Origin of the sequence: Actinopolyspora sp. BKK2 (assembly GCF_011291845.1) — a bacterium.
Classification (GTDB): domain Bacteria; phylum Actinomycetota; class Actinomycetes; order Mycobacteriales; family Pseudonocardiaceae; genus Actinopolyspora; species Actinopolyspora saharensis.
On the sequence record NZ_JAANTE010000003.1, the window covers coordinates 519,042 to 576,712 of the forward strand.

The window sequence follows — 57,671 nt, forward strand, 5'->3', positions numbered from 1 at the left end:
GACACCGACTCGGAACTGCTCCGCTATCTCACCGACCACGGGATGACCCTGGGCAATCGGATCGAGGTCGTCGAGCGCAAGCCCTTCGGCGGCCCGCTGGTGGTGCGGGTCGGTTCGGCTGAGGAGGCCGAGACGCACTTCCTCGGTTCCGAGATCGCCCAGACCCTGTCCATAACCGTGCAGCACTAGGCAGCACCGGCAGGAGGGCACCGGCCTGCCCGGTTTTCCCTAGGGACACCGCGGCACCACTTCTCGAACCACTTCCCGAACGGCGCTGTCCCGCGCCGACGACACGCGGAAGACGTCAGAAGCACGTCCGGCGAAGCACTACCCGGTACGGCTCACGTGATCGTCACTGCCGGAACACCCCCGAGGTTCCGAACCGCGCCTGCCCCTCGGCATCCGCTCCGGAACCGTGCTCGTCCGGAAACGTGCGCCCCTCCTCCGCGCGATGGGCTCCGAGGGCCGCGAGCAGCAGATCGAACCTGCTGTCGGTGAGCCGCACCACCACGTACCCGAAGAGGAGCAATCCCAACAGCACCAGCCCGGCCACCCAGAGCAGCCCGGCTCCCTGCGCCAACAGCACGACCGACACCGCCAGCGCCAGCCCCGCGGCGAACCCCAGCGCCCGTGCCAGCGCGACCCTCGTCGACAAAGCGCGATACAGCGGATAGTGCCTGCGTAAATAGCGTTCCGCCCGAACGCGCTCGGCGCGTTCCATGCGGGCGATCTCGTCCAGGCTCGCGCTGATCGCCTTACCGGATCCCCCAGAAATCAACAAACTACCCTCGCCAGCCGGAACCGATCCCCTGCCGAAAATCCGATCGTTCTCGTTCAACGACCACAACTCAGTCGATCATGAAACGCCCGGCGGGACAAGGCTGCATTCGGGGGAGCTTCGCCTCCTGCACGATCCGTTCCCGGAAGCGGGCGATCGCGGGATCCGAATCGACCGAACGCCGGCGGGAGAACGCGGCACACCACTCGAGGAGGCCTTCGGTCCCGGATCCCGCGCAGATACCACACGCACCCGTGAACGAGCTCGTGGAACGAACGAGACTGCTGGACGCGCAGCTCACGGCGGCGCACGAACCGGGGCCTCCGCGCGGGGAAGCCCCGATTCAGCTGGGAATCAACCAGAACAGGGTCCCCCACGCGACGACGGCGGAGGGAAGCAATGAGTCCATCCGGTCCATGAGACCGCCGTGGCCGGGCAACAGGGTCCCCATGTCCTTGATGTCGAGATCGCGCTTGATCAACGATTCCATCAGGTCCCCGAGGGTGGAGCTGCACACGACGGCGATGCCGAAGAGCACTCCGGCCCACCACGTGCCCCCCAGCAGCAGACTCACCGAGAGCGCGCCCGCCACCACGCCCGCGGACAGCGAGCCGGCGAACCCTTCCCAGGACTTGTTCGGACTCACCCGGGGCGCCATCGGGTGACGTCCGAGGAACACGCCCGAGGCGTAGCCCGCCGTGTCGGAGGCGACCACCCCGATCATGAAGCACAACGCCCGCAGCCCCCCGTCGGGAGGCACCACCAGCATCGCCGCGAAAGCGGCGAACATCGAGACGTAGGAGCTGGTGAACACCGACGCCGTCACGTCACGCAGATAGCCGTCCACGCCCAGCCGAACACGCCAGGCCAGGCACACCAGCGTGGTGAGCGCGAAGGCCACCAGAACACCGGAAAAACCGAACGGCCAGGACAACCAGATCATCGCCTGACCGCCCACCAGAACCGGCGGCAGGGCCAACCGGATCCCCGAACCCCGGCGCAACGCCCCGGCCAGTTCGACGGTGGAGAGCGCGGCGGCCACTGCCACGATCCCGATGAACGAGTGCCGATAGGTCAACAGCGCGGTGACGATCCCCGCGCCGAGCAACAAGCCAACCGCCAGCGCGGCGGGCAGGTTGCGGCCCGCACGCGAAGAACGTGCGGATCCGTCCGGCACGTCGGTCGACATTCCGGACTCACCTTCGCGCTGGCCAGTCGTCACCACGCCGTCAGACCTCGAGCAGTTCCGATTCCTTGTTCTTGACCAGTTCGTCAACCTGCGAAACGTGGCGCTGGGTGATGTTTTCCAGTTCCTTCTCACCACGCACGCCCTCGTCCTCGCCGACTTCCCCGTCCTTGACGGTTCGGTCGATCTCCTCCTTGGCCTTGCGCCGCAGGCTGCGCAGGGTGATGCGGGCGTCCTCACCCTTCTGCTTGGCGAGCTTGGCCATCTCCTTGCGGCGCTCCTCGGTCAACTGCGGAACCTGCACCCGGATGACCTTGCCGTCGTTGCTGGGGTTGACTCCCAGGTTCGAGTTGCGGACCGCCCGTTCCATGGCGCCGAGCTGACTGGCGTCATAGGGTTTGATGACCACGAGCCGGCCCTCCGGCACGTTTATGCTCGCCAACTGGTTCAACGGCGTCGGCGAACCGTAGTAGTCGACGACGATGCCGGAGAACATCGCCGGATTCGCACGGCCGGTGCGAACGGTGGCCAAGTCGTCCTTGGCCACCTCCACCGCTTTCTGCATCTTCTCTTCGGCTTCGAGAAGAGTCTCGTCAATCACGGCTGCTCCTTCGGTGTGGGGCCGGCAGACTCCGACGGTCGATACAGGTCGTACTCACTCGACCCGACGAGTACCGGACCGATTCACGGACAGGATCCCAAATCGACCCTCGCCAGTCCGTTACCCGGGGGTACTGACCAGCGTCCCGATTTTCGCACCGCTGGCAGCGCGCGCGATGTTGCCTTCCTCGAGAAGATTGAAGACCAGAATGCGCATGTGATTGTCCATGCACAGGCTGAACGCCGTCGCATCGGCCACTTTGAGACCGCGTTCCAGAACCTCACGGTGCGTGATGCTCTCGAACAGTTCCGCGGAGGGCGTTGTCCTCGGGTCCGCGGAGTAGACGCCGTCCACGCCCTTGGCCATCAGCACGACTTCCGCGCCGATCTCCAGTGCACGCTGGGCGGCCGCCGTGTCGGTGGAGAAGTACGGCATCCCCGTACCCGCACCGAAGATCACGACCCGCCCCTTCTCCAGGTGCCGACTGGCACGCCGCGGGATGTACGGCTCGGCGACCTGCCCCATGCTGATGGAGGTCATCACACGAGTGTCGATCCCGTGCTCGCGCTCCAGGAAGTCCTGCAACGCCAGGCAGTTCATCGTGGTGCCCAGCATCGCCATGTAGTCGCCGCGCGCCCGCTCCATGCCGCGCTGCTGCAATTCCGCACCGCGGAAGAAATTGCCGCCACCGATGACGACCGCGACCTCGACTCCATTGGCGACCACCTCGGCGAGCTGACGCGCGATCGTACCAACGACGTCGGGATCGACTCCCACACTGCCGCCGCCGAACATCTCCCCACCGAGCTTGAGCAATACCCTCCGGTAGCCGCTCTCACCCGCCTGCCCAACGGATACGCCGTCAGTCACTCGTTCCTCCTGAGAAAACGCCCCGCCCTCGGAAGACGAAGGCGGGGCGCGAACATCGATTCTCGCGGACCGCTCCGGACACACCCGGGTTGCTCCGGTTCACATCCTGGCTGCCGGATCCGCAGCGTGCACGGCAGGCTGGAGCGGATCCGTCACGGAACGATCAGGACTGGCCGACCTCAAACCTCGTGAAACGGGTGATGCTGACGCCGGCCTCGTCGAGCAGATCCCGGACAGTCCTCTTGTTGTCCTGGACCGAGGGCTGCTCGAGCAGCACGTTGTCCTTGTAGAAGCCGTTGAGCCGCCCCTCGATGATCTTGGGCATGGCCTGCTCCGGCTTGCCCTCGGAACGGGCGGTCTCCTCGGCGATCCTGCGCTCGTTGGCGACGACGTCCTCGGGCACGTCGTCCTTGGACAGGTACTGCGGCTTCAGGGCCGCGATCTGCATCGCGGCACCGCGGGCGGCTTCCTCGTCAGAGCCGGTGTACTCGACCTGCACCCCCACGGCGGGCGGGAGCCCCGCGGCACGCCGGTGCAGGTAGGTCGCGACCTGCCCCTCGAAGATGCTGACCCTGCGCAGTTCCAGCTTCTCACCGATCTTCGCGGCGAGGTCGTGGATCGCGTTGCCGACCGTGGTGTCCCCGAGCGGGGTCTCCTTCACGGTCTCCACATCGGTGGAGTTGACGTCCTTGACCGCGGCAACGATCTTGTCCGCGAGCTCGACGAACTCCTCGTTCTTGGCCACGAAGTCGGTCTCGCTGTTCAGCTCGAGCAGCACTCCGTCGCCGCCTGCGACCAGACCTTCCGCCGTGGAACGCTCGGCACGCTTGCCCACGTCCTTGGCGCCCTTGATGCGCAGGTTCTCGATCGCCTTGTCGAAGTCGCCCTCGGTCTCCTCGAGCGCCTTCTTGCAATCCATCATGCCGGAGCCGGTGATTTCGCGAAGGCGCTTCACGTCGGCCGCACTGTAATTCGCCATCGTGCGTCGTCCATCCTCGTTGGAATGTCTGGCGGGGGAAATGGGAATGGAGGAGGCGTGCCCGAGCACCCCGTGCCCGGGCACGCCTCACAGATCACGACTGCGCGGGTTGCTCAGTCGCCTCGGAGTTCGTCGCCGCTTCCGACTCACCGGAACCGGTCAGCAGCTCCTTCTCCCACTCGGCGAGCGGCTCCTCGGAGCTCTCCTGCTTGCCCTCGCCGGCCTCGGCGCTGTCCCCGCGTCCGCTGCGGGCCATCAGGCCCTCCGCGACACCGTCGGCGACGACCCTGGTCAGCATGGCCGCGGACCGGATCGCGTCGTCGTTACCGGGGATGGGGTAGTCCACCTCGTCCGGGTCACAGTTGGTGTCGAGGATAGCCACGATCGGGATGCCCAGCTTCTTGGCCTCGCCGACCGCGATGTGTTCCTTCTTGGTGTCCACGATCCAGATCGCGCTCGGGACCTTGGACATGTCGCGGATACCGCCCAGGGTCCGCTCCAGCTTCTCCTTCTCGCGGGTCAGCATCAAGATCTCCTTCTTGGTGCGACCCTCGAAACCGCCGGTCTGCTCCATCGTCTCCAGCTCCTTGAGACGCTGCAGCCTGCGGTGCACGGTCTGGAAGTTGGTGAGCATGCCACCCAGCCAACGCTGGTTGACGAACGGCATGCCGACCCGCTGCGCCTGCTCGGCGATGGCTTCCTGCGCCTGCTTCTTCGTCCCCACGAAGAGAACGGTTCCGCCGTGGGCGACAGTCTGCTTGACGAAGTCGTAGGCCCCGTCGATGTAGGACAGGGTCTTCTGCAGGTCGATGATGTAGATGCCGTTGCGCTCGGTGAAGATGTAGCGCTTCATCTTCGGGTTCCAGCGGCGGGTCTGGTGCCCGAAATGCACGCCACTGTCGAGCAGCTGCTTCATGGTGACGACGGCCATAGCCTGGTTCGCACCTCACATGTCGGGCGCGTCGGGATCCGACGCGCGATTTCGGTTGCCGCGATGGATCGGGCGATCCACCACCCTGGTACGCGCCGGGACCATCGCCCGAAGAAGTTCCAGCAGAACGAACCCCGGGACCGTTGACGGAACCGCACGACCGATTCACCACTGCCCTCGAAATCCCACCGGACGACCGTTGTTACCGGCCGTAACACCGGCTGCGCCGGGTAAACCCCGGATCACCCCCCCGGGGCGATCCGTACCGATGCGAACGAGAGCCGCCGGCGGATCGAACTCCGGACGGCATTCGAGCACCGTCGTGATCAGGTCGATACGCGCGCACGCGAAGTCGACTCGCTTCTCATGAGCCGCAGGTACGAGTGTACTCCACGGCCCCGGACGTCAGAAGCGTGGTAACGATTTCCACAGGTGCCCCGGTTGTCCACCGCGCGCGGGCTCGGGGATGGCACGTGGCGAAGCACCACAGCACCGTCGATCACATGCGTACTCGCGTGCTCGTGCTCACGGTCCTTTCGACGGTGTTCTGCGGCCTCGTGGTCGGCGAGTTCCTCGGGCGGGCCCACTCCGGACACGTCCCCGAGTCCCCCGGCGCGAGAGCCACGGCCCCGCCATGGCTCGTGCTGTCTCCCCCGCTGGGGACGCGCACCGAGGTGACCACCCCCTTCCACGTGCCGAACTCCCCCTACGAAGCCGGGCACAGAGGAGTCGACCTCCTCGGACGCGAGGGGCAACCCGTCCGCGCCGCGGCAGCAGGCACCGTCGTCCACGCCGGAGTCGTGGTGGACCGTCCCGTGGTCTCCGTCGAACACGACAACGGGCTGCGCACGACTTACGAGCCGGTCAGCCCTCAGGTGGTCGAGGGCCAAGCGGTACGGCGCGGCCAGCTCATCGGAACCCTCGTGGCCGGGCATCCCGACTGCGCACGCACCCCGCCGCACGCCTGCCTGCACTGGGGACTGCGCAACGGTGCGAAGTACCTCGATCCGCTGGAGCGGCTCGAATCGCCCGCGGGAGGGACACGTCTGCTGCCTTGGTGAGCGCGCGGCGCGGACCCCGCACGGGGTGAATCAGTGGTTCGCTTCGGTGAGCTTGCCGCGCAGGCGCAGCACGGCCCGGGTGTGCAGCTGACACACGCGGGACTCCGTCACGCCGAGCACTTTGCCGATCTCCGCCAGCGTCAGGTTCTCGAAGTAGTAAAGCGTCACGACGATGCGATCCCGGTCGCTGAGACGTTCCACCGCCTCGGCCAACTGCCGCCTGCTGTCCCTGTTCACGAGCGTGTTGACCGGGTCCTCGGCCCGATCGTCCGGCAATGTCTCCGCCAGGGAGGCAGTGCCACGCCCCACTCCGATGAGGTCGTCCAACGCGACGACGCTGGTCATCTGCAACTGCGCGAAGAGCTCCCGCAGCTCCTCGGTGCTCAGCGACAGCTCCTCCGCCAGTTCTGCGTCGGTGGCGGTGCGCTGCAACTTGGCTTCCAACCGCTCCAGCGCGCGTTCGACGTCCCTGGCTCGGCTACGCACCGAGCGCGGGACCCAGTCCTGGGCGCGGAGATCGTCGAGTATCGCTCCGCGGATACGCTGCATCGCGTAGGTCTCGAACTTCAGACCGCGCTCCGGTTCGAACTTCTCGATCGCGTCGACGAGGCCGAACACTCCGGACTGGATCAGGTCGGAGACCTCCACGTGGGCGGGCAGCCCCGTTCCGACGCGTCCGGCCACGTACTTCACCAGGGGTGCGTAGTGCAGTACCAGCCGATCACGAAGCTCCTGATCGCGGTTCTGGCCGAAGGCGTGCCACAGAGCGGTTATACCGGCTTCGACGTCCTCACCATCGCGCTCCGGACAGTGCTCCGAAGAGGTCTCGTTCTGCTGCCAGCGTGCGCCCCGAAGCATGGGATCGAGTTGGGAAACTCCCCCGTTGGAGGATCCGCCGCTCCGGAAACGCTGTTCCGATTTTCCTGCCTCGATGGCCGGTCCGAGGCCGGATCGTGCGCTCGCCGATCGGGCTTCGCCCCCGGCATCGTCAGGAACGGGGGTGGGTTCGCTCATGGATCGCCTTCAACCGTTCGACGGTCACGTGAGTGTAGAGCTGCGTCGTTGAAAGCGTAGCGTGACCGAGCAACTCCTGGACGCTACGCAGATCGGCTCCACCTTCCAGAAGGTGTGTAGCGGCTGAATGCCGTAATCCGTGCGGACCGATCCTCGCCGCGTCCTGCACGGTGCCGACGGACTCGTACACGATCCGCCGGGCGCTGCGTGGGTTCAACCTCCCTCCTCGCGCGCCGAGGAACAGGGCGTCCCCCGAAGCGGAACGCTCCAGCCTCGAACGCCCACTGTCCAGCCAGCGGCGCAACGCGCGATCCGCGGGTGTGCCGAAAGGCACTGCGCGCTGCCTGTCCCCCTTGCCCACCACTCGCAGCACGAGGCTCTCGTGGTCGACGTCCCCGCGATCGAGCCTGCACAGCTCCGACACCCGTACTCCCGTGGCGTAGAGCAGCTCGAGCACTGCGTGATCGCGCAGGGCGACCGGATCCTCCTGCTCGCTGCCCGCTTCGGAGGAGCGCAGTACGGATTCGGCTTGATCTCTGCGCAGCACGGAAGGCAGTTGGCGCTGCTTCCGCGGGATCCGGAGCCGCGGACCGGGATCACCGGACAAGTACCCCCTGGCGTGTGCCCAGCTGGTGAAGGCCCGCGCCGAGGCCGCCCTGCGGGCGAGCGTGGACCTGCTGGTCCCGCGCTCGTGCTCGGCGGCCAACCAAGCGCGCAGCAGCGCGATGTCGATCTCCTCGATGCCGTGTTCCACCTCGTCGTCGCCGACGAGCTGCTCGAGCAGGGACACGACATCGGCGACATAAGCACGCACTGTGTGATCGGACATGCCGCGTTCCCAGCACAGGTGCCGTTCGAACCGGTCGAGCTCCGTCGCGAGCCGCTCCGGGAGTCGCTCACGCGCCGCGAGCAGATCCGGTCGCTGCGCGTGATCCGATCGTTTCTGATTCATGCCAGGTGACATTGCTGGGTGGCTCCACCGGGGTCAAGTAACACATCGCCACGATACGCGCTTGATTTATCACTGCTTGCATCGTGTCCATCCCTCGTCCCCGAACGCGGCCAAACCGGACATTTCGAGTTCCGTCAGGCAGCTGAGCACCGTCCGCTCGGGCAGTCCCGTCTCGAGAACGAGCTGTTCCACGTGACGGGCTCGACCGAAGTGAAGCGAGTCGCACACGCGCTTGGCGTTCCCGTCGAGGCCGTCCGTGGACCGCTGCGGTGTCCCACCACCCGCCTCGGGAGTCTTCCCCACTCCGAGAACGGCTTCCAGCACCTCGTTGACACCGGTCACCAGGATCCCGCCGTTCGAGCGGATCAGCTCGTGACAGCCCGCCGAGTTCGCCGAGCTCACCGGCCCCGGAATCGCCATGACCGGATTCCCCAGGCTGTCCGTGGTAGCTGCCGTGTTGGCCGCACCGCTTCGCAGCCCCGCCTCGACGACCACGGTGCCCTCGGCCAGGGCCGCGATCAAACGGTTGCGAACCAGAAAGCGGTGCTTGCGCGGAGGCGTCCCCGGCGCGTACTCGCTGAGGACCAGACCGCGCTCGGCGATCTCGCCGAGCAGTCGGGCGTGGCCCGCCGGGTAGTCCCTGTCCGGTCCGCACGCGAGCACGGCCACCGTGGCCCCGCCCCCGGCCAGCGCCCCCCGGTGAGCCGCACCGTCGATTCCGTAGGCCGCGCCGGAGAGCACACCGACTCCGGCTGTCCCGAGTCCGTAGCCGAGTTCCGCGGCCACGTTCTCCCCGTAGCCCGTGGCCGCACGGGTCCCCACGAGCGCGACTGAGGGCTCCGCGAAGATCTCGGTGGCCGTACCGCGACACCACAGCGCCACCGGTGCCACGAGCTTTTCCATCCCCAGGTCCGTCGCCCTGGCCAACGCTGCCATGTGTCGGCCCGGCCATGCGTCGTGCTCCGGTCCGAGCAACCGGACCCCGCAGCGTTGCGCGTGTTCGAGCAGCCGCGCACCCGAGACGTGGCTGCGTCGTGCCTCCACTTCCTCGGCCACGTCCCGGGGGAATTCGCCTTCGGCCACGAGTTCGGCAGCCGCTACCGCACCGTGCTCCTCGATCAACCGGATCACTGCGGGGGCGGGCGGTTCCACCACAGCGGACAGGTACGCCCTGGCGAGCAGCACCTTCTCGTCAGGACCGGACGAATGGGTCATACCACCGTCCTTTCCCTGAACTGCAGAGCCGTGGCCACATGATCGGCGTCAGGACGCTCGGAACCGTCCAAATCGCTCAGCGTCCAGGCCACCCGCAGGCAGCGATCTGCTCCCCGTGCGGTCAGCGCTCCGGTGTCCAACCCGCGGTCCAGCAGGGCGGTCACCTTGCGCGGGAGAGCGAACTCACGCCGCAGCACCGGCCCGGGCACTTCGGAGTTCGACCGCCAGCCGTGCTCCCGCCAGCGCGCGGCGGCGGCCTCCCGCGCCCGGAGCACACGAGCACGAACCTCTTCGGAGGACTCCCGTTCCTGGTCGACGTGCAGATCCACCGTCGTCAGCGGACGCATCCGGACGCGCAGATCAGTGCGATCGAGCAGCGGGCCCGACAACTTGCCGAGATAGCGCCTGCGTGCGTGCGGTGTGCAGTGGCAGTCGGACTCCCGTGCGGGAGCGCACGGACAGGGGTTCGTGGCCAGGACCAGTTGGAAGCGCGCCGGGTATCGCAGCGTCCCGTCCTTCCGGGAAAGCCGCACCTCACCCTCCTCCAGAGCTGTGCGCAGCGACTCCAGCCGCTGCGCCCCGAACTCGCAGGCCTCGTCGATGAGCAGCACCCCGCGGTGAGCACGGCTGACCGCGCCCGGGACGGCAAGGCCCGAACCACCGCCGATCAGTCCCGCTACCGAGACCGAATGGTGCGGAGCCACGAACGGAGCCCTGCGCACGAGCGAGGTGTTCTCGGACAGCACGCCGGCCACGGAGTGAACCGCCGTGGTTTCCAGGGATTCCTCCGCCGAGAGCTCGGGCAACAGACCGCACAGGCGACGCGCCAGCATGGTTTTGCCCGTCCCCGGTGGACCGATCATCAGAAGGTGGTGCCCACCGGCAGCGGCGATCTCGAGAGCTCGCCGGGCGTCCGGTTGTCCCTTGACGTCGGCCAGGTCGAGCTCCTCCCCGGCCGCGTGCTCGGTTTCGGTTCCCCCGCTCGGGCATCCGAGCAGCTCCCCCTGCCCGCGGGCCCAGGAAACCACTTCACCGAGATGCTCGGCCCCCAGCACTTCGATCCCCTCAACCAAACGTGCCTCGGCCAACCCGCTCGCGGGCACGACGGCACGCTCGGCTCCACCCTCGACGGCCGCCAACAGCCCGGGAAGCAGGCCGGGGACCGAGCGAATGCGCCCGTCCAGCGCCAGTTCCCCGAAGAAGACCGTGCCCTCGATCCGGTGGTACGGAACCCGTTCGGAAGCAGTCAGCACCGCCATGGCCAACGCCGTGTCGAAGGACGTCCCCGTCTTGGGTAGGGCAGCCGGAGAGAGCGCCAAGGTGATGTTGGACTGCGGCCAGTCCTCCCCGCTGTTCCTGATGGCGGCACGTACCCGGTTCTTCGACTCCTGCAGCGCGGCGTCCGGCAATCCCAGCAACTGAACGCTCGGGACCCCGCCGGAACGAACGTCGGCCTCGATCTCCACCAGCACCCCGTCCACCCCGAACAGGGCCACCGCACGTGTGGTCCGCAATCCCACTTCAGCACACCTCCTGGTAATGCTCGATGCGGACCGGTTCCCCCGGGGGCCACAGCACGGAGAGCACGTCGAAGCGAACCGGACAGTTGTGCACGTCACGAGCTCGCAACCAGGCAGTGGCCAGTTCCCGCAACTTGCGCGCCTTGTGCGGGCCGACCGCCTCGACCGGTGAACCGTAATCGACGCCCGAACGCGTTTTGACCTCGCAGATCACCACGCTCTCCCCGTCGGTGCAGACGATGTCCAGCTCTCCCTGCGGACAGGTCCAGTTGCGTTCGAGCACCACCAGTCCCCGCTGCCGCAGGTACTCGGCAGCCAACCGTTCCCCCGCTCTGCCGAGCGCGTGCCTACGACCGTGCGTGTCGTCGTCGGACAGGGCGCCCGTAATCGGATTCGACGTCATGGAGCCTCCGAACTCGATCTGATTCGACGGCTCCAAACTGCCCACTCCGTCAGCTCCGCACCAGAGTCGATCTACCCAGTTGGGGAAGGTTCGAGGGGTTGTGGACAACCACAGTTCTTCACGGGTGCGGAGGCTCGGCAGGAGAGCAGCGCGCGGGAGCGGCGCAAAATCCGCCGGGGCGGCTCAAGGCGAGGAGGACGACTGGGCGAGCACGAGCAGTGCCCGCACGGCTCGTGCGACGAGAGCGCGCGATTGACCGCCCCGGCGGAGAAGTCGCACGGGGACGTTGCCGGGTGCGGGGAGAGCCCGGTCAGTTGAACGGAGGACCGCTGTCCGGCAGGCGCAGCTCGGGCTTGTCGAGTTCCTCCACGTTGACGTCCTTGAACGTGATCACCCGCACGTTCTTGACGAACCGGGCCGGGCGGTACATGTCCCAGACCCAGGCATCCGACATCGCCACTTCGAAGTAGACCTCGGTGTCCGAGTTGCGCACCTGCACGTCCACCCCGTTGGCCAGGTAGAAACGCCGCTCGGTCTCCACCACGTAGGTGAACTGGCCGACGATGTCGCGATACTCCTTGTAGAGCTGCAGCTCCATCTCGGTCTCGTACTTCTCGAGATCCTCGGCGCTCATGGCTGTGTGAGCCCTTCCCTGTCACTGGTCGGCCTACGGGTACCCAACGTCGGTGCCTCCATTGTCCATCACACCTTGATCAAAAGCATCGAACAATCCGGGATTACCACTGCTCCGCCGGGGTGAACGCATACCGTGCACACTCGCCGACCTGACGACGTTCGAGTAGCTCCACCGGTGGTGCACGCTCGGACCGTACGTGTGCAGGGCGTTCTGATGCGCCTGCGTCGAGTAGCCCTTGTGCCCGGAGAAACCGTAAACCGGGAACCGAGCGTGCAGCTCGGTCATCATCCGGTCCCTGCTCACCTTCGCCAGCACCGAGGCCGCCGCGACACAGGCGACCGCTCGGTCCCCCTTCCGAACGGCCACGCTCGGTGCCGCCAGCCCTCCTGCCCCGAACCCGTCCGTGAGCACGTACCCCGGATGCGTCCGGAGCCCGGCGACCGCGCGCCGCATCCCCTCCAGGTTCGCCGCGTGCACTCCCAGGGCGTCGATCTCACCGGATTCGACCGAAACCACGCAGTAACCGACCGCGAGTTCCCTGATCCGGCCGAACCACCACTCGCGGCTGCGCTCCGTGAGCAGTTTGGAGTCGGTCAGACCGTCGAAACGCTTCATGTCCGCCCGGCGCAGCGCACACGCGGCCACCACCATGGGGCCGGCACACGCACCGCGTCCCGCCTCGTCAACCCCGGCGACCGGACCGAGCCCCCGACGCTCCAAAGCGTTCTGCAGCGCCCAACTACCGGAGTCCCTCCGGACCACGGTGCGCGGCAGTTCCAGATCGGCGCTTCCTACACGCACGCTCAGTGATGCTCCCGCGAGTCCGTCCTGACCACCGGGGAAACAGTACGCCTGTACGCCCAGAACGCGGGGATAACCGTCAGGTAACCGAGCTCACCGGGCAAGCGGTCCCCCTCTTCACGGACCGACTCCGCCCCCAGGGCCATCGCCTGCGGGTTCTCCTCGTCGATGCCCTGCCACCTCGTCGGTGGCAGCACGATGAACTGCGCCTTGCCGATCACGTCGTCGACGGGCACGGCGCCCGCGCGGCCTCCGCCACCCTGGTATCGGGAGTCCAAGGAGTTGTTCCTGTTGTCGCCCATCACCCACAGGTGATCCTGCGGAACCCGCACCGGCCCGAACTCCTCCTGCTTCTTCGAGGGGCCGCTCCAATGAATGTAGGGCTCCTCCAGGGGTTCGCCGTCGACCAGGACTCTGTTGCGTTCGTCGCAACACTCGACCGTTTGGCCGCCGGTAGCGATGACCCGCTTGACGAAATCCTTCTCACCGGAATCGACGAGGTGCAGCATCGACCCCGCGCGCAGGAAGAAGCCGGCCACCGGATTGGACGGGGCGGCGGCGTCCCCGCTCTGCCCCTCCATCCAGGTGGTGGGCCCGCTGAAGACGACCACGTCCCCGGGCTGCGGCTCGCTGAAGCGGTAGGTGATCTTGTCGACGAGAATCCGGTCCTTGGTACAGCCGGGGCATCCCTGCAGCGTATTCATCATGGATTCGGAGGGAATGACGAATACTCGCGCCACGAACATCTGCAAAAGCACGGTCAGCAGCAACGCCGTGCCGACCAGGACGAACAGTTCCCACCAGAAAGATCCCTTTTTTCCCTTTTTCTCCCGTTTCGAGGAGTCGTGCTCCCCTGAACGCGGCTGGTCACCACGCTCGGCGCCTGCTTCCTCGTTCGGGTGCTCCTCTGCGGGATCTTCATCCGGTCCTGGAGAACGCATGACATCGGCCACCCGGCCAGCGTACTGGACCAGCGACGGGGCCTCCCCTTCACCCCGCCGAGTTCCCCACCTCCGAGCGGGCAGAACCGAGGGCTCGCGAAAAGCCGTGCGGTGCTGTTCCTCCCGAGGACAGGGGCGGGGTGACCTCCCGTGACATCCGGGGAAAGACGAGGTCGGATTCTCGACAACGTCCAGAACCGAAATATTTCACTCAATCGAAGGAAACACTTCGATCCCTCCCGGCCGAGAACGGCACGTTCCCCGAATCCGGCCGCGGAGAAGTGCCCGCCGGGGAGCGTAAAAGTGCACGACCCCGGCTCTTGGCCGGGATCGTGCACCGTCGATCCACTGTTCCGTCCGGCAGTCGATCACACTACCGACACCAGTCCGCGTCAGGCGTTCTTGACGGGCTTCTTCTCCTTGACCCGCGCAGCCTTACCAACCCGGTTACGCAGGTAGTACAGCTTGGCTCGCCGGACGTCGCCACGGGTGGCGACCTCGATCTTGGCGATGTTCGGGCTGTGTACCGGGAAGGTGCGCTCCACGCCGACACCGAAGGAGACCTTGCGCACGGTGAAGGTCTCCCGGATGCCGCCGCCCTGCCGGCGGATAACCACGCCCTGGAAGACCTGGACACGCTCGCGCGAACCCTCGATGACGCGGACGTGGACCTTCAGCGTGTCGCCGGGCCGGAAGTCTGGGATGTCGGAACGCATCGACTGGGCGTCCAGCGCGTCCAGCTTGTTCATCGGTGGTCCGTCCTCATCCGTGTCGTTGAACGTTCACTCACGACAGTGAAATCTGTTCAGGTGAGCCGCGACTCCTGCCGCGGCCGATGATCCGCTCAGCAGCCCCGCGAGGGGCCGCTCGGATCTACCCGTGGCGGGCCCGGCACCGCTTGTCCGAGCGATCCGGGTCGTCATCGAGCCGTTTATCGTCACCTCGTCCCACGAGGAAGACGCCTGCCGGAGCAGGAAATCCGCGGATACCGGTGGGTCGTCGACCGCACCGGCCGCATTACTTCTTCCGTTAGCCTATCAGCCGCGCTCAGCGTCCCCGAACCAGCCCCGCCTCGTCCGAGGTGAGCCTGCCGGGTGGAGGCTGAGCAAACCCCGCAGGGGCGGCGAGCACGAAGCCTACATCTCCGAGGTACCGCTCCCGGGAGCCTCCGGAGGTTCCTCCGCGCTCTCGGCCCCCGCGGGCGGACCTTCCGCCTCGGAGTCCGCCAGGCGGGCGAGCAGGGCCCGATCGCGGTCGTCCAACTGCTCGGGCGCCAGCGCGTTGATCAGGTCCGGACGCCGCGACGCGGTGCGTTCGAGCGCACGATCCCGCTGCCAGCGATCGACAGCGGCGTGGTCCCCCGAACGCAACACCTCGGGCACGGACAGGCCGCGCCAGGTTTCCGGGCGCGTGTAGCACGGCCCCTCCAGCAGCCCGTCCGAGAACGAGTCCTGCTCGGCGGAGGCGGGATTGCCGAGCACGCCGGGCAACAACCGCACCACGGCCTCGATCATGGTCAACGTCGCGACCTCGCCGCCGACGAGGACGTAGTCTCCGATGGAGACCTCCTCCACCGACATACGCCGAGCCGCGTCGTCGATCACACGCTGATCTATGCCCTCGTAACGCCCGCAGGCGAACACCAGGTGCTGTTCCTCCGACCAACGCCTAGCCGTCGGCTGATCGAAGGGAACCCCGGCCGGGGTCGGAATCACGAGCCGTGGCTGCTCGACGGCATCGGCGCAGACGCTGTCGAGGGCCTCCCCCCACACGCTCGGTTTCATCACCATGCCGGGCCCGCCCCCGTAGGGGCTGTCATCGACGGAGCGGTGGACGTCGTGCGTCCAGTCCCGCAGATCGTGCACTCCCACGGAGATCCTGCCGCGATCTATCGCCTTGCCCAGCAGGGCTTCACGCACCGGAGCGAGGTAGTCGGGAAAGATCGTCAGAACATCGATCCGCATCGCTACCGAACTCCAACTCCGATCCGTGTGGAACAGGTCCGTCCCGGCCGCTCGGCCCGGGAGGAACGACCTTCGGGACAGGCCCTCGGCGCCCCAGTCGCCGGACCAAATCGGCGGGCATCCCCTCAGAACCGGTCAAGCAGTCCTTCCGGGGGATCGACGACCAGGACTCCCCGCTCGACGCTCACCTCGACGACGATGTCGTTGACGAAGGGAACCAGCGCCTCGTGCTGCTCCTGCTCGAGGGAGATGCTCAGCAGTTCTCCGGCAGGGGTGTGCACCACTCCGACCACGCTTCCCAGCACGGTGTCGTCCGGCCGTCGGACCGACAACCCCTCCAGCTGGTAGTCGTGGAACTCGTCGGGATCGTCCAGCGCTTCCAGCTCGTCCCGGTTCACGGTGAGCAGAGCTCCGCGCAACCGCTCCGCCGCATCACGCGAGGAAATCCCTTCGGCTTCCACCAGTAGCCGCCCGGCGTGCCACCGGGCGGCTACCAGCTCGAGCGACGACTCGGGATCACCGCCCCCGGACTTGCGTACGACTCCCAGGACGGCTCCCGCGACGAAGCGGCGGTCCGGACTGTCCGAGCGAACCTCCACGACGAACTCGCCGCGCACACCGTGCGGTTTGACCACACGACCGACGACCAGTGGAGCAGCCTGTTGTTCAGCCATAACCGCCGCTCAGCGATCGGTGTCTACCACGTCGACGCGGATACCGCGCCCACCGACGCCGGAAACGACAGTGCGCAGCGCAGTCGCGGTACGCCCGCCCCTTCCGATGACCTTGCCGAGGTCATCGGGATTGACGTGCACCTCGAGAGTGCGACCGCGACGGGTCGACGACGATTCGACGCGCACCTCGTCGGGATTGTCCACGATCCCCCGCACGAGATGTTCCAAGGCGTCCGCGAGGACAGTCACGCCTGGCCTTCCTCGGACTGCTCCTTGCTCTCCTCGTCGTCGGCCGCTGCCTCAGCCTTCTTGCCGCCCTTCTTCTTGGGCGTTGTGGCGTCGGCACCGGACTCCTCCTCGGCGGCCGAGAGAGCAGCCTCGAACATCTCCTGCTTGGACTTCTTGCCCTGCGGCTCCTTCAGGGTGCCCTCCGCTCCGGGCAACCCCTTGAACTTCTGCCAGTCCCCAGTCACCTTCAGCAGGTGCTGCACCCGCTCGGTGGGCTGGGCTCCGACGCTCAACCAGTACTGCGCACGCTCGGAGTCCACCTGGATGTGACTCGGCTGCTGCTTCGGGTGGTACTGGCCGATCGTCTCGATGTCCCGCCCGTCCCGGCGAGTCTTGGCATCGGCGACGACAATGCGGTAGTGCGGCTCGCGGATCTTACCCAGCCGCATCAATTTGATCTTTACTGCCACGGGTGGTGGTGCTCCTCAAACTCTCGTTCGTGCTCCGGTGAGCATCTCGAACAAACAGCGTCGGGCGCTACAGATGCTCATACTTCGACCAGCCACGAAGCGGTGAGAGAGCCCGCTCGTGGCGAACAGCTTCCTATTGTGCCAGACCACCTGCGAGTGGCCTCGAAGGAGTCCTCCGAAAAGCCCGTGACAGCCTCACGGCGTGCCTCTTGTCGACGAATCGACCTGGCTCTCAGGCAGGCAGCAGACCCAGCGACATGAGCAACAGACCCAGCGCGGGCAGGAAGTTGTTCACCTGGTGTGCCACGACGCTAGCAGTCAACCTTCCCGTGATGAGTCGCGCCAACCCGATCGGCAGGGCTATCACGAGCAACAGCACGGTACGCGCGGGCTCGAAGTGCCCGATGGCGAATATCGCCGTGGTGAGCAGAAACACCGTGACCTGGCTGAACCTGAGCTTTTCCATCGCCCCCCAGAGGAGTCCGCGGTAGAGCAACTCCTCGCAGATCGGGGCGACCAACCACACATGCAGAAAAATGACCACGGCGAGCACCGGGGGGAGTCGCACCTGTTCGAGCAGACTTCCCACTGCCGAGTTCGCCTGCTCCGTGCCGACCCACCTGGTCCAGATCATCGAGGCCACGGTGCTCAGCACCAGACCGCACATACCTATGCCCAGGCCGGTGCGCACATCGGAACGTCTCCAGCGCAGCCCGAAGTCCCGCACGGGACCGTTCCCCCGGACGAGCGTGGCCACGACGGCCACCGCACCGGCCAGCACGGTGGGAGCCATCAGGATCAGCACGAAGACGGGACCGACCCAGCTCCCGCTTCCGAAATCACCGAAAAACGTCGCCAAACCCACCGAGACCAGGACGAAAACGGCTTCGGCGAGGAAGAAGGCACCGAACCCCCATCGGGGAGCGCGTTCACCGGAACGCGCGACGTCCGGGGCCGTGTGATCGTGCTGGCAACGTTCCGGATCCGCACCACCGCCGGTTCCGGGAGGTTGCGGTGCGGCCACGAGCACCTCCGTACGTTCTGCCCAACGTCGCCCCCGAGGCTCCGGATCCGGTCATCGGGGGAACCGCCAGCCTAACGGTGCTTCCCGCACTCGAGCATCCCGATTGCGCCACTCGACCCGGTAACACTCGACGCCCCTTCGAGGCGCGGACCGGTCAGGGACTGCCCCTCGAACGGTGCTAAGCCACCACCCGACCACGCAGCACTATCCGCTTCGGGTTCCGCAGCACTTCCAGGTTTCCGCGCGGATCGGCCTCGTAACCAACCAGGTCCGCGGCGGCCCCGTCCTCCAACCCGGAGAAACCGAGCCAGCTTCTGGCGTCCCAGGTAGCGGAGGCCACCGCCTGTTCGGCAGACATCCCCACCCGGTTCAGGGCGAGCACCTCGTCGACCAGCCTCCCGTGCGCGATACCGCCTCCGGCGTCGGTGCCTGCGTACACCGCGACACCGGCTTCGATCGCCTTGCCCACGGTGCGTTCGGACTCGTGGTACAGCTTGTTCATGTGCGCGGCGTAATCAGGGTACTTGGTCGCCGCCGCCGCGAAGGAGGGGAAGTTCTCGATGTTGATCAGTGTCGGGACCAGGGCGACACGACGTCGCGCCATCAGTTCGATGCTCGCGTCGTCGAGGCCGGTGCCGTGCTCGATGCAGTCGATCCCGGCGTTGAGCAGACCGGGCAACGCGTCCGGCCCGAAGACGTGCGCGGTGACGCGCGCCCCGTTCTCGTGGGCAGCCGCGATGGCGCGCTCGAGAACCTCGTCCGGCCACAACGGCGCCAGGTCGCCCACCGAGCGGTCGATCCAGTCCCCGACCAGCTTCACCCAGCCGTCGCCGTTCTTCGCCTGTCGCTCGACGGCTGCGGGGAGTTCTTCGGGATCGTCGAGCTGTTCGGCCAGGTGCGGTATGTAGCGCTTCGGTCGGGCCAGGTGTCGCCCCGCACGCACTATTCGGGGCAGGTCCGCGCGCTCCTGCAACGGACGCGTGTCCACGGGAGCCCCGCAGTCGCGCAACAACAGGGTTCCCGCGTCCCTGTCCGTCTCCGCCTGGGCCTCGGCCTCGGACAGCTCGACGGGGCCCTGCTCGCCCACTCCGACGTGACAGTGCGCGTCCACGGGGCCGGGGAGCAGGTAGCCGCCGTCGAAAACCGTCACGGCGTCCGGGACGGGAGAGGTGCTGAGCACCCCGTCCCGCACCCAGAGGTCACGTGTTCGCCCTTCGGGGAGTACTCGGCCCCGCAAGTGAAGAGCGGTCACAACGACTCACTTCTTCTTCTTGTTCTTGCCGAAATCGAGCTTGGAAGGATCGAATCCGGGGGGAAGCTGGTTGAGACCGCCGGGCAGCTGCTGGCCGGCGTCTCCGCCCTGACCTCCGCCGGGCATTCCGGGCAGCCCGGCGGGCATTCCACCGCCACGTGCGGCCTTCGACTGCCCCTGGCCCTTGTTCTTGCCCTTCCTGCCCTTCTTGACCTTCTTGGTGGCCTTGCGGCCCCCTCCGCCGCCACCACCGAACTGACCCGCCATCTGCTGCATCATCTTGCGGGCCTCGAAGAACCTGTCGACCAGGTCGTTGATGTCGCTGACCCGCACACCGGAGCCGTTCGCGATGCGCTGCCTGCGGGACGCATTGATGATCTTCGGATCGGCCCGCTCCGCGGGGGTCATACCGCGGATGATCGCCTGCACCCTGTCGAGGTGCCCCTCGTCGAAGTTGGAGAGCTGATCCTTCATCTGGTTGGCACCCGGCAACATGCCCACCAGGTTCTGCAGCGGCCCCATCTTGCGGACGGCCTGCATCTGCTCCAGGAAGTCCTCGAGGGTGAGCTCACCGGAGCCGAGCTTCTCGGCGGCCTGCTCCGCACGGTCGGCGTCGAACGCCTGCTCGGCCTGCTCGATCAGAGTCAGCACGTCGCCCATGCCGAGGATCCGACTGGCCATCCGGTCCGGATGGAACACGTCGAAGTCCTCGATCTTCTCGCCGTTCGAGGCGAACATGATCGGCTGGCCGGTGACCTGGCGAACCGAGAGCGCGGCACCGCCGCGCGCGTCGCCGTCGAGCTTGGTGAGCACGACCCCGCTGAAACCGACGCCGTCACGGAAGGCTTCCGCCGTGCTCACGGCGTCCTGACCGATCATGGCGTCGACGACGAACAGGGTCTCGTTCGGCTCGACGGCGTCCCTGATGTCCGAGGCCTGCTGCATCATCTCCTCGTCGACACCCAGCCTACCGGCGGTGTCGACGAGGACGATGTCGTGCTGGGCGCGCTGCGCTTCGGCCACGCCCCGGCGGGCGACATCAACGGGGTCTCCGACGCCGTTTCCCGGCTCGGGGGCGAACACGGCGCTTCCCGCACGCTCCCCGACGACCTGCAGCTGCGTGACGGCATTGGGCCGTTGCAGGTCACAGGCCACCAGCAGTGGGGTGTGCCCCTGTCCGGAGAGCCAACGCGCGAGCTTGCCCGCCAGCGTGGTCTTGCCCGAGCCCTGCAGCCCGGCCAGCAGGATCACGGTCGGCGGTTTCTTCGCGAGAGCCAGATCACGCTTCTCACCGCCGAGGATGCCGACGAGTTCCTCGTTGACGATCTTGATTACTTGCTGGGCCGGGTTCAGCGCCTGGGACACCTCGGTGCCCTTGGCACGTTCCTTGACACCCGAGATGAAACTGCGCACCACGGGCAGTGCCACGTCGGCTTCCAGCAACGCGATACGAATCTCGCGCGCGGTGGCGTCGATGTCCGCCTCGGACAGCCGCCCCTTGCCGCGCAGGTTCTTCAGGACCGAAGTGAGCCGGTCGGAAAGAGTGTCGAACACGGGGTCACGGGCTCCAGAGTCGTCGATGTTCCTATGCCGAGGATAACCGCTCACCGGCGATACTCGACGCCGGACGGTACGCGGGAGAGAGCTTGGTCCGAAACCGCGGCGGACGAGACCCCGTCTCGCCCGCCGCGGAGACGCTCAGCCCCGCTCGGCAGCCGGGCGCTTGTCGGAGCGGGACCCCGTGGACCCCGTCCGGCCCCTCCGGCGCGAACTCGAACGTTCCCGAGTCGGCCTCCTGGACCAACCACCGCCGGAACCGGAGCGCTTGGGGGTCTCCCCCTCGGCACGGCTGATCCGCAGCCCACGTCCGGCCACCTGCGTCTTGCGCAGCTTGTGCAGCAGGTCCTCCGACAACTCGGCGGGAAGCTCGACCAGGCTGTGCTCGTCACGGATGTCTATGTGACCGATGCGCTTGCTGGACAGGCCGCCCTCGTTGGCCAGGGCACCGACCAGCGCACTGGGGGTGACCCGGTTGCGCCGACCCACCTCCACCCGGAACATCGCCGTATCCGAGTCGTTCGAGGAGAAGTCCGAGGAACGCGAGCCGTTGCGCTTGGGCTTGCTGTTCTCGGGCTCGGGCTCCGGCTGCAGCAGCAGCGGACGGTCACCCTGGGTCATGCTCGCCAGCGCGGCCGCGACGCGGGCGGCGGGCACCTCGCTGCTCTGCTCATAGTCGCGCACCAGCTGCTCGAAGACTTCCAGATCACCGTTTTCCAAGGTGTCCGTGATCCGCTGGCGGAACCGCTCGAGCCTGCGCTCGTTGACCGCTTCGATCGTCGGCAGGTCCATGCGCTCGATGGACTGCCCGGTGGCGCGCTCGATGGAACGCAGCAGCTGCCGTTCCCTCGAGGTGACGAACAGGATCGCCTCACCACTGCGCCCCGCCCGGCCGGTACGACCGATGCGGTGCACGTAGGACTCGCTGTCGTGGGGGGCGTCGTAGTTGAGCACGTGGGAAACGCGGTCAACGTCCAGCCCACGGGCGGCCACGTCCGTGGCCACCAGAATGTCGACGCGTCCCTGACGCAGCTGATCGATGGTCCGCTCACGCTGCGCCTGAGCGATGTCACCGTTGATCGCCGCGGCGTTGAACCCGCGCACGCGCAGCTGCTCGGTGAGTTCCTCGGTCAGCTGCTTGGTCCTGGCGAACACGATGGCGGCGTCGATCGGCTCGACCTCGAGCAGCCGGGAGAGGGCGTCCAGCTTGCGCACGCCGCGGACGGGCCAGTAGCGCTGCCGAATGTTGGCCCCCGTCTTCGTGGCGCTGCGCACCGCGATCTCGACGGGGTTGTTCAAGTAGGACTGGCTGATCTTGCGCACGGCGTTCGGCATGGTCGCGGAGAACAGGGCGACCTGCCGGTCCGTGGGTGCCGACTTGAGGATCCGCTCGACGTCTTCGATGAATCCCATGCGCAGCATCTCGTCCGCCTCGTCCAGCACGAGGTGACTGATCCCGGAAAGATCGAGAGACCCCCGGTCCAGGTGGTCGATAAGCCGCCCCGGCGTGCCGACGACGATGTGGGCTCCCTCGCGGAGCCCACCCAGCTGGGGACCGTAGCTCTGCCCACCGTAAATGGGCAGCACACGGAGTCCGGGCATGTGGGAGGCGTAGGTCCGGAAGGCCTCGGCCACCTGGATGGCGAGCTCGCGGGTGGGCGCGAGGATCAGGGCCTGCGGCTTCTGCTTCTTGTCGAGCTGGATCCTCGACAGGATCGGAAGGGCGAAGGCCGCGGTCTTGCCCGTTCCCGTTTGGGCCTGTCCCGTGACGTCCCGTCCCTGCAGCAGGGAGGGAATGGTCTCGGACTGGATGTCCGAGGGAGTCTCGTAACCGAGTTCGGTCAGCGCACTGAAGACGCGGTCGTCGAGTTCGAGCTCATCGAATGTGGGCATGTAAGTCTGGAGTCTCCTCGTGTGGTCGGGGCGGCTGAAGCACTGTGGAACGGACCCACAGCGGCATTCGCGGACGGATCGCACGAATCAGGTCCGCGTGACGACGGCACTGTTGAGCGCACCGGCGCCTACGCATCTCGGGCCGCGCACACCCGCAACGCACACTCTGTTGCCAGTCACTCGCAGCTCGATGTATCTCAGCCGGCAGCACCGGCTCCGTTTCCGGTGCGTACTGATTCAGGATAACGGGCGATCACGTCTGCCTAGGCACCCGTCTGGCCGATGGGGAGCAACCTCACCCTGGTGGAATCAGCTGAATCCCATTGGCGATCTCCGCACGTGTGAGTACATGCACTCGCCGCCATCCGAACAAGGCGTCGAAGGTATGCATCACCCGCCGGGCCCGACGAGCACGTCGCACATGTCGTACGAACGTTCGTGCCTTGATCACCCTACCACGAGCACACTGCCCCTCCAACGCACTTCCGGGGGACACGTCCAGCCAGAGGAGCAGCGCGCTCCGGCCGGTCACCGCGGCGAGCAGCGCCAGCAGCACTCGCGCCACCCCCCTGGTTACCGGCATGTGCACGACCACAACCCCCGGAAACCGCGCGCAGGCGAGCACGACCCGGAGGTGGTGCACCGGGTGCACCACACCTCTGATCAGGTGATACGGAACACGTCCTCCCGCGCGGGAGGCCCCCGGGCGGGCAAACTCCGTGCAGGAGAGCAGGGCCTCGTAGACCTGATCGGAGTCCAGCACCGTCACGGGAAGCGCGGACCGGAGCGAGCGAAGGGCCGTGCTCTTGCCCGCCCCCGGCAACCCGCCGAAAACGACCAGTTCACGAGCTCCCACCCCGATCTCCACGGGAGAACGGCGCCCCGTGTCCCCGCTCGACGCGGTTCGCCCGCGCTCCTCACCCACCTCGAACCGGCACCACGTGCTCACTGCGCGCTCACTCTACGCGGCAAGTGCGCAAGCGCGGCTCGAACTCCACCCCGGGAAACGGCCGTACGGACGGCCCGCCCCCTCAACGGGCCGTCCGGAGGCCGCTCTCCGACGCGTGGACAGCCGCGATGCCTCCCCGCCCGACCCCCAGAACGGGCGGGGCTGTTTCCCCCTCATCGAGGCCGTCCAACGCGTCACACCGGCATTCTGGCCGGAACGACCTCGCACGCGAGACCGTGAGACCCCCTGAATGCGACTGCGTATTGCTACGCAGAAAAGCACCGTCGCGTCTGCCCGCTATTACGCAGCCCCACCTGCGACCGGCTCCTGCCCGGGCCGGACCGGTCGGACCGACCGCTCCAGGGCCGAGCCCGGGGCTGATCCGCGCTCGCCGGCGGTGCCCAAGAAAAACGGTCGTCGTCGGTTCCGGGGGCACCGGAACCGACGACGACCGCGGAGGACAACGCGAAGGAGGGGACCACCGGTGTTTCCCGTCGCGGCGATGACCGGGCCGTGATGTGCCGGAACGCTCACCCGAGCGATCCCGGCCACCGCGGAACGCTCCGCCCCGACGAACCCGCCATCCCCGGAACGGGAACCTGATCAGACCGCCTGCTCACCCGTTTCGCCGGTGCGCACCCGCACCACCGACTCGACCGGCGTCATCCACACCTTGCCGTCCCCGACTCGTCCGCTGCGCGCGGAGGAAACCACCGCCCGCAGCACGTCGTCGGCATCGTCGTCGTTGACCAGGACCTCGATCCTGGTCTTTTCCACGACATCCACTTCGTACTCGGCACCCCGGTAGATCTCGGTGTGCCCACGTTGCCTGCCGTAGCCCTGGACATCGGCGATGGTCATGCCACGGACCCCGAGCTCGGTCAACGAGTTGCGCACCTCGTCCACCTTGTGCTGCTGAACGACCGCCGTGAGCAACTTCATCGGACGCTTCCCTCCAGCTCCTCGACGGAACCACGCTCGCCCGCCGCTGATTTGCGCAGCGTACTGCCCGCATCACCGAAGTGGTACCCGGCCTCGGCGTGCTCGGTCTCGTCGATACCGACGTACTCGTCGCGCTCGTCGAGCCGGAAGCCGATCGTTTTCTGCAGCACCCACGCGATGACCCAGCTCAGCACCAGCGAGTACGCGAACACCGCGACGGCTCCGACGGCCTGACGCCACAGCTGGTCCACGCCGCCCCCGTAGAAGAGCCCGGCCACCCCGGCGGGGGCGCTCTCCGAGGCGAAGAACCCGACCAGCAGCGTCCCGATGAGACCACCCACCAGGTGGACTCCGACCACGTCCAGCGAGTCGTCGAAGCGCAGTCGGTACTTGAGCTCCACGGCCAGGGCGCACCCGGCTCCGGCCACGGCACCGATCGCGATGGCACCGAGCGGGGTGACCGCCGAGCACGCCGGAGTGATGGCCACCAGTCCGGCGACTATTCCGGACACGGCCCCCAGCGTGGTCGGTTTGCCGTGCCGGATCCGCTCGACGAGCATCCACGCCAGCATGGCCGCGCTGGCTCCGACGAGCGTGTTGACGAAGACCACGGCCGCCGTGGTGCCCGCGGTCAGGGCGGAACCCGCGTTGAAGCCGAACCAGCCGAACCACAGCAGACCGGCGCCGAGCACCACGAGCGGCAGGTTGTGCGGCTTGCCCGTCCCCCGGGGCCAGCCCGTCCGGGGCCCCAGCACGAACACCAGGGCCAAGGCGGCAGCACCCGCGTTGATGTGCACGGCGGTCCCGCCCGCGAAGTCGATCGCGGCCACCCTGTTGGCGATCCAGCCGCCCACAGCGGTGATCTCACCGGAGGCGCTCGTCTCGTCGAAGGCGAACACCCAGTGGGCCACGGGGAAGTACACCAGGGTGGCCCAGAGCCCGGCGAAGAGCACCCACGGACCGAAACGAGCGCGGTCGGCCACGGCACCGGATATGAGAGCCACGGTGAGGATCGCGAACATGGCTTGGAACGCCACGAAAGCGAAGGTGGGGATCGTGTCGGACATGTCCTCGGCCCCCACGAGCCGGGACAGCCCGAAGAACTCCAGCGGGGAACCGAGCAGTCCGACTTCGCCGAGATCGCTGCCGAACGCTGCGGAATATCCGTACAGCACCCAGAGCACACCGACCACACCCAGGCTCGCCAGGCTCATCATCAGCATGTTGAGCACGCCGCGGGAGCGGACCATCCCGCCGTAGAACAAAGCCAAGCCGGGTGTCATGAGCATGACGAGAGCAGCACACACGAGCACCCAGGCGGTGTCACCCGAATTCACATCGCCTCCAGTACGAGCCAGCGGTCCAGGTTGAGACCGCATCCTCGGAGACCTGTGTTTCCCGACGTGAATACGAGCGTGTCCGCTCGATGAAATCATCCCGCTGTCCGGTTAAGCGGGGGTTTGCGACATCACCGCCGTGTTAACCGGGCCCGCGAACCGGAAGCGGTCCGCGGGCCCGGGGAAATCGCCGACCGAGCCTTCCCGCGAAGGCCCCGAACCGCACGGGAATCCGACGTCGGATCGGCACCGGTGCTCACCCGAGCCCAGGCGGCACTGACCTCAGCAGCGCTCGCCCGGGGAACAGCTCTCGTTCGGGAAGCGGCTCGTTCGGGAAGCGCTCATTCGAGCAGGGCGTCGACGAAGGCCTCCGGCTCGAACGGGGCGAGGTGGTCGGCCCCTTCACCAAGACCCACCAGCTTGACCGGGACGCCGAGCTCACGCTGCACCTGGAAGACGATGCCGCCCTTGGCCGTGCCGTCCAACTTCGTGAGGACGATCCCTGTCACGTCCACCACGTCGGCGAACACCCTCGCCTGGGCGAGACCGTTCTGGCCGGTGGTGGCGTCGAGCACCAGCAGCACCTCGTCGACCTGGGCACGCTTCTCCACCACACGCTTGACCTTGCCCAGCTCGTCCATCAGGCCGGTCTTGGTGTGCAGCCTGCCCGCCGTGTCGACGAGGATCGCGTCCACGCCCGAATCGGCTCCGCGCTGCACGGCCTCGAAGGCCACGCTGGCCGGGTCCGCTCCCTCATCGCCGCGAACGACCTCGGCACCGACCCGCTCACCCCAGGTCGCGAGTTGCTCCACGGCGGCTGCCCTGAACGTGTCGGCCGCGCCGAGCAGCACCGAACGTCCTTCGGAGACCAGCACGCGCGCTAGCTTGCCCGTTGTGGTCGTCTTGCCGGTCCCGTTGACCCCGACGACCAGCAGGACGGCGGGCTTTCCCCCGTCGGAGGGATCACCGTGCGGCAGCGCCTGCACGTCCCGCGAAAGCTGCGGGCCGAGAGCGTCGATCAGCACTTCGCGCAGCAGACTCCTGGCCTGCTCGGGGGTGCGTACCGCCCGCGCCGCCACCTCGGTGCGCAGCCGCTGGATGATCTCGGAGGAGGTGGCCGCACCTATGTCGGCCATCAGCAGCGTGTCCTCGATCTCCTCCCAGGAGTCCTCGTCGAGGTCCCCCGCGCCGAGCAGCCCGAGCACGCTCTGGCCGAACATCGACCGCGAGCGCGAAAGCCTGCCGCGCAGCCGTTCGAGCCTGCCGGTGGACGGCTCGATCGGTTCGGCCTCGACCTCCGCGCCGGCCGATTCGGCCTCGGCCGGCGCGGACTCTGCCGGGGCGGTTTCTGCCTGCGCGGGCTCTGCCGGGGCGGCCTCTGCCTGCGCGGGCTCGGCCGCGGTGCTCTCCGCCACCGCCTCCTCGGTGGCGGAGCTCTCCGCCTCCTCCGGGGGCGCGGTGTGCTCACCGCTCGGAGCGGTTTCGGACTCCGGTTCCGCGGGAGGCTGCTGCTCCGGAACGGACGGGGTCTCCGTGCGCTCCGGCTCCTCCCGGGGGCGGGACTCCGCGGGGGCGGTGTCGGAGACGTCCTCGGCCTCGGCGGTGGACTCGCCCTCGGCCGAGGGCGGAAGCGGGACGTCCACTATGTCGCGGCGCGCGCTTTCCCTGGGAACGGCGGCATCATCGCCGACTCCGGGCTGTCCCTCCGTCTCCGTGCGCTCCTCGACGGGATGCTCCGAAACAGCGGTGTCCCCGCCACTGGAGAGACTGATGCCACTGCCCGCGCGGTAACCACCGCCCTGACCGGGCGCGGCTTCCTCCCGCTCACCCCGGCCGAGACTGACCCGTCTGCGCCGGGCGAGCAACACGCCCGTAGCGACGAGCACCGCCAGCACGATCAGTGCGGCAACAATGATCAGGATCACGTTCGTGGTGGACACGCGTCCATCGTCGCACTACCCGCGACGTTCTCCCGACTCGACCCTCGTGGAGAATTCACCGGAAATCGACGTGTCACGCTTGCTTTTTTTCAAAGAGTGATCTACACCACCAGTATGGCGAAGTGTCGCGTGATCGGTCTGCACTCCGGCACGTCCATGGACGCCCTGGACGTCGCCGCGGCCGAGCTGCGGCTGCACGGCGACGAGATCGAGCTGGAACCGCTGGGCCACGACGAGCTCGCCTACCCCGAGCGGCTTCGGGCGGAACTCGCGGATCCGGGCCGATCACGCGGAGCGGGTCCGGAAGCGTGGTGCCGAATCGACACCGGTCTGGGACGCGCCCTGGCCGATGCGGCACGACACGGCATCGCCGAGCTCGCGAACGGGAGGGCCGACCTCGTGGTCTCACTGGGGCAGACCGCCCACCACCTGGTCGACGACCACGGTCGCGCTCGCGGAACGCTCCAGCTGGGTCAGCCCGCCTGGATCGCCGAGGAAACCGGACTTCCCGTGGTGTCCGACCTGCGCTCCCGGGACATCGCAGCGGGAGGGCAGGGCGCACCGCTGGCAGCCCTGTTCGACGCCCTCTGGCTGCGCGGGCTCCACCGGGACCTGCTCGACGCGAGCGGGACCGAGCGGGAAGCACCTTCGACGGCGACCACGCTCAACATCGGCGGGATCGCCAACATTACGGTGGACGGCCCCCGCGGGGTGCTCGCCTACGACACCGGTCCGGGCAACGCCCTCATCGACGCCGCGGCGGCGATGGTCACCGACGAGCGGACCAGCGACGTCGACGGGGAGCTCGCCGCGGCGGGACGGGTCCGCGAGGACCTGCTCGGAGCGCTGCTCGCCGATGAGTACTACTCGACCCCACCCCCCAAGTCCACGGGCAAGGAGCGGTTCAACGCCGAGTACTTGCGCACCCGGCTCTCCGGGCTGCCACCGATCGACGGGCAGGACCTGCTGGCCACGGTTACCGCCCTGACGGCACGAACCGTGGCTCAGGAGTGCGCGGGACACGCCCCGAGGTTCGTCATCGCCTCGGGAGGAGGCATCGCCAACCCGGTGCTGCTGGCCGCCCTGCGCACCGAACTCGCCCACCGCGACGTCGAGCTCCGCACCAGCGACCACCACGGCATACCCAGCGGGGGCAAGGAGGCCTACCTGACAGCTGTGCTGGGGTTTCTCGCGATGCACGGTGTCGCGGGCAACCACCCCGCAGCCACGGGAGCGGCGGGGCCGCGAGTGCTGGGCAGCATCACCCCGGGGCACGAGCCGCTCCGACTCCCCGCTCCCGCCGACGCACCGGTCAACGCACTGCGGGTACTTCCGCGGGAGAACGTGCTCGCCGAGAAGGATCAGGAGCCCGCATGCGCGCCGTCGACCTCGCGATAATCGGGATCTACCTGCTCACCGTCCCCGCGCTTGGCGTCCTCCTCGCGGGCAGGCAGCGCGGGACCAGGGACTACTTCCTGGGCAACCGAACACTGCCCTGGTGGGCGGTGTGCCTGTCCGTGGTGGCCACCGAGACGTCCACGCTGACCGTGATCAGCGTTCCCACGGTCGCCTATCTCGGCTCGTTCACCTACCTGCAGCTCGCGCTCGGGTACCTGATCGGCCGCGTCCTCGTCGCCCTCGTCCTCCTGCCGCGCTACTACGCGGGCGACCTGGTCAGCGCCTACGCGTTCCTCGGGAAGCGCTTCGGACAGGGGCTGCAGGCCACCGCATCGGTCACCTTCCTGGTAACCAGGCTGCTCGCCGACGGCCTCCGCCTGTTCGCCACCGCCATCCCGGTCAAGGTCATGCTCGGCTCCTTCGGGCTGTCGATCTCGTACTGGCAGATCATCCTGGCGCTGTCGACGCTGACGGTCGTCTACACCTACTTCGGCGGTATCCGGGCCGTGGTGTGGGTGGACGTGGTGCAGATGGGGGTCTACGTGGTCGGCTCCGTGGTGGCGGGGCTGATCCTGATGGGCCAACTCCCCCCGGACTGGTTCGGGCGCGCCCTGGAGGCGGGCAAGTTCGAGGTGTTCGACTCGAGCTCGCCCGTGCTCACCAGCCAGTACTCGACGGTGACCGCCGTGGTGGGGGGCGCGTTCTTCGCCATGGCCTCGCACGGAGCCGATCAGCTGATGGTGCAGCGGCTGCTCGCGTGCCGCAGTCTCGCCGACAGCCGCCGCGCGGTGATCGGCAGCGGTTTCGTCGTGCTGTTGCAGTTCGCGTTGTTCCTGTTCATCGGTTCGATGCTGTGGGTCTTCTTCTCCGGGACCTCACCGGAGCGGATGGGGATGAGCAGTGCCGACGAACTGTTCCCCAGCTTCATCGTGAACGAACTCCCGCCCGGCCTGTCCGGCGTGCTGATAGCCGGGATCCTCGCCGCCGCCATGAGCACCCTGTCCTCCTCACTGAACTCGCTGTCCACATCGACCATCAGCGATCTGTACCAGCGCATCACCAAGCGCCGCCCGGACGAGGCGAAACTGCTGCGCTCGGCACGGTTGGCGACCGTGGGCTGGGCGCTGGTCTTCGTCGGGTTCGCCGCCGTGTTCACCACCACCGACAACCCCGTGGTCGAGATCGGCCTGGGAATAGCCTCCTACACCTACGGCGCCCTGCTGGGCGCGTTCCTGCTCGGGCTGCTCGTCGGACGTGCCCGGCAGAGCGATGCGGTCGTGGCCTTCCTCACCACGCTGGTCGGGGTGCTGTACCTGGCGCTCGGCGTGACCTTCCCGACCGGAGAGGACGGAAGCCAGCCGCTGGCCTTCCCCTGGTACACCCCGATCGGGGTGGTGACGACCCTGGTCGTGGGCGGGCTGCTCTCGCTGCGGCACAGCGGTCACGACCGGACGAGCACGACCGAGCCGACCCCGGAACGGATCTCCGGGCCGTCCGATCCGGGCTGATCGTAAGTCCTTCCGTTCACCCGGTCCGCGGCGCCACCGGCCCGGCACCGCGAGCTGCCACCGGACGTCCGGGGCTCAGCTCTCCGAACCGGCCGAGAGCGCGGGCTCCTCCACCGCGGGATCGTCCGCGGAACCGCCCATGCGTTGCGATATCACCGTGGTGATCCCGTCACCGCGCATGCTCACCCCGTACAACGCGTCGGCGATCTCCATGGTCGGCTTCTGGTGCGTGATGATGATCAGTTGCGAGGTGCGCCGCAGCTGATCCAGCAGACCGATGAGCCTGCGCAGGTTGGTCTCGTCCAGCGCCGCCTCGACCTCGTCCAGCACGTAGAAGGGGGAAGGGCGGGCGCGGAAGATCGCGACCAGCATGGCCACGGCCGTCAGGGACTTCTCACCACCGGACAGCAGCGAGAGCCGCTTGACCTTCTTCCCCGGCGGCCGCGCCTCCACCTCGACGCCGGTGCTGAGCATGTCGTCCGGATCGGTGAGCACCAGCTTGCCCGAACCACCCGGGAACAGAACTGAGAAGACCTTCTCGAACTCCGCGGCCACGTCCTGGAAGGCCGAGGAGAACACCTCCAGGATCTTCTCGTCGACCTCCTTGACCACGTCGAGCAGGTCCTTGCGCGTGGCCTTGAGGTCCTCCAGCTGACCGGAGAGGTACTTGTAGCGCTCCTCCAGAGCCGCGTACTCCTCCAGCGCGAGCGGATTGACCTTGCCGAGCGAGGCCAGGTCCTTCTCGGCCCGGTCGGCACGACGCTGCTGGGTATCGCGATCGTAGGGCAGGGCCGGGGGTTCGGACACCTGCTCGCCGCGTTCCTTGGCCGCCTCGTACTCGGCCATCTCCGCCGGGCTCGGCGGCACAGCCACGTCAGGCCCGTACTCCGCGACCAGGTCGTCGAGCCCCACCCCGAACTCCTCGACGACCTTCGTCTCGAGCTGCTCGATCCGCAGCCGCTGTTCGGCTCGGGCCACCTCGTCCTTGTGCACGGCGTCGGTGAGCTTCTCCAGCTCCCCGGAGAGCTCCCGCACCCGGTTGCGCACGGTTTCCAGCTGTCGCTGGTTCTCGGACTGCCTGGTCTGCAGCTCGTCGCGCTGAACGCCGGCCGAGCGCAGTGATCCGGCGATGCGCTCGAGCGCGGTGCGGCTGTTGTTCACCACGGTCTCGGCCACCAGGGCACCACGCTGCCTGGCCCGACGTGCCGCCTCGGCCCGTTCGCGTCGTTCGCGTTCCTGCCGCGCGGAACGGCGCAGTTGTTCCGCCTTCCCCTGGAGGGCGCGCGCACGTTCCTCCGCGCTGCGCACGGCCAACCGCGCGTCCATCTCCCGCTGACGCACGTCGTCGAGCTCCGAGGCGAGCCGGTCCCGTTCCGCGGTGTCCGGCTCCTGCTGGTCCTGCTGCTCGGACTCGACCACCTCGAGGCGTTCCTGCAGCTCGGCCAGCTTGTCGACCGACTCCTGGCGGGAGCGCTCCACCTCGGAACGCTGCTTCCGGATCCGCTCGACCTCGTCCGCCGCCGAACGCGCCGCCTCCTTCAGGGAGGAAAGCCGCTCGGAACTGCGCGCGCGCTGCACCCGCGCTTCGTTGAGCTGCTCCTGCGCGGTGCGCACCTCCTCCTGCCTGGCCTCGAGCTCGGACCTGGCCCCCTCGAGGGTGGCACCGTAGGTATCGAGCCTCTCGCGCGCCGCCGCCAACTCGGACTCGGCCTCGTCCACGGCCGCCCGGGTCTCGATGAGACCTCCGCTGCGCTCGGTGGCCCCGCCCGAGGACCAGTTGCCCCCGAGCAGATCGCCCTCCCCCGTCACCGCGCGCACCTCGGGGTGCGCGGACACCAGGGCCTCGGCTCGGTCGAGGTCGTCCACCACGGCGACCCTGTCCAGCAACGCGGTCAACGTGGGAAGCAGCTCCTCCGGAGCGCGGATCAGCTCGACGGCCCAACGCGCCGTTCCGTCCAGCTCCGGCCAGGGATCGCCCGCGGGCTCCTCGGTCGAGCAGACGAGCAGCCCACTGCTGCCCGCCTCGTCGTTCTTGAGCACGCGCAGGGCGGTGGCAGCGTCGGAGACGCCGCGAACCACGACGGCCTCGGCGACGGCTCCGAGCGCGGTGGCCAGCGCCACTTCGAAGCCCGGCTCCACGGACAGCAGGGCGGCGACGGAGCCGATCAGCCCCGGAACCCGCTCACCGGCCTCGAGCAGCGCCCCCGCCCCGTCCTTGCGCGACAGGCCGATCGACAGCGCGTCCACCCTCGCCTGCCACGAGGCGATCTCGCGCTCGGTCGCGCGTTCGGTCGCGACGAGCTCGTTCACCCGCTCCTGCGCGGTGTCCCTGGCCCGCACCGCGGTGTCGTAACGCTGCTGCGCGTCGGACTCACCGGTGTCGTCCTGCCCACCGCCCTCGGAAACGGCCTCGTCGTAGGCCTGCTGCGCGGCGGCCGCGCGCTGCTCGGCCTCCGTGACCGAGGAGGCGAGCCGCTCGATCTCCTCGTCCGTGGCCGAGACCTTGCTGCGCATGGACTCGACCTGTCCCGAGAGGCGCGCGGCGCCCTCCCTGCGGTCGGCTATCGCGCGCACCGCCTCCATGTGCGCGCGTTCGGCCTCCTGCAGGGAGGACTCCAGCTCCGAACGGCGCCGCACGACCTCGGACAGCTCCTCGCGGACACGTTCGACTTCCTCGTTCGCGGTCTCCTCCCGCTCGGCGATCTCCTCGGCCTCGGCCTCCAGCTCCGCGGGGTCCCGCTCGCCGCTGTGCTGCTCCTGCTCCGTGCTGAGGTGCTTGTACCGCTCCTCGGCCAGGCGGAGGGTCCCGTTCAACCGCTCCTGCAGGGCCGAGAGCCGGTACCAGGTGTCCTGGAGCCGCGCGAGCCTAGGGGCGTCCGCGTCCACGTGCTCCTGCAGGGCTTTTTCCTGCTCCTGGGCCTGTTGCAGCGCTTTCTCCGCCTCGGCCCGCTTGTTCCGCGCGGCCTCCTCGTTGGCCTCGTCCCTGGCGAGTTCGGAGCGCGCGGTGACCAGGTCGTCGGCCAGCAGGCGCAGGCGCGCGTCCCGCAGCTCGGCCTGGATGGTCTGCGCCTTGCGTGCGACCTCGGCCTGCTTGCCCAGCGGCTTCAGCTGTTTGCGCAGCTCCCCGGTGAGATCGGTGAGCCTGGTCAGGTTGGCCTGCATCGCGTCGAGCTTGCGCAGCGCCTTTTCCTTGCGCTTGCGGTGCTTGAGCACGCCCGCGGCCTCTTCGATGAGCCTGCGATGGTCCTCCGGCTTGGCCTGCAGGATGCTGGAGAGCTGTCCCTGACCGACTATGACGTGCATTTCACGTCCGATACCGGAGTCCGAGAGCAGCTCCTGCAGATCGCGCAACCTGCAGGCGCTGCCGTTGAGCTCGTACTCGCTCGCCCCGTCGCGGAACATGCGCCGGGTGATGGAGACCTCGGTGTAGTCGATCGGCAGTGCACCGTCGGTGTTGTCGATGGTCAGGTTGACCTCGGCGCGCCCGAGCGGGGCCCGCCCCGAGGTCCCGGCGAAGATGACGTCCTCCATCTTGCCGCCGCGGAGCGCCTTGGCCCCCTGCTCACCCATGACCCAGGTCAGCGCGTCCAGCACGTTGGACTTGCCCGAGCCGTTCGGCCCGACCACACAGGTGATCCCCGATTCGAATCGCAGGGTCGTGGTCGACACGAAGGATTTGAACCCCTTCAGCGTCAGGCTTTTCAAGTGCACTAGCGCTCAACGACCTTCCCACGGAGCATCGACTACACACTGCTACTGAACCGTCCGGAGGAGCTTACCCGCACCACGAACGGAGGCGGGGGCACCGGGGCTCCGCGGGGCGGGACCGGTCACCTCTCGACGAAGTCCGTCAGACCACGCGGTTGCGACCACTGTTCGGCGACGTGCTCGACAGTTCCCGGCGTGTCACCCGAACGTAGGATTTCCAACAACTTCGCACAGGCCGGTTCGGGGCCCTCCGCCACCACTTCGACCTTGCCGCCGCGCAGGTTCGTGGCACTGCCGGCCAGCCCCAGTTCCAGGGCTCGCGAACGGGTCCACCAGCGGAACCCCACACCCTGCACGTGCCCGCGCACCCATGCTGTCAGACGTGTGTGCTCGGCGTTTGCCTCGTCGGACATGTTCACGCGACCCCTTTCTCGTTCGTCCCCGCTTCGCCGGGGATGCTCTCGCCACCTCGGGGTGCTCGCTACTCCGGAACGCGTAAGCGCGCACGGACAAAACGCCCAACCCCCGGGCCCCGCCTCACGGGCGTCGGTCGCTACCGTAATGCCGACGCGGGCGGCCGGGAGGAGGGCTCGCGCGCATAGCGCGCCAGTCGCGTCACCCCGACCACGGCGTCCCGTGCGGATTCGCGAGACGAGTGGGTGTTCCATGGATCCTCTGTACGACGACCCGGACGCCAGACCGAGACGGCTGGCCGTGCTCGCCGGTTTCGGCATAATCGTGGCGACCGGTTTCGCCACGATCGCGGCGATGGCTCTCGACGACGGGCAGAACCAGCAGGACACCGCGCTGCCCGACTCCGTCATCACGACGAGCAGCAGCACCCCGCCCGGCAGCTCCGCTGACTTCCGCACTGCGGACGGCGCCGCCTCCGGCGCTTCCCGTCCGGAGTCGTCCCGGGACTCGCCCGCGGAAAGCTCCGGAGGGGACGTCCCGGTGCGGGAGAACTCCCCCACCGGCCCCCGGGGAGACACCGAGGCACCGGAGGACCAGCCCGCCCCCGGGGACTCCGAGGGCGGCGACGACGGGTCCGGTGGCGACGACGGCAACGGCGGCGGGAGTGACGACGGCGGGAACTCCGATGACTCCTCCGGGGATCAGGAATCCCCGAACCCCACCGGAACCGGCCCTCCGGAGGATTCCGGCGAACAGCCTCCGCCCGAAGAGTCCTCGGAGCCGAGCACGTCCTCCGAGTCGTCGAGCTCGGAAAGCGAGCCCGCACCAACCCCTTCGGACAGCTCCTCCTCGGACCCCTCCTCGCGAGCGGTCTCGTCCGGGCTCAGCTCGACGCGGGAAAGCACCGAGCGGGAGCCCACGGCCTGAGCGGTTCCCGGAGCGGGCCGCGAGCCCGCCGCGGCGCCCGCACTACTCGGGGTCTCCCCGAATCACCAGGTCGGCGCTGTTCCTGGTGTCCGCCACCAGGGCCGCATTGCGCTCATCGCTGCGCTGCACCCACTCCCGCGCCCGGCTACGCGACATGCCGTGGCGCACGTGCCGCCCGATCAGGCGATTCACCCGTTTGCGGTCATCCGGTTCCAGGAACCAGCACTCGTCCAACAGGCCGCGAACCCTTCCCCAGGGGCCCCGGTCGAGCAGCAGGTAGTTCCCCTCGGTGATCACGAGAGGCACCTCCCGGCCGACCGCGACGGCTCCCGCGTAGGACTCCTCCACCTCGCGGTGGAACTCGGGGGCGTAGACCACTTCGTCCTCGGCGGCGCGCAGTCTGCGCAGCAGGGCCACGTACCCCTCCGCGTCGAAGGTGTCCGGGGCTCCCTTGCGGTGCTGGATACCCAGTCTGCGCAGCTCCGCTCCGGCGAGGTGGAAACCGTCCATCGGAACGAGCACGGCCTGTTCGCCCAGCCGTTCGATCAGCAGGTCGGCGACCCTGCCCTTCCCGGCGGCGGGCGGACCGGCGATCCCGAGGATCCGGCGCCGTCCGTCGGAGACCAGAGCGAGTGCCCGCTCCGCCAGTTCGTCCAGACCGCCCTCGTGGACGGCGGGTTCCCGTGCCGTTCCGGCACACGCACGTCCCTCCCGCTCTGACACACAACCTCCCGAGTCGAGAGCCCGCCCCTTCGAGTCGTGCCGGCCCTTCCGGAATCACGAGCCCGTGTTGATCAGCATAGCGCCGCTCGCCGCACTCCGCCCGGACCGAAAACCGGATTCCGCACGAAAGCACCGAATATCACATTCATCCCGTTTCGTGTTCATTCGAACTCCCTCAGTGAGAGACCTCACCTCGTTGTTTCATTTCAGCTGTGCAACAAAATAGTTAATTTGTCTAAGGAAATGTTTCCGACGGACGGAGCAGACCATGTGCGGTATCTGCGGCTGGGTGGACTTCCGGGGCAACCTGGACCAACAGCGCGAAACCCTCGACGCGATGTGCGAAACCATGGCCTGCCGGGGACCCGACGCGGGCGGAACGAGCTTCCACCGCAACGCCGCCCTGGCGCACCGCAGGCTGGCGATCATCGACCTCCCCGGCGGGAACCAGCCCATGACCACCGAGACGCCCGACGGGAAGGTCTCCCTGGTCTACAGCGGTGAGTCCTACAACTTCACCGAGCTGCGCAGCGAACTGCGCACACGCGGGCACCGCTTCGAGACCGACAGCGACACCGAAGTGGTGCTGAACGGCTACCTCGAGTGGGGTGAAGGCGTCGCCGAGCGGCTCAACGGCATGTACGCCTTCGCCATCTGGGACGCACGGGTGGACAAGCTCGTCCTGGTCCGGGACAGGATGGGCATCAAACCGCTGTACTACTACCCGACCGAGCACGGCGTGCTGTTCGGCTCCGAGCCGAAGGCCATCCTGGCCAACCCGCTGGCCGAGAAGGTCGTCGGGGTCGACGGTCTGCGCGAGATGTTCGCCCTGACCAAGAAACCTGGGCACGCGATCTGGTCGGGCATGGCCGAGGTGGAGCCCGGTACCGTGCTGACCGTCGACCGCGACGGCACGCACCAGCACACCTACTGGAAGCTCGAGGCCAGGGAGCACACCGCCGACGCGGCGGAGACCAGCGGGCACGTTCGCGAACTGCTCGACGACATCGTCTCCCGCCAGCTGATCTCGGACGTTCCGCGCTGTGTGCTGTTGTCCGGAGGACTCGATTCGAGTGCCATAACCGCGCTCGCGGCCAAGCAGCTCGAGTCGTCCGGAGAGCGGGTTCGCAGCTTCGCCGTGGACTTCCTGGGGCAGACCGAGAACTTCGTCGCCGACTCGCTGCGGGACACGCCCGACGGTCCCTACGTGCACGACGTCGCCCAGCACGTGAACTCGCAGCACCAGGACATCGTGCTGGACCCCCGGACGCTGGCCGATCCGGCCGTGCGGCGCGCGGCGGTCGGCGCGCGGGACGTCCCGCTCGGCCTCGGCGACATGGACAACTCGCTGTACCTGCTGTTCAAGTCCATCAGGGAGCACTCCACTGTCGCCCTGTCCGGTGAGTCGGCGGACGAGATCTTCGGGGGCTACAAGTGGTTCTTCGACCAGCGGGCTCGCGAGGCCGACACCTTCCCGTGGCTGGCAGCGCTCGGCGAGGAGCACACCAGCGGGGAGAGCGTGCTCGACCCCGCCCTGGCCAAGAGCCTCGACCTGCCCGGGTACGTCGACGCGGAGTACCGGAACGCCGTGCGCGACCTCCCGGAGCTCGCCGGGGAGAGCTCGTTCGAACGCAAGATGCGCGAGATGAACTACCTGCACCTGACCCGGTTCGTGCGCATGCTCCTGGACCGCAAGGACCGGATGAGCATGGCGGTCGGTCTCGAGGTCCGCGTGCCGTTCTGCGACCACCGACTGGTCGAGTACGTGTTCAACGCGCCCTGGTCGCTCAAGACCCACGACGGCAGGGAGAAGAGCCTGCTGCGGCGGGCCACCTCCGACGTGCTGCCGCGCTCGGTCTCCGAACGGGTGAAGAGCCCTTACCCGTCCACTCAGGACCCGAATTACGCGGCCGAACTGCAACGCCAGTCCAAGGAGCTGCTCACCGCGAACGACCCCGCGGCTGAGCTGCTCAACGGGGAGTGGCTCAAAAAGATCGTGGAGCGGCCCGCAGAACAGGTGGACACGACCATGCGCAACGCCCTGGAGCGGCTGCTGGACGTCTCGATCTGGATGCAGCAGCACAATCCGGCGATCAAGGTCTGACGGGACCGTTCCGTCCCGGGGCGGGGCTCCCGGCGCTGCCGGGGCCCGCCTTCGGGGCCGTCACCAGTGCGGCTCGGCGGGAAGGGGCTGACAAGCGGGGCAGGAGTACGCCGAGCGCTTCATGAACACGTCCCTGTGAATCGCGGTGCCACAGCGCGAGCAGGGCGCGCCGGCCCGCCCGTACACCGCCAGCGAACGACCGAAGTAACCGGACTGCCCGTTGACGTTCACGTAGAGCGCGTCGAAGGAGGTTCCACCCGCCTCGAGGGCGTCCCGCATGACCTCACCGACTGCCTCCAGCAGGGCGTTGCCGTCATCGCGGGCGAGTTCGCCCGTGGACCGCGCCCAGTGCAGCCCGGCCCGCCAGAGCGCCTCGTCCGCGTAGATGTTCCCGATCCCGGAGATCAGGCTCTGGTCGAGCAGCGCCCGCTTTATCCCGGTCCTGCGGGAACGTACGAGCTCGACCACGGCATCCCGATCGAAGGCCTGTTCCATGGGATCGGCGGCTATGTGCCCGATGGGCTCGGGCACCAGGGTCCCGCCGGAGCGCACGAGCCCGGTGAGGTTCAACCCTCCGAAAGTGCGCTGATCGACGAAGCGAAGCTCGGGGCCGCCGTCGTCGAACACGAACCTGACCCGCAGGTGCTTCTCGTCCGGGGTCGAGGGAGGCTGCACCAGCAACTGGCCGCTCATCCCGAGATGCGCGAGCACCGCCTGCCCCGCACGGACCGACTCACCGTCGGAACGGGAGACATCCGCGGAGTGCGCCTCCCCCAGGTCCAACCACAGGTACTTCCCCCGCCTGCGGACGTCCAGCAGCGTTCGCCCGCGCAACTCGGACTCGAAGTGCTCGACCCCGCGATCGTGCTTGCGCACGGCGCGCGGGTGCAGCACTTCGACCTTCGAGAGAGTACGGCCACGCACGTACTCGACCAGACCGCTACGGATTACCTCGACTTCGGGTAGTTCGGGCACCGGACCATCTTCGAACACGCTTCACTGAAGGCGTGCACGGGGCCACCCGCGGAGTCACTCCGCGGAAGTGGAGTCCCCCGAACCGGTGGAACCGTTGTTGATCTGGTCGGAGAGAGCCCGCCAAGCCGTCTGCGCGGCCTTCTGCTCCGCGTCCTTCTTCGTGCCGCCGTCGCCCTGACCGAAGACCTCACCGTTGATGACGGCGTAGGCGCTGAACTCCTTGCGGTGATCCGGCCCCTGCTCCTCGACGCGGTAATCGGGCACACCGAGTCCGGCCGAAGCGGTCAGTTCCTGCAGGCTCGTCTTCCAGTCCAGACCCGCGCCGAGCATCGGCGCCTCGGTGAGCAACGAGTCGAACAGCCGGTGAATCACCCAACTGGCCGTTTCCACCCCGTGCTGCAGATAGACGGCACCGAGAACGGCCTCGAGCGAGTCGGCCAGGATGCTGGCCTTGTCCCGACCACCGGTGAGCTCCTCCCCGCGACCGAGCAGCAGATACTGGCCGAGTCCGCCCTCGCCCAGTTCACGAGCCACTCCGGCCAGAGCGTGCATGTTGACCACGCTCGCCCGCAGCTTCGCGAGTTGCCCCTCCGGCAGGTCCGGATGGTCCCGGTAGAGGCGATCGGTCACGACCAGCCCGAGCACGGCGTCACCGAGGAACTCCAGCCGCTCGTTGGGCTCGAGTCCACCGTTCTCGTAGGCGTACGAGCGGTGCGTCAGAGCGAGCGTGAGCATCTCGGCGTCGAAGTCGACGCCGAGTGCCTCAACCAACGCAGACCGGTCCGACGTGCGGCCCCGGGACTGTTGCTTTCCCCCCACGGCCGACGCCTATCAGGCAGGGCTGACGATCTGACGACCGCCGTACTGGCCGCAAGAGGGGCAGACCACGTGCGGCGGCTTCTTCTCACTGCAGGCCCGGTTGGGGCACGCCACCAGTGTCGGCGCGGACGCCTTCCACTGCGAACGGCGCGTACGGGTGTTCGACCGGGAAACCTTGTGCTTGGGGACAGCCACGACTACTTCTCCTCCTCGGTCCCACCGAACCGCTCACGCAACGCGGCCCAGCGAGGGTCAATCATCTCATGATGGTGCTCAGGGTCGAGCTCGACCCACTTGGCACCGCACCCGGGACACAGTCCCGGACAATCCGGTGAGCACAGCGGAGCGGTGGACAACGACGTCAGCACCGTATCCCGAACCACCGGTTCGAGATCGATCAGATCGCCGGAAACACGGCTGACCTCGTCCTCGTCGGTACTGCTGTCGGTAGCGCTGTCCGGATAGGCGAACAACTCCCGAAACTCGACGTCGGCCTCCTCGGAAACCGGGTCGAGACACCGCGCGCACTCACCACTGGCTTTCGCCCTGACGGTACCGGATACCAGCACACCCTCGACCACTGCCTCCAGCAGCAGATCGAGTTCGAGCGGCTCACCCTCGGACACCCGGATCATATCGAGACCGAAACCGGCGGGAGCCGGAGGGTGGAGTGTGTAGCTGCGGCTGCTGCCCGGACTGCGACCGAACTCGCGAGTGTCGATCACCCAGGGACTGTCCCCGGAAGGCTGCGCAACTTCTTGGTTCTGAGACATCTGTGGTTTCGGCTCGGCATTCCACGGTTGACGGGGCCTGCACACCCGGCCGGAAGGTTCACACCACCGGCCGCCCGCCGCAACGGTCCCGACGAACGGACGGCAGTGCATCACGTGATCGCACTTCGCGGCTCCTGCACGCCGACGAGTACGGAACCAGGCAGGCCACCCCGCCCAGGGTACGCCACCACCGGGAGGTTGGCGAAACCGCGCCGCGACTCCCCGACGCGGAACGCGGCCACGCGGCCGGCACGGTCAGTGCTCGCTGGCGGGCGAACCGTTCTCCGAGGGTTGCCACTCCTCGTAGTCGAACGGCGCGCTGATGGGGCGACGCAACTGCTGCCTGCCCTTGCCCACGGTGCGCAGCGTCCGACCGAGCAGCTCCTCGAAATCGGCCAGCCGCGAGTCGACGTAGGCGTCGCAGTCACCGCGCAGACGCTCCGCTTCCTCCTTGGCCTCCTCGATCAGGCGACTGGCCTCCTGCTGGGACTGCTGCACCACCTCGGTCTCGGAAACCAGCCGCGCCTGCTCCGAGCGCCCCTCGTGCAACGACTGGTCGTAGGCGGCGCGTCCGGCCTGAACCATGCGGTCGGACTCGGACTGAGCCTTGGCCACGTACTCCTCGTACTCGCGTCGCGCGTTGTTGATGGTCTGCTCGGCCTCGGAACGGGCCTGCGCGAGGATCTCGTCGGCACGCTCCCGCGCGTCGGCGAGCATCTTCTCCGCCTCGGCGCGCGCCTCGGAGGAGGTCTTGTCGGCCTCCGAACGCGCGCTGCTCAAACTCTGATCGGCCTCTGTCTTGGCCTTGTTGACCAGCTCGTCCCGGTGATCGAGCACGTCCTGAGCGTCGTCGAGCTCGGAGGGGTACGAATCCCGCACCTCATCGAGCAGCTCCAGGACGTCGCCACGCGGCACGACGCATCCAGAGGTCATCGGAACACTTCGCGCTTCCTCAACGATCGTGACGAGCTCGTCGAGCGCCTCGAACACCCGGTACACGTCGATCTCCCTGCAGTTGTGTTCACCCGAAGGATACTTGCCCGGCCGGGTCAGCTTCTCAGAGCAAGCGGCACCTGTCGTGGATCACCCCGCAACCGGGCGTTTCGAACCGGTCACCGCGGGTCCCGACACGCGTTCCAGTCTGCCCGGTGCAGCGCCCGGTACGCGGGATGTGGGCCACCGCGTGTCCACGGTCGCGGGTATCGTCCTCTCCCGGACCGGACCCGCTCCGAGGGGCACCCCCGGCCCACCGCATCGCACCGTTGCCCGATGAGGATCACTGATCCCGGAGGTCGGCTTGTACACCGTGCTGTTCCGCCTGCTTCAGCGCTTCGTCGGCCTCCGCTCGTGGGCTACCCCAGCCGTGGTGATCGTTTTCGTGTTCTTCACGAGCTGGCCGCTGATGGCGCTGTTCGAGTCCGCGGGCAGCGAGCTCGTACAACCGGCCAACTACTGGTGGTGGTTCCTGGTCACCACGTCCACCGTGGGCTACGGGGACTTCTACCCGGAAACGACCGGAGGGCACGTCGTCGGCGTGTACGTGATCCTCGGGGGGATCGCTACGTTGACGACTCTGTTCACGCATCTGGCGACGAAACTGGAAACGGCTAGGGGCAAGCGAATGAGCGGGACCGCCGCACTGCACGTGTCCGAGCACGTGCTGATGCTGGGATATCACTCGGGGCGCACCGAACGCATCCTCGACGAACTGCTGGCCGACGGACGTCACTCGGTCGTGCTCGCCGCCTGGGACGAAGTGGACAGGAACCCCGTTCCGGACCGCGGTATCGGCTTCGTCCGCGGCGATCTCAGCTCGGAGGAGGTGCTGCGCCGAGCGGGGCTGCACCGAGCCCGTTCGGTCCTCATCGACGCCCACGACGACAACGAGGCGCTCGCCGTGGCCGTCACCGTCGACCACGTCAACCCCGAGCTGGCCCCCGTGGTCGCTCTGCGGGACATGAGCAGGGCCGAGCACCTGCGCTACGTGAACAGCTCCATCCGGTGCGTCCAGTGGCACACCCCGCAGATGATCAGCGAGGAGCTGCTGGACCCGGGGATCACCCAGGTTTACGCCGAGCTCGTCACCCACGGCGGTGGGAACACCTACTCGTGCAGGCTGCCCGACTCGCTCGACCAGACCAGCTACGGTGCGTGCCAGCTCGCCCTGGGCAGGCGTTACGGCGCGACTGCACTGGCCGTGCGCACCCGAAGCGACCTGCTGGTCAGCCCGGAGTGGGAGACCCGGCTGCCCGCGGGCAGCACGCTGTACTACATCGCCAGGCAACGGGTCTCCCCGGACGGGCTCGCCCGCGCGATCCGCGAGGCGGAGAAGGCGTGACCGCCTCGCCCCGGTCGTCCCCCCCGCGATGGGACCGGTGGTGGAGACACCGCTCCCACCGCGGAGGAACCGGCCGGCGAGCGGCCCGCTGATCAGGAACGCACTCCCCGCTCAGGAGTTGATGTCGGTCAGCCGGAAGCTCTCGTAATGGTCGTCGGTGTAGAAGTACTCGCCCTCGGAACCGACCACGAAGCGCCGGGCGCCCCTGTGATCGACGCCGGGAGTGTCGACGGTGTACTCGTGGTAGTAGCCCTCAGGGCAGTCGGGCAGAATCCCCTCCCAGTTGTGGAAGACCCCGCCGTCCTCCGGATACGGATAGGGGCCTCCCTGCTGGATCAACCGCACGGTGTCGGTCGCCTCGGGGGGAAGATCGGACAGTGCGACCTGTTCGAAACCGGAGGTGTTGCCGCACGCGGCGGACACGGCAGCCGAGCTCCCCGCCGAGTGCGCCGGGGCGGGCTCCGCCGAGGCGACCGTGGCGGGCACCAGCAGCCCCAGCACGGCGAACAGTCCCGCCAGCAACACCCTCGGAGCATTCGCAGTGTGTTTGCGCATGAGCTTCACGTTAAATTCGGCACATGGCCCCGGGATAGCGTTCTCGTTAAACTCCGGTGGCGAGCGGTTCCACACCGAGGCAACGGGAACCGCTCCGCTCACCGCCCGACTACACTGCTCCTCCGATGGACGATGTGGACGAGGAAGTGAGTTTCCGCCGCGCGACGTCGCGGGACGTGGACGCGGTGGTCTCCCTGCTCGCCGACGACGAGCTGGGCAGGGGCAGGGAGCAGCCGGGCGACCCCGCCTACCGCGCGGCGTTCGCCGAGATCGACGCCGATCCGAACCAGCTGCTGATCGTCGCGGAGCGAGCCGGGGAGATCGTCGGAACCCTGCAGCTGAGTCTGCTCGCGGGCCTGTCCCACCTCGGCACCAAACGGGCCCAGCTCGAGGCGGTTCGGGTGCGTTCGGACCTGCGCGGCCTGGGAGTCGGCAAGCGCATGTGCGAATGGGCGATCTCCGCGGCACGGCAGCGCGGTGCCGGGCAGCTCCAGCTGACCTCCGACAGCGGCCGCGAAGACGCGCACCGCTTCTACGAGCGACTCGGGTTCAGCGCCACGCACGTGGGCATGAAGATGCACCTGGACTGACTCTCCCGGACTCCGCCCGCACCTCTTCGCCGCGCATCGCCGCGCGACGGCGCGAAGTGGGGACTCACTCGCCCGTTTCGGCCAACCGGTCCAGCAAGCGCCGCTCGATCTGGGGCGGAAGCAGATTGGAGACGTCGCCGCCGTAGGTGGCCACCTCCTTGACCAGGGAGCTGGCCAGGAAGCTGTACAGCGGGTTGGTCGACATGAAAAGCGTCTCGACTCCCGAGAGCCGCTGGTTCATCTGAGCCATCTGCAACTCGTAGTCGAAGTCGCTGACGGCACGCAGTCCCTTGACGATGGCGCCGATGCCGTTCGCCTTGCAGTAGTCCACCAGCAGGCCGTGCCAGGAATCCACGACCACGTTGGGCCACGGCTTGCTGACCTCGCGCAGCATCTCGATTCGCTCGTCGACGTCGAACAGGCTCTTCTTGCTCTTGTTCACGAGGACGGCGACGGTCACCTCGTCGAACAGACCGGCAGCTCGCTCGATTATGTCCAAATGGCCATTGGTGACCGGATCATAAGAGCCTGGACAAACGGCACGCCTCATGAGCGGCAACTTAGCAGCATCCTCCGGAAGAACTCAGGTCGAGGTGGTGTGATTCACCGCGCCCGCCGAGCAGCGCCCACCGCCCGCGCGGACGTCGCGGCTCACTGCCCCACGACGCGCTCGGCCCAGTACACGGCCGCATCGCCGTACCGCTTGCTCCGCAGCGGCTCCAGTCCCCGCGGCCACTCCGGGGCCGGGGTGTTCCAGAACCGCTCGACCACGACCAGCGCGTCCGCGCTCAACCACTGGTTGAGCACCAGCGCCGTCCAGCACTCGTCCAGCTCGGCCGGATCCATCGCGAAGGGCGGGTCGGCGAAAACCAGGTCATAGGGTTCACGTGGCGCACCGGACAGCACCGAGCGCACCTGAGCCTGGCGTACGTCGAGGGACTCGAACCCCAGCCCCGCGGCGTTGCGCCGCAGCACCGCGGCGGCCTTCCGGTCCGATTCGACGAACGTGGTGTGCGCGGCCCCCCGCGAGAGGGCTTCGAAGCCGAACCCACCGGACCCGGAGAACAGGTCCAGCACACGCATGCCGGACAGCTCGGTCATCGCCTCGAGCGCGCTGAACAAGGCCTCCCGCACCCGTTCGGTGACCGGCCTCGTCCCGCGCTGCGGAACCTCGATCCGACGCCCACCGGCACTTCCCGCAACGATTCTGGTCACCGCTCCATCCTCGCCCATTCGGGCGCACCGCGAACGCGGAGGGTGGGAATGGGCCGGTGTACGCGCTTCCGACCGGCCCGCAGCACCCCGGGAGGGGAAGGCCGCGCGCGGAAGCCGGGCTGCGGTTCCCGCACCGACCGCCCGGCCCCCGCGCGGAGCCGTTCGAGAAGGACCCGTTCAGCCGATCTCGATGATCAGGTCACCGCCCTCGACCTGCTGGACCGAGCCGATCGCCACGCGCTTGACCGTCCCACTCCGCTGCGCGGTGATCGCGGCCTCCATCTTCATCGCCTCGATCGTGGCGACCGTCTGTCCGCTCTCGACCGATTCGCCCTCGGAGGCGGACAGCGTGACCACCCCGGAGAAGGGGGCCGCCACGTGATCCGGGTTCGTGCGCTCGGCCTTCTCCGCGACGGGCAGCTCGGAGGCCACCGACCTGTCCCGCACCTGGATCGGACGCATCTGACCGTTCAGCACGGCCATGACGGTGCGTACGCCGCGTTCGTCGGCCTCGCTGATGGCCTCCAGCCCGATCAGCAACCGAACGCCCTGATCCAGGTCCACCGCGTACTCCTCGCCGGGGCGCAGCCCGTAGAAGAAGTCCTTGCTGCTCAGCAGCGAGGTGTCGCCGTAGGCGTGGCGGTGCTCGGCGAAGTCCTTGGTCGGTTTGGCGAACAGCAGGCGGTTCAACGTGGCGCGCCGCTCCGTGACCAGCCCCTTGCGGTCCTCCTCGGAGAGGTCGACCAGCTGCCTTCCCGCGGAACGTCCCTGCAACGCGCGAGTGCGGAACGGCTCCGGCCAGCCTGCAGGCGGATCACCGAGCTCGCCCTGCAGGAAGCCGATGACCGAGTCCGGGATGTCGAACTTGTGCGGCTCGGCCTCGAACTCGGCCGGGTCCACGCCCGCACCGACCAGGTGCAGCGCGAGGTCACCGACCACCTTCGAGGAGGGGGTCACCTTGACCAACCGTCCCAGCATCCGGTCCGCCGCGGCGTACATCGCCTCGATCTCCTCGAACTTCTCGCCGAGTCCGAGAGCCACGGCCTGGGTTCGCAGGTTGGACAGCTGTCCCCCCGGGATCTCGTGCCGGTAGACCCGCCCGGTGGGAGCCGCGAGCCCCGCCTCGAAGGGCTTGTAGATCTTGCGGACCGACTCCCAGTAGGGCTCCAGGGCGCAGACGGAGTCCAGGTCGAGCCCGGTCTCCCGCTCGGTGTGATCGGTGGCCGCGACGATCGAGGAGAGCGCGGGCTGCGAGGTGGTTCCGGCCAGTGAGGCGGAGGCCCCGTCCACGGCGTCCACTCCGGCCCCGATCGCGGCGTGGTAGGTCGCCAGCTGCCCGCCGGGGGTGTCGTGGGTGTGCAGGTGCACGGGCAGGTCGAACTCGCTCCGCAGGGCGGAGACGAGCCGCTCGGCGGCCGGTGGCCGCAGCAACCCGGCCATGTCCTTGATGGCCAGCACGTGCGCCCCCGCGTCGACGATCCGTTCCGCCAGGCGCAGGTAGTAGTCCAGCGTGTACACCTGCTCGTTCGGATCGGACAGATCACCCGTGTAGCAGAGCGCCACTTCGGCCACCGAACGGCCGGTGTTCCGGACGGCCTCGATGGCCGGACGCATCTGCTCGACGTCGTTGAGCGCGTCGAAGATGCGGAAGATGTCGATGCCGGTGTCGGTGGCCTCAGCGACGAAGTGCTCGGTCACCTCGGTGGGATAGGGGGTGTAGCCGACGGTGTTGCGTCCGCGCAGCAGCATCTGCAGGCAGATGTTCGGCACGGCGGCCCGGAGCGCGGCCAGCCGCTCCCACGGGTCCTCGGCCAGGAAGCGCAGCGCCACGTCGTAGGTCGCCCCGCCCCAGCACTCCAGGGACAGCATCTCCGGAGTGGTGCGGGCCACGTGCGGCGCGACCGCGGTGAGGTCCTTGGTGCGCACCCTGGTAGCCAGCAGGGACTGGTGCGCGTCCCGGAAGGTGGTCTCGGTCACTCCGACCGCATCGGACTCGCGCAACCAGCTCGCGAACCCTTCCGGACCCAGCCGGTCCAACCTGTCCTTGGATCCGGCCGGTGGCGGGGTGCTGAGATCGGTGGAGGGCAGCTTCGCCCGCGGCTCGGGCGTCGCGGGGCGCTCCCCGTAGGGGCGGTTGACGGTCACGTCGGCGAGGTAGCTCAGCAGCCGGGTCCCCCGGTCGGCCGAGTGCCGCGCCGTCAGCAGCTGCGGGCGCTCGTCGATGAAGGAGGTGGTGATCCTTCCCGCGCCGAAGTCGGGATCGTCGAGCACGGCCTGCAGGAAGGGGATGTTCGTGGCGACCCCTCGAATGCGGAACTCGGCCACGGCACGCCGTGCCCGCGCCACGGCCGTCCCGAAGTCACGTCCGCGGCAGGTGAGCTTGACCAGCATCGAGTCGAAGTGGGCGCTGACGCTGGTCCCGGCGAAGGAGGTGCCCCCGTCCAGCCGGACCCCCGCGCCCCCGGGAGAGCGGTAGGCGCTGATCATCCCGGTGTCCGGCCGGAAACCGTTGGCCGGGTCCTCGGTGGTGATGCGGCACTGCAGAGCGGCACCGCGCAGCCCGATGTTGTCCTGGGACATGCCGAGCTCGCCGAGCGTCTCCCCCGCCGCGATGCGCACCTGGGACTGGACCAGGTCGGCGTCGGTGACCTCCTCGGTGACCGTGTGCTCCACCTGGATGCGCGGGTTCATCTCGATGAAGACGTGGTTGCCGTTCTCGTCGACGAGGAACTCCACCGTCCCCGCGTTGGCGTAGCCGATCTGCTCGGCGAACGCGACGGCGTCGGCGCAGATCCGCTCGCGCAGCTCCGAGTCCAGGCTCGGGGCCGGGGCGATCTCGATGACCTTCTGGTGCCTGCGCTGCAGCGAGCAGTCGCGCTCGTAGAGGTGCACGACGTTGCCCGTCGAGTCCGCGAGGATCTGCACCTCGATGTGGCGCGGATTGACCACGGCCTGTTCCAGGAAGACCGTGGGGTCGCCGAAGGCCGACTCCGCCTCGCGCATCGCCGCCTCGAGGGCCTCGCGCAGCGATTCGAGCTCGTTGACCCTGCGCATACCGCGGCCGCCTCCCCCGGCCACGGCCTTGACGAACACGGGGAAGGTCATCTCCGCCGCGGTCGCCAACAGCTCGTCGATGTCGCTGGACGGAGCCGAGGACTCCAGCACCGGCACTCCCGCGGAGCGGGCGGCCTGGACGGCGCTGGCCTTGTTCCCGGTGAGCTGGAGGATCTCGTGCGAGGGGCCGATGAACGTGATGCCCGCCTGCTGGCACGCCTCGGCGAGATCGGGGTTCTCGGAGAGAAAGCCGTACCCGGGGTAGATCGCGTCGGCACCGGCCGTTCTGGCCGCCCGAATGATTTCCTCGACGGACAGGTAGGCGCGGACCGGGTGCCCCGGTTCGCCGATCTCGTAGGACTCGTCCGCCTTTAGCCGGTGCAGTGAGTTGCGATCCTCGTGGGGGAACACGGCGACGGTTTTCGCGCCGAGTTCGTATCCGGCGCGGAACGCGCGGATCGCGATCTCGCCGCGGTTGGCGACGAGGACCTTGCGGAACATGCCGGCTACCTCCTGGGGCAGGTGTCGGATCGCCTGTGAACACTACCCCGAAAATTCTCCTCTCCGGGAGCACCTCCCGCGTGATGGAACTCATGATCACCCAATGAGGCGTGGATGACCTGGTGGTTCGAAGGTTCGCGACAAGGATCGACCAAAAGAAATAATACAAAAATTCACAAAAGTGGGGTTCAGTCGATTTTTTTCGACGATCTGTCGGAGCTCGTTCCGCCCGGCGGAGGGGTGCCGCCGAGCTCACCTCCGGCGCACATGAGCAGTGTCACACACGGCACAGCACCTCGCCGTGCAGCAGCACGAGCCAACCGTCCGGATTCCGGGACCACTCCCGCCAGGCCTCGGCGATCTCACCCAGTTCCCCCGCAGTGGCGTGCCCACCGCCGACCGCCTGCTCGGCGATCCGCGAGTCCGTGATGCGCTCGGCCCACATCTCGCCCCACCAGGCGCGCTCCTCGGGAGTCGCGTGGCACCACACCGAGGCGCTCGGGGTCACCTGCGCGGCTCCGGCCTCGTGCGCCCACGCCAACAGCCGCCGTCCGGCGTCGGGTTCGCCCCCGCTCGCCCGCGCGACCGCGCGGTAGATCTCCAACCACCGCTCCAGCCTGGGATCCGCGGGCCACCACGTCGCGGCCGCGTAGTCGGTGTCGCGCACGGCGACGATTCCACCGGGGCGGGTCACGCGCAGCATCTCGCGCAGCGCGGCCACCGGATCGGGCAGGTGCAGCAGCACCTGGTGGGCGTGCGTGACGTCGAAGGAGTCCGCTTCCGCCCGCAGTTCGAAGACGTCCCCCCGGGAGAGGACGACGTTGTGCACCCCGGATTCGGCGGCGGTGGCCCTCGCCCGCCGCAGCGCCGACTCGGCCGGGTCCACTCCGGTGACCGAACCGGGGCTGACGCGCCGCGCCAGGTCGACGGTGATCGTTCCCGGTCCGCACCCGACGTCGAGCACTTCGAGACCCGGCCGCAGGTGGGGCGCCAGATAAGCCGCCGAGTTGTCCACCGAACGCCAGTACTGCGAGCGCACCACGCTCTCCGCGTGCCCCTGCGCGTACACCGCCTCGTCTCGTCCCATGCTCGGGAAGCTAGGCGCCACTTCCCAACATGCGCAAAAGTTTTCCCACAATCCGGGAAAGGCTCGATCAGGCCTTCTCCAGGAACTCGGCCCGTTCCTCGGCCACCAGCTCGGCGACCATCGCGGCCAGACCCGGATGCGAGCTCAGTTCGGGATCCTGCCGAACGAACTCCTCGGCCTCAGCCCTCGCCTCGGCGATCAGCTCCTCGTCGTGCACCAGGGACAGCACGCGCAGCGTGGACTTCTTCCCGGACTGCGCCGCCCCGAGCACGTCCCCCTCCCTGCGTTGCTGCAGGTCGAGCCGAGCAAGCTCGAAACCGTCCGTGGTGGAGGCGACCGCTTCGAGCCGGTTCCGCGCCGGTGTCTGCGACACGGCCTCGCTGACCAGCAAACACAGCCCCGGGGAGGCGCCACGTCCGACCCTGCCCCGCAGCTGGTGCAGCTGACTCGTGCCGAAGCGGTCCGCGTCCATGATCACCATCATCGTGGCGTTGGGGACGTCCACCCCGACCTCCACGACGGTCGTGGCGACCAGCACGTCGATCTCGCCCGCGGCGAAGCTGCGCATGACCGAGTCCTTGTCCTCGGAGGCGAGCCTGCCGTGCAGCACGCCGAGACGGAGCCCCTCGAGGGGGCCCGCCCCCAGCTCCTCGGCGAGCTCCAGAACCGTCACCGGGGACCGCTGCTCGCCGTCCTCCCCGCTCGTGGTCTCCCGAGCGCCCGAGCCCGACTCGTCGCCCACTCTCGAGCAGACGACGTAGACCTGGTGCCCCGCCTCGACCTCCTCGCGAACGCGCTGCCAGGCCCGTTCCAGCCAGCTCGGCTTCTCCGCGGTGGGCACCACCGTGGTGCCGATCGGGGAGCGCCCGTTGGGCAGCTCGCGCAGCGCGGAGGTGCGCAGATCCCCGAAAACCGTCATGGCCACCGTGCGCGGTATGGGAGTGGCCGTCATCACCAGCAGATGTGGACAGCTTCGCTCCCCGGCGCGAACGCGCAGCGCGTCCCGCTGCTCGACGCCGAACCTGTGCTGCTCGTCCACCACCACCATCCCGAGGTCCGCGAACGAGACCCCGTCCTGGATCAGGGCGTGCGTACCGACGACGATGCCCGCGGAACCGGAGGCCGCGTCCAGCAGGGCCTGTTTGCGCTGCGCCGCGGAAAGCGATCCGGTCAGCAGGGTGACCTTCGTCGCCCGGTCGGAGGCCCCCAGTTCACCGGCCCCGGAGAACTCCCCCAGCAGTTCCCGCAGCGACCGCGCGTGCTGCGCCGCCAGCACCTCGGTGGGAGCGAGCATCGCCGCCTGCCTGCCCGAGTCGATCACCTGCAACATCGCCCGGAGCGCGACCACGGTCTTGCCCGAACCGACCTCGCCCTGCACCAGTCGGTTCATCGGATGCTCGTGGGCCAGGTCCTCCGCGATCCGCTCCCCCACCTCGAGCTGTCCCGCCGTCAGCGTGAAGGGCAGCTCGGCCTCGAAGGCCGCGGCCAGACCGTCCTGCCTGGGCGGGCAGGCCGGGGCCGGGCGCGCGCCGCGCTGCTCCCGCGACTGCGCCAGCGACAACTGCACCCCCAGGGCCTCGTCCCACTTCAGCCGGTACTTGGCCTGTTCCACCTGGGCGAGGTCCTCCGGCTGGTGGATGCGGCGCAACGCCGCGTCCAGCCCGAGCACGCCGATCCGCTCGCGCAGCGACTCGGGCAGCGGGTCTACCACCCCGTCCCAGCCGCTCAGAACCTGATCGACGCAACGGGCCAGCGACCACGAGGGCACCCCCTGGGAAGCCGGGTAAACCGGGATGAGCGCGCTGGCGAACTCGCGCGCGGCGCCCTGTTCGTCGGAATCCTCCTCGGTGAACAGCTGGTACTCGGGGTGCGCCAGTTGCAGCTCGCTGCGGTAAGCGGTCACCTTGCCCGCGAACATCCCCCTCCGCCCGGGCAGCAGCTCGCGCTCGCGCCAGGCCTGGTTGAAGAACGTGCAGGACATGGAGCGCGTTCCGTCGGTGATGCGCGCCTGCAGGATCGTGCCCTTCCGCGAACGCATCTTGCGCTTGCTCACGCGCTCCACGCGGGCGAGCACCGTGGCGTGCTCGCCGATCTCCAGTCCGCCGATCGGGGTGAGCTCACCGCGCTCGGCGTAGCGCCGCGGGTAGTGCCGCAGCAGGTCGCCTGCTGTGGTCATGCCGAATGCGCCGTTGAGCGCCTTGGCCGTCTTGGCCCCGAGCACTCGGTCGAGTTCGCTGTCCCAGCCGGTCATCGCTTCACCAGTCGCGCCACGGCGGTGTGGTCGCTGTTCGTCGACATCGGGCGAGCCCTCCGCACCGCCGTTGTCCACCGCCTCCCGCCCCGGAGGGGGCGTCCCCCACCGGACCGCGGGCACACCGGTGGTCGAAAGGCTCGGGGTCAAGTTATCCGACCCCTCCGACCGTCCCGTTCCGGGTAGGTGCCGGGCACGTGACTCACACGAACGGGTCACTCCACGCCCAGCATCAGCTCGGTGGCCGAGTCCCCGCAGGAATAGCAGGCCAGCTCCACCTCGGGATGAGTGCGCCGCAGGTGCTCGGCCAGGCTCTCGGACAACGCAGCCGGGGCGTGCTTCGGCACGAGCGCCGTCACCAACTCACCACCGGCCGCGAGCATGCGGTCGACGAGCTCGCGAGCGGCTTTCACGCGGTCACTGCCGATCAGCACCACCTCGCCGTCGAGCATCCCCAGCACATCACCGCCACGGCAGCGCCCGACCCACGTGAGCGCCTCCTCCGAAGCCACGACCAGCTCACCGCGCCGCGTCGCCGCGGCCGCCTCCGCGAGGGCGACCGTGTCCTCCGCGGTGCGCCTCGTCGGGTCGTGCACGGCCAAGGCGGCCAGCCCCTGCACGGGAGCGGCGGTCGGGATCACCACGGCGTCGATGCCGGCCCGGACGGCGGCGGCAGCGGCGTTGTCGGCCTCCTCCACGAGTCGCTCGTCGTTGGGCAGCAACAGCACCTCCCGGCAACCGGTCCCCAGGACGGCCTCCAGCATCTCCCGCGCACCGGGAGGTTCCGTCCCGTCGACGGTGAGGACCCCGGCTCCCTCCGCGTGGAACAGCTCCGCGAGTTCGGTTCCCCCCGCGAGGGCGAGCACCGCCCGACGGGCGGGCACGGAGCTCTCCGCCCCGTGCTGCGGAAGCTCCTCCCGTTCCCGTCGTCCCCCGTCGAGCTGGTCGGCGAAACGGGTGACCCGGATCCCGTGGACCCGCCCCACCTCGATCCCGGACTCGATCGCGGCGCCGACATCATCGCAGTGCACGTGCACCACCCAGGTGGTCTCAGCCGCCTCCCGGTCGTCCTCGCCCGCATCCGCGACCGAGACGCAGTCACCGATGCCGACCAGCCGTTCCCGCAGTTCGCGGGCGCCCGAGGAGGGCGCTGCCGACAGCAGGTACATGACCTCGTAGGCGTAGCCGGAGTCGTGCCGCGGGAACGGCACACTCCCGGCTTCCGCCTCCTCCGGGACCTCGGGGACGAGTCGCCGGCCGTCGCAGACCACGGCGTACAGCGCGTCCAGTATCAACACCACGCCGCGCCCACCCGCATCCACCACACCGGCCGAGGTCAGTTCGGGGCGCTGCGCCGTGGTCGCGCTCAGGGCCGTCACGGCCGCGAGCGTGGCGGCGTGCACGGCGTCGGCGAGCTCCTCCCGCTCGCGGCAGGCACGGGCCGCCGCCCGCAGAACCGTGAGCATGGTCCCCTCGGCCGGTTCGGCGACCGCGCCCGCGGCCAGCTCGCACCCGCGTTCCAGCGCGCCCCCGAAGTGCCGTCCGGTCATGCGCTGCTGCGCGCCCGCGCACCGGGTGCCCGCGTACTGGGCCATGCCGCGCAGCAGTTGGGACAGCAGCAGCCCCGAATTGCCCGCGGCACCGTGCAGCGCCCCCTCGGAGAGCGCGTTCAGCACGACGTGCGGTTCCGCCGCGCGCACCCGGTCGGCCGCCTCCAGCGCGGAACGCGTGGTCTGCAGCAGGTTCGTGCCGGTGTCGTTGTCCGCGACGGGGTACACGTTGATGCGGTCGATCGCCGCGCGGTTCGCTGTCAACGCGAGCACGGACACCTCGCCCCACCTGCGTACGGCGGATCCGTCCAGCGCATGCAGCACGGTTCCTCCAATGACTCGGCCGCCTCGCCGCGAGTGCCGTCGAGAATAGTCCCCGCCCCCGACAGGTCCCGCGCGGGAGCGGCACCCGAGGTGAGCGCGGCCTGTCACACTCGGTGGGTTAGACTGAGGCGGTTCCCGGAGGTCGTGTACCGATTCGCCGGGTCGGTGGGTGCCGCCGGAAGAGCGGTGCACAGGCACGCAGTCACCCCTGGGTGGACGGCTTCACCAACGTGGGGTCGCCGCGTGGCCTCTCAGCGCTGTCACCGCACGAGCATGGCCCGCGCCGGGCGGCGCGGGGTGGACATTCGAGCGAAGTTAGGGGTGTCTGACGTGGCTGCCGTCTGCGACGTCTGCAACAAGGGACCGGGTTTCGGTATGGCTGTCTCGCACTCGCATCGGCGTACCAAGCGCCGGTGGAATCCGAACATCCAGACCGTGCGCGCCAAGGTCAGCGCGACCCAGCGCAAGCGGCTGAATGTGTGCACCTCCTGCCTGAAGGCGGGCAAGGTCGCACGTGGCTGAGTCGGCCCTACCAGCCGACGGGTCCCCGTGACCCCACGAGCGCTCGGCCGGGACCACCCGGCCGAGCGCTCGTGTTCGAGGGGACCGTCCCGCACCACCGGGTGCGCGGAAGAGAAGAACCGGGGCGAGCCGCCGCGTGGAGCTCGTCCCCGGTGATGTCGTCGGCCGACCGGCCGGTCAGGGCAGTTTCCAGTCGATCGGTTCCGCACCTCGCTCGCGCAGCATCTCGTTCGTCTTGCTGAAGGGGCGCGAGCCGAAGAAGCCGCGATCCGCCGACATCGGACTCGGGTGGGGCGATTCGACGCATCCCACCCCGGGCATCAACTGACGCAGACTCCGAGCGTCCCTCCCCCACAGGATCGCCACCATGGGCTGGGAGCGCTGGGCCAGCGCCCTGATGGCCTGGTCCGTGATCACTTCCCAGCCCTTGCCGCGGTGCGAGGCCGATTTGCCCGGCTGCACCGTGAGCACGCGGTTCAGCAGCAGCACCCCGCGCTCGGCCCACGGGGTCAGATCACCGTTCGACGGTTGCGGAAGCCCGAGGTCGTCGCTGTACTCCCGGAAGATGTTGGTCAAACTCCGCGGAACAGGGTCGACGTCCGGAGCCACCGAGAAACTCAACCCGACGGGGTGTCCCGGCGTGGGGTACGGATCCTGGCCGACTATGAGCACCCGCACGTCCTCGAACGGCTGCTGAAACGCGCGCAGCACGTGCTCTCCAGCAGGCAAGTACTCGCGTCCCTCGGCGACTTCCGAACGCAGAAAGTCACCCATGGTGGCTATCTGGTCCTCCACCGGCGCGAGCGCTTCGGCCCAGCCTGGTTCCACAATCTCATTCAACGGGCTCCTGGTCACGGACCATGACCCTAGCTACCGCCTTGATCAACTCCACCGACCCCCTGACCGGAGGACGGTGCGCTGCACGCGGCCCGGTCGGGTCCGGGCCGCCCGGATCACTGCCTCCAGTGCTGCCAGCCGGACTGCTGTTCGTACTCGGCTCCGTCCACGGTGACCCCGGAACCCTCGCCCACCCGGCCCACCGCGCTCCATCCCGCGGGCACGGCCCCCTCCGGGAAGGTCGCCACCAGCGCCTGGTCCTCCCCTCCGGTCAGCACCCACTGCCAGGGGTTCGCCCCGAGCGCGGAGGCGACCTCCGAGAGCCGCTGGGGCACCTCCACCCAGTCGGTGCGCACGTCGACGGAAACCCCGGAGGCCTCGGCGATGTGGCCGAGGTCGGCCAGCAAGCCGTCCGAGACGTCGATCATCGCGGTGGCCCCGGCCTCGGCCGCTTCCGGCCCCGCCGCGTAGGGCGGTTCGGGCACCCGGTGCGCCCCGACCACGGCCAGCGGGGACCGAAAACCACGAGCGAGCACGGCCAACCCGGCGGCCGACCACCCCAGTCGGCCCGCACAAGCCACGATGTCCCCCGGGCACGCCCCGGACCTGGTCACCGGGGGTCGCCCCTGGAGGTCGCCCAGCGCCGTCACGGAGATCGTCAGGGTCGGTGAGGTCGCCATGTCACCGCCGACCAGGTCGATCCCGACCGTTTCGGCCTCCGCCCACATTCCCGCGGCCAAACCGTCGACCAGCTCGGTGGAGGCATCGGGCGCGCATCCCAGCCCGACGAGCAGGCCGGTGGGCACCGCGCCCATGGCCGCTATGTCGGAGAGGTTCACCGCCACCGCCTTGCGCCCCACCTGGTGGGGGCTGGACCAGTCCAGCCGGAAGTGCACATCCTGGACGAGGACATCGGTGGTCGCCACCACCCGGTTGTCCGGTGCCGAGAGAACGGCCGCATCGTCCCCCGGCCCGAGCAGTGTGCTCCTCGCCCGGGAACCGCCTTCGGTGACCCGCCGAATGAGACCGAACTCACCGAGCTCGGAGACGGTTCGTTCGTCCTGTCCCTGCTCGGGATCCAATGGAACTTCCTTTCCTTCAGCGTCAGTCCGGGACAATGCGGTAACTTGCCCGGTTAGTTTCCTATGTCGGGCACACTCGACCAGACGAAGGGGCGATCCCCGTGGTTCAGGCTTACATCCTCATCCAGACCGAAGTCGGCAAGGCGGCAGCCGTCGCCGGTGAGATCTCCGGCGGTACCGGAATCATCAGCGCCGAGGACGTGACGGGGCCGTACGACGTCATCGTGCGTGCCGAAGCCGAGAACGTGGACCAGCTGGGGAAGATGGTGGTGGCCAACATCCAGAATGTCGAGGGGA

The 57,671-nt window shown here is 68.4% G+C and carries 54 protein-coding genes (2 of these 54 cut by a window edge); 10 read left to right on the forward strand and 44 right to left on the reverse strand.

What is annotated here, in order from left to right; all coding sequences use genetic code 11:
• Positions 1–189, forward strand: the 3' end of a protein-coding gene (locus G9Q41_RS09180) for a metal-dependent transcriptional regulator (RefSeq protein ID WP_165632378.1). The gene continues 498 nt to the left of window position 1, outside the view; 189 of the gene's 687 nt are visible here — the last part of the coding sequence; its start codon lies beyond the left edge, outside the window; the stop codon is at positions 187–189.
• A gap of 163 nt (positions 190–352) precedes the next feature.
• On the opposite strand, the gene G9Q41_RS09185 is transcribed toward G9Q41_RS09180, so the two are convergent.
• The 6 genes from G9Q41_RS09185 to rpsB form a co-directional block, all read right to left on the reverse strand.
• Positions 353–778, reverse strand: coding sequence for a hypothetical protein (locus tag G9Q41_RS09185; RefSeq protein WP_242687250.1), 426 nt, complete (start codon positions 776–778; stop codon positions 353–355).
• A gap of 343 nt (positions 779–1,121) precedes the next feature.
• On the reverse strand, positions 1,122–1,967 hold the full coding sequence (locus tag G9Q41_RS09190; RefSeq protein WP_092522961.1) for a phosphatidate cytidylyltransferase: 846 nt from the start codon (positions 1,965–1,967) through the stop codon (positions 1,122–1,124).
• A 40-nt stretch (positions 1,968–2,007) separates the two neighbouring features.
• Positions 2,008–2,565: a ribosome recycling factor gene (frr, locus tag G9Q41_RS09195; RefSeq protein ID WP_092522963.1), complete on the reverse strand. Its 558-nt coding sequence runs from the start codon at positions 2,563–2,565 to the stop codon at positions 2,008–2,010.
• 120 nt (positions 2,566–2,685) lie between these two features.
• Positions 2,686–3,435, reverse strand: a complete 750-nt coding sequence (gene pyrH, locus G9Q41_RS09200) for a UMP kinase (protein ID WP_092522966.1) — start codon at positions 3,433–3,435, stop codon at positions 2,686–2,688.
• 163 nt (positions 3,436–3,598) lie between these two features.
• A complete protein-coding gene (gene tsf, locus G9Q41_RS09205; RefSeq protein WP_092522969.1) occupies positions 3,599–4,414 on the reverse strand; it encodes a translation elongation factor Ts in 816 nt (271 codons plus the stop codon).
• 94 nt (positions 4,415–4,508) lie between these two features.
• Positions 4,509–5,345 carry a 30S ribosomal protein S2 gene (gene rpsB / locus G9Q41_RS09210; RefSeq protein WP_017974037.1) on the reverse strand — a complete coding sequence of 279 codons (837 nt, stop codon included), beginning with the start codon at positions 5,343–5,345 and terminating at the stop codon, positions 4,509–4,511.
• Positions 5,346–5,848: 503 nt separating this feature from the next.
• Here rpsB and G9Q41_RS09215 point away from each other — a divergent pair.
• On the forward strand, positions 5,849–6,406 hold the full coding sequence (locus G9Q41_RS09215; RefSeq protein ID WP_092527207.1) for a M23 family metallopeptidase: 558 nt from the start codon (positions 5,849–5,851) through the stop codon (positions 6,404–6,406).
• 30 nt (positions 6,407–6,436) lie between these two features.
• Here G9Q41_RS09215 and whiG read toward each other — a convergent pair whose 3' ends face one another.
• The 21 genes from whiG to ftsY form a co-directional block, all read right to left on the reverse strand.
• Positions 6,437–7,420 carry an RNA polymerase sigma factor WhiG gene (gene whiG / locus G9Q41_RS09220; RefSeq protein ID WP_165632379.1) on the reverse strand — a complete coding sequence of 328 codons (984 nt, stop codon included), beginning with the start codon at positions 7,418–7,420 and terminating at the stop codon, positions 6,437–6,439.
• Positions 7,395–8,372 (reverse strand): tyrosine recombinase XerC, encoded by a 978-nt coding sequence (locus tag G9Q41_RS09225; RefSeq protein ID WP_092522975.1) that lies wholly within the window; start codon positions 8,370–8,372, stop codon positions 7,395–7,397. The genes whiG and G9Q41_RS09225 overlap by 26 nt, the downstream gene beginning before the upstream one ends.
• A 69-nt stretch (positions 8,373–8,441) precedes the next feature.
• Entirely contained in the window at positions 8,442–9,587 is a 1,146-nt protein-coding gene (gene dprA / locus G9Q41_RS09230; protein WP_165632380.1) for a DNA-processing protein DprA, read from the reverse strand.
• A complete protein-coding gene (locus G9Q41_RS09235; protein ID WP_165632381.1) occupies positions 9,584–11,107 on the reverse strand; it encodes a YifB family Mg chelatase-like AAA ATPase in 1,524 nt (507 codons plus the stop codon). Before G9Q41_RS09235 ends, dprA begins: the two co-directional genes overlap by 4 nt.
• 1 nt (position 11,108) lies before the next feature.
• Positions 11,109–11,510 carry a YraN family protein gene (locus G9Q41_RS09240; protein ID WP_165632382.1) on the reverse strand — a complete coding sequence of 134 codons (402 nt, stop codon included), beginning with the start codon at positions 11,508–11,510 and terminating at the stop codon, positions 11,109–11,111.
• A 310-nt stretch (positions 11,511–11,820) separates the two neighbouring features.
• A complete protein-coding gene (locus G9Q41_RS09245) occupies positions 11,821–12,144 on the reverse strand; it encodes a DUF2469 domain-containing protein (protein WP_017974030.1) in 324 nt (107 codons plus the stop codon).
• Positions 12,145–12,177: 33 nt separating this feature from the next.
• Entirely contained in the window at positions 12,178–12,948 is a 771-nt protein-coding gene (locus G9Q41_RS09250; protein WP_347567502.1) for a ribonuclease HII, read from the reverse strand.
• Between the two features lie 2 nt (positions 12,949–12,950).
• On the reverse strand, positions 12,951–13,901 hold the full coding sequence (gene lepB / locus G9Q41_RS09255) for a signal peptidase I (RefSeq protein ID WP_347567503.1): 951 nt from the start codon (positions 13,899–13,901) through the stop codon (positions 12,951–12,953).
• 380 nt (positions 13,902–14,281) lie between these two features.
• Entirely contained in the window at positions 14,282–14,638 is a 357-nt protein-coding gene (rplS, locus tag G9Q41_RS09260; protein ID WP_092522982.1) for a 50S ribosomal protein L19, read from the reverse strand.
• Positions 14,639–15,025: 387 nt separating this feature from the next.
• Positions 15,026–15,853 carry a tRNA (guanosine(37)-N1)-methyltransferase TrmD gene (gene trmD / locus G9Q41_RS09265; protein ID WP_092522984.1) on the reverse strand — a complete coding sequence of 276 codons (828 nt, stop codon included), beginning with the start codon at positions 15,851–15,853 and terminating at the stop codon, positions 15,026–15,028.
• A 125-nt stretch (positions 15,854–15,978) separates the two neighbouring features.
• A complete protein-coding gene (gene rimM / locus G9Q41_RS09270) occupies positions 15,979–16,527 on the reverse strand; it encodes a ribosome maturation factor RimM (RefSeq protein ID WP_092522987.1) in 549 nt (182 codons plus the stop codon).
• 9 nt (positions 16,528–16,536) lie between these two features.
• The gene (locus G9Q41_RS09275) at positions 16,537–16,776 is read right to left on the reverse strand and encodes an RNA-binding protein (RefSeq protein ID WP_092522989.1); all 240 of its coding nucleotides are present in this window, start codon (positions 16,774–16,776) and stop codon (positions 16,537–16,539) included.
• Complete coding sequence (gene rpsP, locus G9Q41_RS09280; protein ID WP_092522991.1) at positions 16,773–17,225, reverse strand: 30S ribosomal protein S16; 453 nt, start codon at positions 17,223–17,225, stop codon at positions 16,773–16,775. The genes G9Q41_RS09275 and rpsP overlap by 4 nt, the downstream gene beginning before the upstream one ends.
• Before the next feature lie 232 nt (positions 17,226–17,457).
• Positions 17,458–18,249 carry a type II CAAX endopeptidase family protein gene (locus G9Q41_RS22655; protein WP_092522993.1) on the reverse strand — a complete coding sequence of 264 codons (792 nt, stop codon included), beginning with the start codon at positions 18,247–18,249 and terminating at the stop codon, positions 17,458–17,460.
• Positions 18,250–18,427: 178 nt separating this feature from the next.
• Positions 18,428–19,501, reverse strand: a complete 1,074-nt coding sequence (locus tag G9Q41_RS09290; RefSeq protein WP_165632383.1) for an amidohydrolase family protein — start codon at positions 19,499–19,501, stop codon at positions 18,428–18,430.
• Positions 19,502–19,507: 6 nt separating this feature from the next.
• On the reverse strand, positions 19,508–21,055 hold the full coding sequence (gene ffh / locus G9Q41_RS09295; protein ID WP_092522997.1) for a signal recognition particle protein: 1,548 nt from the start codon (positions 21,053–21,055) through the stop codon (positions 19,508–19,510).
• A gap of 144 nt (positions 21,056–21,199) precedes the next feature.
• The gene (locus G9Q41_RS09300) at positions 21,200–22,951 is read right to left on the reverse strand and encodes a DEAD/DEAH box helicase (RefSeq protein WP_165632384.1); all 1,752 of its coding nucleotides are present in this window, start codon (positions 22,949–22,951) and stop codon (positions 21,200–21,202) included.
• Between the two features lie 295 nt (positions 22,952–23,246).
• Complete coding sequence (locus tag G9Q41_RS09305; RefSeq protein WP_347567504.1) at positions 23,247–23,900, reverse strand: AAA family ATPase; 654 nt, start codon at positions 23,898–23,900, stop codon at positions 23,247–23,249.
• Between the two features lie 603 nt (positions 23,901–24,503).
• Positions 24,504–24,842: a P-II family nitrogen regulator gene (locus G9Q41_RS09310; protein WP_092523003.1), complete on the reverse strand. Its 339-nt coding sequence runs from the start codon at positions 24,840–24,842 to the stop codon at positions 24,504–24,506.
• Positions 24,839–26,179: an ammonium transporter gene (locus G9Q41_RS09315; RefSeq protein WP_165632385.1), complete on the reverse strand. Its 1,341-nt coding sequence runs from the start codon at positions 26,177–26,179 to the stop codon at positions 24,839–24,841. Before G9Q41_RS09315 ends, G9Q41_RS09310 begins: the two co-directional genes overlap by 4 nt.
• A 341-nt stretch (positions 26,180–26,520) precedes the next feature.
• A complete protein-coding gene (ftsY, locus tag G9Q41_RS09320) occupies positions 26,521–28,119 on the reverse strand; it encodes a signal recognition particle-docking protein FtsY (RefSeq protein ID WP_165632386.1) in 1,599 nt (532 codons plus the stop codon).
• A gap of 114 nt (positions 28,120–28,233) precedes the next feature.
• Here ftsY and G9Q41_RS09325 point away from each other — a divergent pair, with 114 nt between their 5' ends.
• Both G9Q41_RS09325 and G9Q41_RS09330 read left to right on the forward strand, forming a co-directional pair.
• Entirely contained in the window at positions 28,234–29,517 is a 1,284-nt protein-coding gene (locus G9Q41_RS09325) for an anhydro-N-acetylmuramic acid kinase (RefSeq protein ID WP_165632387.1), read from the forward strand.
• Positions 29,493–31,025 (forward strand): sodium:solute symporter, encoded by a 1,533-nt coding sequence (locus G9Q41_RS09330; protein ID WP_165632388.1) that lies wholly within the window; start codon positions 29,493–29,495, stop codon positions 31,023–31,025. Before G9Q41_RS09325 ends, G9Q41_RS09330 begins: the two co-directional genes overlap by 25 nt.
• A gap of 75 nt (positions 31,026–31,100) precedes the next feature.
• On the opposite strand, the gene smc is transcribed toward G9Q41_RS09330, so the two are convergent.
• Both smc and G9Q41_RS09340 read right to left on the reverse strand, forming a co-directional pair.
• The gene (gene smc, locus G9Q41_RS09335) at positions 31,101–34,736 is read right to left on the reverse strand and encodes a chromosome segregation protein SMC (RefSeq protein ID WP_165632389.1); all 3,636 of its coding nucleotides are present in this window, start codon (positions 34,734–34,736) and stop codon (positions 31,101–31,103) included.
• A 119-nt stretch (positions 34,737–34,855) separates the two neighbouring features.
• Complete coding sequence (locus G9Q41_RS09340) at positions 34,856–35,146, reverse strand: acylphosphatase (protein WP_092527223.1); 291 nt, start codon at positions 35,144–35,146, stop codon at positions 34,856–34,858.
• 253 nt (positions 35,147–35,399) lie between these two features.
• Here G9Q41_RS09340 and G9Q41_RS09345 point away from each other — a divergent pair, with 253 nt between their 5' ends.
• The gene (locus G9Q41_RS09345) at positions 35,400–36,074 is read left to right on the forward strand and encodes a hypothetical protein (protein ID WP_165632390.1); all 675 of its coding nucleotides are present in this window, start codon (positions 35,400–35,402) and stop codon (positions 36,072–36,074) included.
• A 42-nt stretch (positions 36,075–36,116) separates the two neighbouring features.
• On the opposite strand, the gene G9Q41_RS09350 is transcribed toward G9Q41_RS09345, so the two are convergent.
• Entirely contained in the window at positions 36,117–36,797 is a 681-nt protein-coding gene (locus G9Q41_RS09350) for a nucleoside/nucleotide kinase family protein (protein WP_092523014.1), read from the reverse strand.
• Positions 36,798–37,065: 268 nt separating this feature from the next.
• Here G9Q41_RS09350 and asnB point away from each other — a divergent pair, with 268 nt between their 5' ends.
• Entirely contained in the window at positions 37,066–38,901 is a 1,836-nt protein-coding gene (gene asnB, locus G9Q41_RS09355; RefSeq protein WP_092523016.1) for an asparagine synthase (glutamine-hydrolyzing), read from the forward strand.
• Positions 38,902–38,961: 60 nt separating this feature from the next.
• Here asnB and mutM read toward each other — a convergent pair whose 3' ends face one another.
• From mutM to G9Q41_RS09380, 5 genes are all read right to left on the reverse strand, one after another.
• Entirely contained in the window at positions 38,962–39,876 is a 915-nt protein-coding gene (gene mutM / locus G9Q41_RS09360; RefSeq protein ID WP_092523018.1) for a bifunctional DNA-formamidopyrimidine glycosylase/DNA-(apurinic or apyrimidinic site) lyase, read from the reverse strand.
• A 54-nt stretch (positions 39,877–39,930) separates the two neighbouring features.
• The gene (rnc, locus tag G9Q41_RS09365; RefSeq protein WP_092523020.1) at positions 39,931–40,695 is read right to left on the reverse strand and encodes a ribonuclease III; all 765 of its coding nucleotides are present in this window, start codon (positions 40,693–40,695) and stop codon (positions 39,931–39,933) included.
• A gap of 12 nt (positions 40,696–40,707) precedes the next feature.
• Positions 40,708–40,890, reverse strand: coding sequence for a 50S ribosomal protein L32 (gene rpmF, locus G9Q41_RS09370; RefSeq protein WP_092523022.1), 183 nt, complete (start codon positions 40,888–40,890; stop codon positions 40,708–40,710).
• A 2-nt stretch (positions 40,891–40,892) separates the two neighbouring features.
• Positions 40,893–41,468 carry a DUF177 domain-containing protein gene (locus tag G9Q41_RS09375; protein ID WP_165632391.1) on the reverse strand — a complete coding sequence of 192 codons (576 nt, stop codon included), beginning with the start codon at positions 41,466–41,468 and terminating at the stop codon, positions 40,893–40,895.
• 255 nt (positions 41,469–41,723) lie between these two features.
• Positions 41,724–42,467, reverse strand: coding sequence for a DivIVA domain-containing protein (locus G9Q41_RS09380; protein ID WP_092523026.1), 744 nt, complete (start codon positions 42,465–42,467; stop codon positions 41,724–41,726).
• A gap of 298 nt (positions 42,468–42,765) precedes the next feature.
• Between G9Q41_RS09380 and G9Q41_RS09385 the strand changes: the two genes are divergently transcribed.
• Positions 42,766–43,806, forward strand: a complete 1,041-nt coding sequence (locus G9Q41_RS09385) for an ion channel (protein WP_165632392.1) — start codon at positions 42,766–42,768, stop codon at positions 43,804–43,806.
• Positions 43,807–43,917: 111 nt separating this feature from the next.
• Here the strand turns inward: G9Q41_RS09385 and G9Q41_RS09390 are convergent, their stop codons facing one another.
• A complete protein-coding gene (locus G9Q41_RS09390) occupies positions 43,918–44,361 on the reverse strand; it encodes a ribonuclease domain-containing protein (protein ID WP_165632393.1) in 444 nt (147 codons plus the stop codon).
• A gap of 125 nt (positions 44,362–44,486) precedes the next feature.
• Here G9Q41_RS09390 and G9Q41_RS09395 point away from each other — a divergent pair, with 125 nt between their 5' ends.
• A complete protein-coding gene (locus G9Q41_RS09395; protein WP_092523030.1) occupies positions 44,487–44,951 on the forward strand; it encodes a GNAT family N-acetyltransferase in 465 nt (154 codons plus the stop codon).
• A gap of 64 nt (positions 44,952–45,015) precedes the next feature.
• On the opposite strand, the gene coaD is transcribed toward G9Q41_RS09395, so the two are convergent.
• The 6 genes from coaD to G9Q41_RS09425 all read right to left on the reverse strand — a co-directional run bounded on the left by coaD (position 45,016) and on the right by G9Q41_RS09425 (position 54,933).
• Complete coding sequence (gene coaD, locus G9Q41_RS09400) at positions 45,016–45,501, reverse strand: pantetheine-phosphate adenylyltransferase (protein WP_092523032.1); 486 nt, start codon at positions 45,499–45,501, stop codon at positions 45,016–45,018.
• 101 nt (positions 45,502–45,602) lie between these two features.
• Positions 45,603–46,166 carry a 16S rRNA (guanine(966)-N(2))-methyltransferase RsmD gene (gene rsmD / locus G9Q41_RS09405; RefSeq protein ID WP_092523034.1) on the reverse strand — a complete coding sequence of 188 codons (564 nt, stop codon included), beginning with the start codon at positions 46,164–46,166 and terminating at the stop codon, positions 45,603–45,605.
• Positions 46,167–46,343: 177 nt separating this feature from the next.
• Positions 46,344–49,721: a pyruvate carboxylase gene (locus tag G9Q41_RS09410; protein ID WP_165632394.1), complete on the reverse strand. Its 3,378-nt coding sequence runs from the start codon at positions 49,719–49,721 to the stop codon at positions 46,344–46,346.
• 277 nt (positions 49,722–49,998) lie between these two features.
• The gene (locus tag G9Q41_RS09415) at positions 49,999–50,808 is read right to left on the reverse strand and encodes a methyltransferase domain-containing protein (RefSeq protein ID WP_165632395.1); all 810 of its coding nucleotides are present in this window, start codon (positions 50,806–50,808) and stop codon (positions 49,999–50,001) included.
• Positions 50,809–50,875: 67 nt separating this feature from the next.
• A complete protein-coding gene (recG, locus tag G9Q41_RS09420; RefSeq protein WP_165632396.1) occupies positions 50,876–53,059 on the reverse strand; it encodes an ATP-dependent DNA helicase RecG in 2,184 nt (727 codons plus the stop codon).
• 215 nt (positions 53,060–53,274) lie between these two features.
• On the reverse strand, positions 53,275–54,933 hold the full coding sequence (locus tag G9Q41_RS09425) for a DAK2 domain-containing protein (protein ID WP_165632397.1): 1,659 nt from the start codon (positions 54,931–54,933) through the stop codon (positions 53,275–53,277).
• A 330-nt stretch (positions 54,934–55,263) separates the two neighbouring features.
• On the opposite strand from G9Q41_RS09425, the gene rpmB reads away from it, so the two are divergent.
• Entirely contained in the window at positions 55,264–55,455 is a 192-nt protein-coding gene (gene rpmB / locus G9Q41_RS09430) for a 50S ribosomal protein L28 (RefSeq protein ID WP_092523047.1), read from the forward strand.
• 177 nt (positions 55,456–55,632) lie between these two features.
• Here the strand turns inward: rpmB and G9Q41_RS09435 are convergent, their stop codons facing one another.
• Positions 55,633–56,310, reverse strand: a complete 678-nt coding sequence (locus G9Q41_RS09435) for a uracil-DNA glycosylase (RefSeq protein WP_092523049.1) — start codon at positions 56,308–56,310, stop codon at positions 55,633–55,635.
• A 98-nt stretch (positions 56,311–56,408) separates the two neighbouring features.
• Positions 56,409–57,374 carry a thiamine-phosphate kinase gene (locus G9Q41_RS09440; protein ID WP_165632398.1) on the reverse strand — a complete coding sequence of 322 codons (966 nt, stop codon included), beginning with the start codon at positions 57,372–57,374 and terminating at the stop codon, positions 56,409–56,411.
• A 101-nt stretch (positions 57,375–57,475) separates the two neighbouring features.
• Between G9Q41_RS09440 and G9Q41_RS09445 the strand changes: the two genes are divergently transcribed.
• Positions 57,476–57,671 carry the 5' portion of an Lrp/AsnC ligand binding domain-containing protein gene (locus tag G9Q41_RS09445; protein ID WP_017973992.1) on the forward strand. The gene runs 38 nt beyond the window's last position, so only the first 196 of its 234 coding nucleotides appear in the window; it begins with the start codon at positions 57,476–57,478; its stop codon lies off the right edge, out of view.

Excerpts from the sequence above, each read along its gene's own strand:
- G9Q41_RS09215 (WP_092527207.1), top strand. The coding sequence starts at position 5,849 with ATGCGTACTCGCGTGCTCGTGCTCACGGTCCTTTCGACGGTGTTCTGC.
- G9Q41_RS09395 (WP_092523030.1), top strand. The coding sequence starts at position 44,487 with ATGGACGATGTGGACGAGGAAGTGAGTTTCCGCCGCGCGACGTCGCGG.
- G9Q41_RS09415 (WP_165632395.1), bottom strand. The coding sequence starts at position 50,808 with ATGGGACGAGACGAGGCGGTGTACGCGCAGGGGCACGCGGAGAGCGTG.
- G9Q41_RS09225 (WP_092522975.1), bottom strand. The coding sequence starts at position 8,372 with ATGAATCAGAAACGATCGGATCACGCGCAGCGACCGGATCTGCTCGCG.
- G9Q41_RS09375 (WP_165632391.1), bottom strand. The coding sequence starts at position 41,468 with ATGTCTCAGAACCAAGAAGTTGCGCAGCCTTCCGGGGACAGTCCCTGG.
- G9Q41_RS09330 (WP_165632388.1), top strand. The coding sequence starts at position 29,493 with ATGCGCGCCGTCGACCTCGCGATAATCGGGATCTACCTGCTCACCGTC.
- rimM (WP_092522987.1), bottom strand. The coding sequence starts at position 16,527 with ATGGCTGAACAACAGGCTGCTCCACTGGTCGTCGGTCGTGTGGTCAAA.
- G9Q41_RS09345 (WP_165632390.1), top strand. The coding sequence starts at position 35,400 with ATGGATCCTCTGTACGACGACCCGGACGCCAGACCGAGACGGCTGGCC.
- G9Q41_RS09190 (WP_092522961.1), bottom strand. The coding sequence starts at position 1,967 with ATGTCGACCGACGTGCCGGACGGATCCGCACGTTCTTCGCGTGCGGGC.
- G9Q41_RS09390 (WP_165632393.1), bottom strand. The coding sequence starts at position 44,361 with ATGCGCAAACACACTGCGAATGCTCCGAGGGTGTTGCTGGCGGGACTG.
- G9Q41_RS09340 (WP_092527223.1), bottom strand. The coding sequence starts at position 35,146 with ATGTCCGACGAGGCAAACGCCGAGCACACACGTCTGACAGCATGGGTG.
- trmD (WP_092522984.1), bottom strand. The coding sequence starts at position 15,853 with ATGCGGATCGATGTTCTGACGATCTTTCCCGACTACCTCGCTCCGGTG.
- tsf (WP_092522969.1), bottom strand. The coding sequence starts at position 4,414 with ATGGCGAATTACAGTGCGGCCGACGTGAAGCGCCTTCGCGAAATCACC.
- coaD (WP_092523032.1), bottom strand. The coding sequence starts at position 45,501 with ATGAGGCGTGCCGTTTGTCCAGGCTCTTATGATCCGGTCACCAATGGC.
- recG (WP_165632396.1), bottom strand. The coding sequence starts at position 53,059 with ATGACCGGCTGGGACAGCGAACTCGACCGAGTGCTCGGGGCCAAGACG.
- G9Q41_RS09300 (WP_165632384.1), bottom strand. The coding sequence starts at position 22,951 with ATGCCCACATTCGATGAGCTCGAACTCGACGACCGCGTCTTCAGTGCG.
- G9Q41_RS09410 (WP_165632394.1), bottom strand. The coding sequence starts at position 49,721 with ATGTTCCGCAAGGTCCTCGTCGCCAACCGCGGCGAGATCGCGATCCGC.
- G9Q41_RS09325 (WP_165632387.1), top strand. The coding sequence starts at position 28,234 with ATGGCGAAGTGTCGCGTGATCGGTCTGCACTCCGGCACGTCCATGGAC.
- G9Q41_RS09245 (WP_017974030.1), bottom strand. The coding sequence starts at position 12,144 with ATGAGCGCCGAGGATCTCGAGAAGTACGAGACCGAGATGGAGCTGCAG.
- rplS (WP_092522982.1), bottom strand. The coding sequence starts at position 14,638 with ATGAACAAGCTGGACGCGCTGGACGCCCAGTCGATGCGTTCCGACATC.
- rpsB (WP_017974037.1), bottom strand. The coding sequence starts at position 5,345 with ATGGCCGTCGTCACCATGAAGCAGCTGCTCGACAGTGGCGTGCATTTC.
- G9Q41_RS09240 (WP_165632382.1), bottom strand. The coding sequence starts at position 11,510 with ATGACGTCGAATCCGATTACGGGCGCCCTGTCCGACGACGACACGCAC.
- whiG (WP_165632379.1), bottom strand. The coding sequence starts at position 7,420 with ATGAGCGAACCCACCCCCGTTCCTGACGATGCCGGGGGCGAAGCCCGA.
- G9Q41_RS09310 (WP_092523003.1), bottom strand. The coding sequence starts at position 24,842 with ATGAAGTTGCTCACGGCGGTCGTTCAGCAGCACAAGGTGGACGAGGTG.
- asnB (WP_092523016.1), top strand. The coding sequence starts at position 37,066 with ATGTGCGGTATCTGCGGCTGGGTGGACTTCCGGGGCAACCTGGACCAA.
- dprA (WP_165632380.1), bottom strand. The coding sequence starts at position 9,587 with ATGACCCATTCGTCCGGTCCTGACGAGAAGGTGCTGCTCGCCAGGGCG.